Source organism: Peribacillus sp. YIM B13481 (assembly GCF_042787985.1).
GTDB classification, from domain to species: domain Bacteria; phylum Bacillota; class Bacilli; order Bacillales; family DSM-1321; genus Peribacillus; species Peribacillus simplex_A.
Map to the genome: position 1 here is coordinate 1 of NZ_JBHZPE010000012.1, position 57,671 is coordinate 57,671.

Annotated in this window: 45 protein-coding genes, 4 pseudogenes and 1 riboswitch (1 of these 50 running past the window's edge); of the genes and pseudogenes, 13 read left to right on the forward strand and 36 right to left on the reverse strand. The window is 38.5% G+C overall.

Annotation, left to right across the window (positions count from 1 at the left end):
* Positions 1–625: 625 nt before the first annotated feature.
* From ACFX4X_RS09575 to hutG, 5 genes and pseudogenes are all read right to left on the reverse strand, one after another.
* Positions 626–1,942 carry a Na+/H+ antiporter NhaC family protein gene (locus tag ACFX4X_RS09575; RefSeq protein ID WP_284470992.1) on the reverse strand — a complete coding sequence of 439 codons (1,317 nt, stop codon included), beginning with the start codon at positions 1,940–1,942 and terminating at the stop codon, positions 626–628.
* 191 nt (positions 1,943–2,133) lie between these two features.
* Positions 2,134–2,241: riboswitch (SAM riboswitch) on the reverse strand.
* Between the two features lie 323 nt (positions 2,242–2,564).
* Positions 2,565–3,236: an SOS response-associated peptidase gene (locus ACFX4X_RS09580; RefSeq protein WP_284470993.1), complete on the reverse strand. Its 672-nt coding sequence runs from the start codon at positions 3,234–3,236 to the stop codon at positions 2,565–2,567.
* Positions 3,237–3,296: 60 nt separating this feature from the next.
* Positions 3,297–3,452 carry a hypothetical protein gene (locus ACFX4X_RS09585; RefSeq protein ID WP_155727292.1) on the reverse strand — a complete coding sequence of 52 codons (156 nt, stop codon included), beginning with the start codon at positions 3,450–3,452 and terminating at the stop codon, positions 3,297–3,299.
* A gap of 280 nt (positions 3,453–3,732) precedes the next feature.
* Positions 3,733–4,937 (reverse strand): annotated as a pseudogene (gene gltS, locus ACFX4X_RS09590) (sodium/glutamate symporter).
* Positions 4,938–4,966: 29 nt separating this feature from the next.
* Complete coding sequence (hutG, locus tag ACFX4X_RS09595) at positions 4,967–5,923, reverse strand: formimidoylglutamase (protein ID WP_284470995.1); 957 nt, start codon at positions 5,921–5,923, stop codon at positions 4,967–4,969.
* A 123-nt stretch (positions 5,924–6,046) separates the two neighbouring features.
* Between hutG and ACFX4X_RS09600 the strand changes: the two genes are divergently transcribed.
* The gene (locus tag ACFX4X_RS09600) at positions 6,047–6,946 is read left to right on the forward strand and encodes a LysR family transcriptional regulator (protein ID WP_377383087.1); all 900 of its coding nucleotides are present in this window, start codon (positions 6,047–6,049) and stop codon (positions 6,944–6,946) included.
* 167 nt (positions 6,947–7,113) lie between these two features.
* On the opposite strand, the gene ggt is transcribed toward ACFX4X_RS09600, so the two are convergent.
* Positions 7,114–9,189 carry a gamma-glutamyltransferase gene (gene ggt, locus ACFX4X_RS09605; RefSeq protein ID WP_284470997.1) on the reverse strand — a complete coding sequence of 692 codons (2,076 nt, stop codon included), beginning with the start codon at positions 9,187–9,189 and terminating at the stop codon, positions 7,114–7,116.
* A 1,056-nt stretch (positions 9,190–10,245) separates the two neighbouring features.
* Here ggt and ACFX4X_RS09610 point away from each other — a divergent pair.
* Positions 10,246–11,160: a LysR family transcriptional regulator gene (locus ACFX4X_RS09610; protein ID WP_141133653.1), complete on the forward strand. Its 915-nt coding sequence runs from the start codon at positions 10,246–10,248 to the stop codon at positions 11,158–11,160.
* A 372-nt stretch (positions 11,161–11,532) separates the two neighbouring features.
* Here ACFX4X_RS09610 and ACFX4X_RS09615 read toward each other — a convergent pair whose 3' ends face one another.
* Positions 11,533–11,871, reverse strand: a complete 339-nt coding sequence (locus ACFX4X_RS09615; protein WP_377383089.1) for a YmaF family protein — start codon at positions 11,869–11,871, stop codon at positions 11,533–11,535.
* A 280-nt stretch (positions 11,872–12,151) separates the two neighbouring features.
* On the opposite strand from ACFX4X_RS09615, the gene ACFX4X_RS09620 reads away from it, so the two are divergent.
* The 4 genes and pseudogenes from ACFX4X_RS09620 (at position 12,152) to ACFX4X_RS09635 (ending at position 16,607) form a co-directional block, all read left to right on the forward strand.
* On the forward strand, positions 12,152–13,186 hold the full coding sequence (locus tag ACFX4X_RS09620) for a FecCD family ABC transporter permease (protein WP_061462876.1): 1,035 nt from the start codon (positions 12,152–12,154) through the stop codon (positions 13,184–13,186).
* Between the two features lie 12 nt (positions 13,187–13,198).
* Positions 13,199–14,203 carry a FecCD family ABC transporter permease gene (locus ACFX4X_RS09625; RefSeq protein ID WP_375166301.1) on the forward strand — a complete coding sequence of 335 codons (1,005 nt, stop codon included), beginning with the start codon at positions 13,199–13,201 and terminating at the stop codon, positions 14,201–14,203.
* 20 nt (positions 14,204–14,223) lie between these two features.
* Positions 14,224–15,138, forward strand: coding sequence for an ABC transporter substrate-binding protein (locus ACFX4X_RS09630; RefSeq protein ID WP_377383091.1), 915 nt, complete (start codon positions 14,224–14,226; stop codon positions 15,136–15,138).
* Between the two features lie 112 nt (positions 15,139–15,250).
* Positions 15,251–16,607 (forward strand): annotated as a pseudogene (locus ACFX4X_RS09635) (IS3 family transposase).
* Between the two features lie 527 nt (positions 16,608–17,134).
* Here the strand turns inward: ACFX4X_RS09635 and ACFX4X_RS09640 are convergent.
* Positions 17,135–17,962, reverse strand: coding sequence for a TrmB family transcriptional regulator (locus tag ACFX4X_RS09640; protein WP_061462872.1), 828 nt, complete (start codon positions 17,960–17,962; stop codon positions 17,135–17,137).
* Positions 17,963–18,101: 139 nt separating this feature from the next.
* Between ACFX4X_RS09640 and ACFX4X_RS09645 the strand changes: the two genes are divergently transcribed.
* The 3 genes from ACFX4X_RS09645 (at position 18,102) to ACFX4X_RS09655 (ending at position 21,574) form a co-directional block, all read left to right on the forward strand.
* Entirely contained in the window at positions 18,102–18,731 is a 630-nt protein-coding gene (locus ACFX4X_RS09645; RefSeq protein WP_061462871.1) for a homoserine/threonine efflux transporter, read from the forward strand.
* A 313-nt stretch (positions 18,732–19,044) separates the two neighbouring features.
* Positions 19,045–20,220 (forward strand): SLC13 family permease, encoded by a 1,176-nt coding sequence (locus tag ACFX4X_RS09650; protein WP_089363114.1) that lies wholly within the window; start codon positions 19,045–19,047, stop codon positions 20,218–20,220.
* A 331-nt stretch (positions 20,221–20,551) separates the two neighbouring features.
* The gene (locus ACFX4X_RS09655) at positions 20,552–21,574 is read left to right on the forward strand and encodes an NAD(P)H-dependent amine dehydrogenase family protein (RefSeq protein WP_377383094.1); all 1,023 of its coding nucleotides are present in this window, start codon (positions 20,552–20,554) and stop codon (positions 21,572–21,574) included.
* A 350-nt stretch (positions 21,575–21,924) separates the two neighbouring features.
* On the opposite strand, the gene ACFX4X_RS09660 is transcribed toward ACFX4X_RS09655, so the two are convergent.
* From ACFX4X_RS09660 to ACFX4X_RS09785, 26 genes and pseudogenes are all read right to left on the reverse strand, one after another.
* Positions 21,925–22,680 carry an IclR family transcriptional regulator gene (locus ACFX4X_RS09660; protein WP_377383096.1) on the reverse strand — a complete coding sequence of 252 codons (756 nt, stop codon included), beginning with the start codon at positions 22,678–22,680 and terminating at the stop codon, positions 21,925–21,927.
* A 206-nt stretch (positions 22,681–22,886) separates the two neighbouring features.
* Positions 22,887–24,614, reverse strand: coding sequence for a sensor histidine kinase (locus tag ACFX4X_RS09665; RefSeq protein WP_377383098.1), 1,728 nt, complete (start codon positions 24,612–24,614; stop codon positions 22,887–22,889).
* 20 nt (positions 24,615–24,634) lie between these two features.
* Complete coding sequence (locus ACFX4X_RS09670; protein ID WP_284471003.1) at positions 24,635–25,096, reverse strand: GAF domain-containing protein; 462 nt, start codon at positions 25,094–25,096, stop codon at positions 24,635–24,637.
* Entirely contained in the window at positions 25,086–25,739 is a 654-nt protein-coding gene (locus tag ACFX4X_RS09675) for a response regulator transcription factor (RefSeq protein WP_061462865.1), read from the reverse strand. Before ACFX4X_RS09675 ends, ACFX4X_RS09670 begins: the two co-directional genes overlap by 11 nt.
* A 102-nt stretch (positions 25,740–25,841) precedes the next feature.
* The gene (locus tag ACFX4X_RS09680) at positions 25,842–26,492 is read right to left on the reverse strand and encodes a sensor histidine kinase (RefSeq protein ID WP_284471005.1); all 651 of its coding nucleotides are present in this window, start codon (positions 26,490–26,492) and stop codon (positions 25,842–25,844) included.
* A gap of 177 nt (positions 26,493–26,669) precedes the next feature.
* Positions 26,670–28,175 (reverse strand): nitrate/nitrite transporter, encoded by a 1,506-nt coding sequence (locus ACFX4X_RS09685; protein WP_377383100.1) that lies wholly within the window; start codon positions 28,173–28,175, stop codon positions 26,670–26,672.
* Positions 28,168–28,455 carry a hypothetical protein gene (locus tag ACFX4X_RS09690; protein WP_284471007.1) on the reverse strand — a complete coding sequence of 96 codons (288 nt, stop codon included), beginning with the start codon at positions 28,453–28,455 and terminating at the stop codon, positions 28,168–28,170. Before ACFX4X_RS09690 ends, ACFX4X_RS09685 begins: the two co-directional genes overlap by 8 nt.
* Positions 28,442–28,753 (reverse strand): hypothetical protein, encoded by a 312-nt coding sequence (locus ACFX4X_RS09695; RefSeq protein ID WP_089363119.1) that lies wholly within the window; start codon positions 28,751–28,753, stop codon positions 28,442–28,444. The genes ACFX4X_RS09690 and ACFX4X_RS09695 overlap by 14 nt, the downstream gene beginning before the upstream one ends.
* A 187-nt stretch (positions 28,754–28,940) precedes the next feature.
* Entirely contained in the window at positions 28,941–29,468 is a 528-nt protein-coding gene (locus ACFX4X_RS09700) for a QcrA and Rieske domain-containing protein (protein WP_377383103.1), read from the reverse strand.
* An 11-nt stretch (positions 29,469–29,479) separates the two neighbouring features.
* Positions 29,480–30,040 carry a 4Fe-4S dicluster domain-containing protein gene (locus ACFX4X_RS09705; protein ID WP_061462858.1) on the reverse strand — a complete coding sequence of 187 codons (561 nt, stop codon included), beginning with the start codon at positions 30,038–30,040 and terminating at the stop codon, positions 29,480–29,482.
* Positions 30,041–32,209 (reverse strand): molybdopterin oxidoreductase family protein, encoded by a 2,169-nt coding sequence (locus tag ACFX4X_RS09710; RefSeq protein WP_377383105.1) that lies wholly within the window; start codon positions 32,207–32,209, stop codon positions 30,041–30,043. It lies immediately after the preceding gene.
* Positions 32,196–33,278: a hypothetical protein gene (locus tag ACFX4X_RS09715; protein ID WP_377383107.1), complete on the reverse strand. Its 1,083-nt coding sequence runs from the start codon at positions 33,276–33,278 to the stop codon at positions 32,196–32,198. Before ACFX4X_RS09715 ends, ACFX4X_RS09710 begins: the two co-directional genes overlap by 14 nt.
* A gap of 324 nt (positions 33,279–33,602) precedes the next feature.
* Positions 33,603–34,598, reverse strand: a complete 996-nt coding sequence (locus ACFX4X_RS09720) for a 5-oxoprolinase subunit C family protein (protein ID WP_377383109.1) — start codon at positions 34,596–34,598, stop codon at positions 33,603–33,605.
* Entirely contained in the window at positions 34,595–35,362 is a 768-nt protein-coding gene (gene pxpB, locus ACFX4X_RS09725; RefSeq protein WP_377383111.1) for a 5-oxoprolinase subunit PxpB, read from the reverse strand. Before pxpB ends, ACFX4X_RS09720 begins: the two co-directional genes overlap by 4 nt.
* 13 nt (positions 35,363–35,375) lie before the next feature.
* Positions 35,376–36,167, reverse strand: coding sequence for a putative hydro-lyase (locus ACFX4X_RS09730; RefSeq protein ID WP_284471013.1), 792 nt, complete (start codon positions 36,165–36,167; stop codon positions 35,376–35,378).
* 76 nt (positions 36,168–36,243) lie between these two features.
* A complete protein-coding gene (locus ACFX4X_RS09735; protein ID WP_089363149.1) occupies positions 36,244–37,383 on the reverse strand; it encodes an NRAMP family divalent metal transporter in 1,140 nt (379 codons plus the stop codon).
* 120 nt (positions 37,384–37,503) lie between these two features.
* A complete protein-coding gene (locus ACFX4X_RS09740) occupies positions 37,504–38,265 on the reverse strand; it encodes a LamB/YcsF family protein (RefSeq protein ID WP_284471014.1) in 762 nt (253 codons plus the stop codon).
* A 553-nt stretch (positions 38,266–38,818) separates the two neighbouring features.
* Positions 38,819–39,943: an N-methyl-L-tryptophan oxidase gene (gene solA / locus ACFX4X_RS09745; RefSeq protein WP_377383112.1), complete on the reverse strand. Its 1,125-nt coding sequence runs from the start codon at positions 39,941–39,943 to the stop codon at positions 38,819–38,821.
* A gap of 172 nt (positions 39,944–40,115) precedes the next feature.
* On the reverse strand, positions 40,116–41,675 hold the full coding sequence (hutH, locus tag ACFX4X_RS09750) for a histidine ammonia-lyase (RefSeq protein WP_377383113.1): 1,560 nt from the start codon (positions 41,673–41,675) through the stop codon (positions 40,116–40,118).
* A gap of 95 nt (positions 41,676–41,770) precedes the next feature.
* The gene (locus ACFX4X_RS09755; RefSeq protein WP_284471017.1) at positions 41,771–43,156 is read right to left on the reverse strand and encodes an MFS transporter; all 1,386 of its coding nucleotides are present in this window, start codon (positions 43,154–43,156) and stop codon (positions 41,771–41,773) included.
* 324 nt (positions 43,157–43,480) lie between these two features.
* Positions 43,481–44,130: pseudogene (locus ACFX4X_RS09760) on the reverse strand (amidohydrolase family protein); the annotation flags it as partial.
* Between the two features lie 59 nt (positions 44,131–44,189).
* Positions 44,190–45,512, reverse strand: coding sequence for an MFS transporter (locus tag ACFX4X_RS09765; protein WP_377383115.1), 1,323 nt, complete (start codon positions 45,510–45,512; stop codon positions 44,190–44,192).
* A 253-nt stretch (positions 45,513–45,765) separates the two neighbouring features.
* Positions 45,766–47,064 (reverse strand): imidazolonepropionase, encoded by a 1,299-nt coding sequence (hutI, locus tag ACFX4X_RS09770; protein WP_377383117.1) that lies wholly within the window; start codon positions 47,062–47,064, stop codon positions 45,766–45,768.
* The gene (gene hutU / locus ACFX4X_RS09775) at positions 47,061–48,737 is read right to left on the reverse strand and encodes a urocanate hydratase (RefSeq protein ID WP_125162074.1); all 1,677 of its coding nucleotides are present in this window, start codon (positions 48,735–48,737) and stop codon (positions 47,061–47,063) included. Before hutU ends, hutI begins: the two co-directional genes overlap by 4 nt.
* Before the next feature lie 180 nt (positions 48,738–48,917).
* Positions 48,918–50,411 (reverse strand): helix-turn-helix domain-containing protein, encoded by a 1,494-nt coding sequence (locus tag ACFX4X_RS09780; protein WP_377383119.1) that lies wholly within the window; start codon positions 50,409–50,411, stop codon positions 48,918–48,920.
* 272 nt (positions 50,412–50,683) lie between these two features.
* Positions 50,684–51,790: pseudogene (locus ACFX4X_RS09785) on the reverse strand (MFS transporter).
* A 477-nt stretch (positions 51,791–52,267) separates the two neighbouring features.
* Here ACFX4X_RS09785 and ACFX4X_RS09790 point away from each other — a divergent pair.
* The 3 genes from ACFX4X_RS09790 to ACFX4X_RS09800 all read left to right on the forward strand — a co-directional run bounded on the left by ACFX4X_RS09790 (position 52,268) and on the right by ACFX4X_RS09800 (position 54,703).
* Entirely contained in the window at positions 52,268–52,594 is a 327-nt protein-coding gene (locus ACFX4X_RS09790; protein ID WP_377383121.1) for a TetR/AcrR family transcriptional regulator, read from the forward strand.
* Positions 52,595–52,718: 124 nt separating this feature from the next.
* Entirely contained in the window at positions 52,719–54,149 is a 1,431-nt protein-coding gene (locus ACFX4X_RS09795) for an FAD-binding protein (RefSeq protein WP_377383123.1), read from the forward strand.
* Complete coding sequence (locus tag ACFX4X_RS09800; RefSeq protein ID WP_377383124.1) at positions 54,146–54,703, forward strand: MFS transporter; 558 nt, start codon at positions 54,146–54,148, stop codon at positions 54,701–54,703. Before ACFX4X_RS09795 ends, ACFX4X_RS09800 begins: the two co-directional genes overlap by 4 nt.
* 307 nt (positions 54,704–55,010) lie before the next feature.
* Here ACFX4X_RS09800 and ACFX4X_RS09805 read toward each other — a convergent pair whose 3' ends face one another.
* Both ACFX4X_RS09805 and ACFX4X_RS09810 read right to left on the reverse strand, forming a co-directional pair.
* Positions 55,011–55,895 (reverse strand): DMT family transporter, encoded by an 885-nt coding sequence (locus tag ACFX4X_RS09805; RefSeq protein WP_377383126.1) that lies wholly within the window; start codon positions 55,893–55,895, stop codon positions 55,011–55,013.
* Positions 55,896–56,852, reverse strand: coding sequence for a DMT family transporter (locus ACFX4X_RS09810; RefSeq protein ID WP_284471026.1), 957 nt, complete (start codon positions 56,850–56,852; stop codon positions 55,896–55,898).
* A gap of 117 nt (positions 56,853–56,969) precedes the next feature.
* On the opposite strand from ACFX4X_RS09810, the gene ACFX4X_RS09815 reads away from it, so the two are divergent.
* A protein-coding gene (locus tag ACFX4X_RS09815) for an aminotransferase-like domain-containing protein (protein WP_377383128.1) crosses the window boundary here: on the forward strand, positions 56,970–57,671 show its 5' portion. The gene runs 642 nt beyond the window's last position; the window shows 702 of its 1,344 coding nt (coding positions 1–702); it begins with the start codon at positions 56,970–56,972; its stop codon lies off the right edge, out of view.

Sequence of the window (57,671 nt, forward strand, 5' to 3'; positions counted from 1 at the left end):
TATATAGCCCCTTTTCTCATTCTATCTATTAAATTCTCTTTCTAGCTTTTATACCTGCTCTCAATAAAAAGCCAATCTTAATGTGGAATTTTTAAGGTTCATTACTGTTTATTACGGTTCAATCATAATTTATCAATATAAACCCCACATTAATCCAATGTTAAGGTTTTGTAAATCAGGTCTTAATTTGTCCAATTCACCTGCTCTTATTTTCATTATCAACTAGAAAAAAGCCTCAACAACTGACCGTAAAGAGGGGAAAGTAAAGGCAAATCTATTAAAGATAAAGTGAAAAGTTTTTTATTCAAACATATCACTCTTTTCAGTTCGTCATTAAACAAAGCTCCTGTTTAGCTAAATAACACCTATGCAAAAAACTCTCTTGAAACAAGAAATTATCGGTCTTATAAAGAAATTTTCGTTACAAAAGAAAATAAGCCTGAACCAGAATAAATGGTTCAGGCTTATTTTTATTAGTTTAAACTAATAACCTTATTCATAAATATCTTTTTTCATACCAAAATATTTTTGGGCGCATATCGTTGCCAAACGGCAATTTTATGGTAATGTCATAACAACACCCTGAATCAATGATTCAGGGTGTTGTTTCAAAATTATTCTCATTTTAAGAAGTACGTTTCTTCGCTTCATCATTTCCCGGCTGAAACCGTGGAAAACCAATCAAGATGGCAATAATTCCACAAATTCCAATAAGTATTGGGTAATAAGAATATGGCAAGATGCTTATAGGGGAAATCTTTGCTACCCCTGCTGCAACAAGGAGCTGTGCCCCATATGGAATCAACCCTTGGATGCAACAGGCAAAAACGTCAAGCAAGCTCGCCGATTTACGTGGATCAATCCCATACTTCTCGGCAATATTTTTGGCAAGTGGCCCGGCAATGATAATCGAAATCGTGTTATTTGCCGTTGAAAGGTTCGTCAAACCAACAAGCCCGGCAATGCTGAATTCCGCTCCTTTTTTTGATTTGCTATTTCTGGTCACAAGGTGGAGTAAATAATCGATGCCACCATTATGTTTGATTACAGCTACCATACCTGCAATTAAAATGGCAAGGAAGGAGATTTCATACATTTCCGCCATTCCTTCCCCAACCTTTTGAATGACACCCAACGGTTGATAACTTCCATCAGCCAAGCCGATAATTCCGGCAAATACAATTCCGATGGAAAGGACCAGGAACACATTGACTCCTGCCAATGCAGTGATCAATACACAAAGATATGGAAGGATCTTCACCCAATTATAAGCATGTTGGGAAATGTCGGCTTGTTCACCCATCGTTAAAATTCCTAGGATGGCACATGTGATGATGGCCGCAGGTAAAACGATGAAAAAATTCACTTTAAACTTATCCTTCATTTTCGTTCCCTGTGTTCGAACTGCAGCGATTGTCGTATCCGAAATGAAGGATAGATTATCACCAAACATCGCACCACCAATAACGGCCGCCATTGAAAGGGCAAGCGAAATATCTGTTTGCTCACTAATTCCAACCCCAATAGGTGCTAGGGCAACAATCGTTCCCATGCTTGTCCCCATAGATAAAGAAATAAAACAAGCAATAATGAAAATCCCTACCATTAATAGATTTTGCGGAAAAACAGCTAAGGCAAGATTCACTGTTGATTCAACTGCCCCCATGCCATTTGCAACTTTGGCAAAAGCGCCTGCCAAAAGGAAAATGATAACCATTAACATAATATTGGAGTCCCCGGCACCTTTACAGAAGATTTCAACCTTTTGATTGAAAGTCTCTTTCCGATTCATTGCCAATGCAGCTGCCGATGCAATAGAAATCGCTACAATCACCGGAAATGAATAAAAATCTTTAGTGATGATTCCGGAACCTATAAATAAAATTAAAAAAACGACAAATGGGATCAATGCCCAAGGATTCCCTTTATTGTTTGCACTCATGATGAACACCTCTTTTTATTTTTCCCATGACATGTGTCACAGCCCTTATTCTTTTAACAGTTTTTGCAAATAACGCTAATAATAACCTGATATGCCCACTATTGGAATCAACAGCTTAAAACTGTCGGCATAAAAAAAGACCTCTTCCTTTAAACAACAAGAAGAGGTCTTTTAATTTATAAAAAACGCCCCCCTTATCTTTCAGGCAAAAATTAGCCTGCTGGATTTGGCACAGCACTCCTATTAAGTCTGCTGCCGAGACATCTTCGGGCCAGTCCCTCCGTCTCTCTTGATAAGAAGATCTAAATTATATAATTTATCAAATATTACGATATCTACCAGAAAAGTACCAGACTGGAAACTCGCCGAAACCAACTGAGTTTGTGAAAGTGACATCGAAAGCCATATTGAAAAGCAAATATAAGAGTACAGCATTTTATGTATTTTCGCAAGGTTTAGTTTTAAAGTATTTCACATGTGGACCTTAATATAATAAAGGGCCTTTTACAGGTGCAGTAAATAAGTTTTTTTCAATAATGATTTACTTGTTAAACTATGATCCAACCCCTGTCTTTTATCAGGGAGGAACTAAAAATAAAAAGAGGTCTAAAGAAAGGACCTCTCAGCAAATTTGTTGTATCAGGTTAGGTGAATTATTTTTAGTTGAGTTCACATCAGTCGAAACCTCAAATGCTTCCATCTGTTCAGGATCGAATGATTTTAAATACTGCTGCAGATATGCAGGATCATTAATGGATGGATTCAACCAATCTTTTTCATCTTCAGGTTTTAGGATGACAGGCATACGATCATGAATGCTGGTCATTAGCTCATTAGGAACGGTCGTTATAACTGAGCACGAATAAATGTTGATGCCCTCTGGAGATTTCCAGGATTCCCAGAGACCGGCCATACCAAATGGAGCATGATTCTTAAGCTTTATTCGCATGGGTATTTTTCGCTCGGGTTCCTTCTTCCACTCATAAAAGGAATCAGCGATTATCAAGCATCGTTTCTTCTTATACGCATTCTTGAAGCTTGCCTTCTCAGCAATGGATTCCGCTCTGGCATTGATCATTTTGTAGCCCACTTTTTCATCTTTTGCCCAAAAAGGAATGAGTCCCCACCGAAGATATCCAAGTCGATTCCTAGCCCCGTCATTAATGACGGATAGCACGGAGTGGGAAGGTGCAATATTGTAACTGAATTGGTATTCTTCATCAAATGATCCTTGAATATCGAACCGGTCTTTTATTTCTTCAATGTCAGTGAAAAGGGTGAAACGTCCGCACATAATATCGCCTACCGTTTTAAGATTTATTACAGTGTAACAAATGGAACGGGCAGGTACAAATTAGCGTTCTAAAATCCTGATGTCGGTAAATGGTTGATTGAATAATTCACTGGAAATCAAAAGTGTTCCAAGGACCTCTCTTTCATCTTCAGCTTTAATGATTTCCGACAAAATTAATGTACTGCCATTCCTGACCGTTACATTATATTCATTCATAGGATTCCCCCTCATAAGGCTAGATGGTTGTTATTATAAACCAAAAACCTACAAGTATCATTATTGACCTTTAGCAGAGTCGTGGTTAATCCACTAATGAGGAGCCTGTACAGTGGCTCCATTAAACTTGATTACCCTTAAGATTAATCACCCGAAGCAATCCGAGACCCTCATTTCATAGTAAAGGAAGCTTGTAATCTTCCATTTGCATTCACAATAACATATAGATAAAAAAGACTGTCCATGAATAAAATCAAAGACAGTCTGGTCAGAAGGTTTTTCACTTCAACAAATTTATACTGGTAATGATAATAGGGATAGCAAAAAGGTCGATGAGGAATGCCCCTACGATCGGTACGATAAGAAATGCCCTTCTCGAAGGACCAAATTGACCTGTAATGGCGGACATATTTGCCATTGCGTTGGGTGTTGCCCCTAATCCATGTCCGATAAAGCCACCAACCATGACAGCTGCATCATAATTCTTACCTAGTAATCTGAATAATACCAATGTACCAAGAAGTACTATGAAAAATACCTGGACGAAAACAATTAGAAGCATCGGCAATGCCAAATCGGCCACTTCCCATAGTTTTATGCTCATTAAGGCCATAGATAGAAAAATTCCCAATGTTACGTCTCCGATTAGATCGATGCTTTTCATATCCACAGCTTCTCTTTTAAAACCATCAAGAATATTTCTAACGATAACCGCTACAAACATTGCTCCTACATAGCTTGGCAAAACAAAACCGGTTGAACTCGAGAAAAGCTCTCCTAAGTAAGAACCTGCTGCCATACAGAATGTTATGATCAGAATCTGGATCATGAAGTTTTGGGCGTTGATCCCTTTGGATGAATCTCCGTTCGCTTCCACGGCTGCTGCCACTTCATCATTAATATCTGCTTCGGATGGCTGTAATTTATACTTAGTGATTAAATATTTAACGGATGGACCACCAGCTAACCCGCCTGCAACCAAGCCAAAGGTTGCTGCTGCAAGTCCAATCGATAAAGCGGAACTAACCCCAAGATCTTCAATTGTCCCGCCAAATGCAGTAGCTGCCCCATGGCCTCCTTCCATCGAGATGGGGCCCATTACTACTCCTAATAAAGGCTCTAAATCAAGTACGGTTGCAAGTGAAACTCCTATCATACTCTGAAAAAGAGCCAGGGCGCCACAAGCCAGCCAGTAAATGACGAGCAGTTTCCCACCTAGCTTAACAAGTTTAAAGCTTGCCCCTAACCCTACAGTTGTAAAGAAAGTAAGCATGAAAAGGCTTTGTAAAGTAGTATCCAATGTTAAATTGATCAATCCAGCCTGTCTGAAGATTGTCACAAGTATCGCGAACAATAATCCTCCCACTACTGGAGCCGGTATGCAAAACCTTTTAAGGATGGGGATCTTCCTATTAACAGTCCACCCGCCAAAAACAGTGATACGGCGAGAAATAAGGTTGTGATTTGATTTAATTCCAGATTCATCGTATGTCTGCCCCCAGATGTATAATTTACTATTTAAAATGCAGCAATACCTCATTTATTAAATGTGCTGCCAATGTAACGGTTTTATTATTTTCGTCCAACGAAGGATTCACTTCCGCGATATCAAAGGAGAGGATCTTTTCGTTTGATACGACATGCCTAATAATCGCACGGACCAATTTCGGATTCAGTCCAAATGGAGAGGGTGCACTTACCCCTGGTGCGTAGGCTGAATCAATAACGTCAGTACATAATGTAAGAATGATGAAGTCATTTTTTTTAACGAATTCATTTATCCGCTGCTTGGTTTCATTCATTTCGTTCAATGACAAATCTTCTTCCAATATGTAGTCGACCTTACTCCCCTCAGCAGTTTTAAACAGGGCCTTCGTATTTCCCTGTTTCTGAATTCCGACACATAAATATCCACAACTTTGATCTTCGTCCAAAATCTGTTTAAACATCGTTCCTGATGAACTTTCTTTTTCATAAGGCCTCATATCAAAGTGAGCATCAATATTAATAATCCCCAATCTAGCCTTTGGTCCAACGTATTTCCTTATCCCAAGATAATGACCATAAAGGGTTTCATGTCCTCCGCCAAGTATGATAGGAATCGCTTTACTCTCCAATATCTGGGCAACAGCTGATCCCAGTTGAGCTTGGGCATCCTCCATCTCTGAACCTTCACAGATTACATTTCCAGCATCCACCAGCTCGGTTTGGGAGGATAAATGACATGGTAATTTCGCCAAGGACTGCCTTATATGATCAGGACCCTCAGCAGCACCAATCCTGCCTTTATTTCTTTTGACGCCTTCATCACATTTGAAGCCAATCATTCCAAAGGTTCTGGATGCTTTGGGAGAGGTGTTTAATTCCGAAATCGGTGACAACCGCACTCTTTGGTGGTACCTGAAGCTGTCCATTTCAGAATGGGAATCAACCCTTCCATTCCAATAATCTAAAATCGGTTTATTATACATAATTTCTCCTTTATTAAAAAAATTCTGAAATATCTTTTTTAAAAATTATAATTGAGATAATATATAATTACCAATACAAAATTTTAATATATCTATAGTTTTAAACTATAGAAAGGAGAATATATGGATCTTCGCCAACTACGCTATTTCACTACCGTTGTCCAGGAAAAGAATTACTCTAAAGCTGCTAAAATACTGCATATATCTCAACCTTCCTTAAGTAATGCCATAATGAAATTAGAAAAAGAAGTTAGTTTTCAGCTTTTGGAACGTAATACAAGGGGACTTGAGCTTACGGAAGCAGGGGGGATTTTTTATACGAGATCTGTGGATTTGTTAAGAAGATTCAATAATTTTCAAGTGGAACTTGAGGAGATGAAGCATGTTGGAAGTGGAACAATATCTATAGGTTCCATTGAATCATTCAAAATCTGGTTCCCGAAGATAATCAGGAATTTTAAAATCAATTATCCTAATATTCATTTCAAAGTCAGGGAAATATTGGGGGAAGAAAAGGTTATCGATTCGTTAAATCGGTTTAATGTTCATTTCACCATCACGAACCAGCCAATTAACCATGAGAAAATCATATCTGCACCCCTATACAATGAAAAATTCGTGCTTTTGGTCCATAAAGATGACGAATTAAACGAAAAAGAGTCTATCACTTTCCAAGACCTTGCAAAGAAAGAATTGATCATCAGTACAACTGGATTTCAAACAAGAGATGATATCTTAATAGCATTCAAGCATGAAAAGGCACTTCCCAATATTATTTACGAAATAGAAAGACTTGAAACAGCTTGCAGTTTGGTGGAAGAAGGACTTGGTGTTACAATTTTACCGGAAAGCTATGTAAAATCCGTTACAACAACCGATACTGCAATCCGTACAATAGAATCTAATTTTTTGGAAAGGACTGTATACCTGGCCTACTTGAAAGATCGATATCTGTCACCTGCGGTATGTAAATTAGTTGAGGAGATACATCGCTTTTTTAATGAGAGTGATAGAATCGACTAACTAAAAAAGCAAATCTTCACTGAAAAAATGCAAAAAAAAAATATTCCCCTTTCTGCACAATGCACAAGGGGAATATCATTAGTCTGGACCGTTTCACTTCCCAATTTCCTTCTTTACATCTTTTTAAAGGAATCCTGTCTGGACTGGTTATATTAGTCAGGATGAAATCAATTCGTCACGCTACCATCATCGTCGGGATCTTCAAAATCCGCTGGATCTTTTTCCAATAGTGCCTCTTTGTCTGTTTCGTTCCATTTTGTTTTATATCCTAACGATTTCGCTACTTTTAACACCGGTAAATACGATTTTTTATCTGGTTCATATGTTTCTAAGTCACCTGCTCCAATTACACCCAATCCAAGTAGCAATTTGTCTGATTGGATATAGGGTTTTTCATCTATCAGTTTCATTTGTTCAGCTGTATAAGGATAAACGGCTCCATTCACCTTTAAGGTAAACGGTCCTTTCTTTTCTTCTTTTATTTCTTTTGGCTTTTTAGCTTTATAGGAAACATCATACACTCCTTGAACAGTTCCTTCTCTCGTATTGTCGGCTCCTCCATACATTTTCCCTGTTTCATAATCAAAAATAACAGCTTGCACATTACCGATATGTTGGGGTTTTTCTTCATAAACATGGCCTTTTGCCATTAACTCCAGCCTTGTATTTTGTTCAATTCCCGGTTCCCATCTAACTGTAGGATAACCAGCAGAATAAATACGTGGAGCTAGTATGGCATCTTGAATTAGCATATGATGATCAAGCACATTCATAATCGTTTCAGATACCGATGCTATTATCGTCGCTCCGCCTGGTGAACCAATGGCCATGAAGGGATTGCCATCTTTTAATACGAAGGTCGGGGACATACTGCTTCTTGGTCTTTTTCTTGGTTCCACCTGGTTAACGCCCCCCGGTGTGGCATCAAAATCCGTCATTTCATTATTAAGCATGAATCCATAATCAGGTACCATGATACCCGATCCGAATACTTGCTCGATTGTAGTCGTATAAGCAACCATATTTCCCCACTTATCCATTACAGAAAAGTGAGTCGTTTGTCCGATCGGGGTCTGCTCTTCCTTAACGTTCTTCATTGAAGTCGGTTCTTTGCCCTCATACTTCCATGGATCGCCTGCTTTGACATCAACTGTTGATCTATTTGGATTAATGAGTTTTCTTCTTTCTTTTATATAATCTTCATCCAATAGTCCTTTAGTAGGTACATCATAAAAATCTTCATCTGCCATATAGGCGGCTCGATCGGCATATGCGAGATGCATGGCTTCCGTTAGATAATGAAGATACTCAGGGGAGTTAGCCCCCATCTTTTGTACATCGTATCCTTCCATGAGCTTTAGGATTTGTTGGATCGTCAAACTGCCTGAACTTGGTGAAGCTGCACCCACCAATTCAAAGCCCCTATATTCCGATCTAATTGGTTCTCTCTCTTTCACCACATAGTTTTCCAAATCCTCTTTTGTCATCGTTCCTTCACGTTTTTGAACTTCTTTGGTAAGTGCTTCTCCTATTTCACCTTTATAAAAAACGTTAGAACCTTGTTCTTTTATTAACTTAAGAGTCTTTGCCAGATCTGGCTGAACGAGGGTATCTCCCTCTACCAATGGTTTTCCATTTGGTACAAAAACTTTTGCAGCCGCTTGGTTATTTTCAAGTTTTTTTACATTTTCATCGATATATTGAGCTGTCGCCCAATTGACTTTTACCCCTTTTTCAGCTTGTAAAATGGACTGGTCGATAACTTGTGATAATTTCAATGTTCCATATTTCTCAAGAGCAGTTTCTACCCCCAAAAGTGTTCCGGGAACTGCAACCGCTTTCCCAGATATGTGCCGTTTACTAAAAGGAATAGGTTTTCCCTTTGAATCTAAAAAAAGTTCAGGCGTAACATTTTGTGGTGCCATTTCGCGACTATCGATCATCGTTATTTTATTTTCCTTTTTATTATAGATCATCATAAAACCACCGCCGCCGATTCCAGACATCATTGGCTCAACTACATTTAACGATAATTGAATGGCAGCTGCTGCATCGACCGCATTTCCACCTTGTTTTAGTATCTTTATACCCGCTTCAGCTGCTAACGGATGAGAAACTGATACGATTCCTTTTGTTGCACCCCTTCCCATTGACTTATCCACTCCGGGGACACTTGCAAAAGCTGGTGTGATCATACAAAAGAAACTGAAAGTAACTAAAATAAAACTTTTTAAAAATTTCATGAATTAGTCTCCTTTCAAAAACAAAATTGGGATTTCACCATACGGCAAGTGGATATACGGATGATCCTCGATTGCAAGTCTGGAATATGCTGGTTGATCTCTAAATTGAAACAGTATTCACATTCCTTTTGGCTGTTGGATAAGTTCTCTTAATGATGATTCAATTCAAAAAATCACCCCCCACGAATTTCCAGCATGACTCTAAAACTAACCTTTACATCCGGGTGATAATCGAAGCCTGGCACTGTCCAAACCATAGAAAACAAATAATATAGCCATGACCATAATAGGAAGCCTGCTGCCTACTGTACCTCTAGTTGCCTCTAAAACTAGCAGAATGGCCATTAAACGAACCACAAATCCAAAGCGCCGGTTTGCACTATCCTTGATTTTTTTTAGTTTTCCTTCAAACCGGAAGAAGCGTCAAAAGGGAAAATTTCAAGTTGCCTGGTACGATATCTTTTTAGCAATCCTCAGTATAGGCATAGGTGCATATTGGCCATTATTTTTCGTGAATATAGTCCTTTTCCTTACTGAAGGCCGTGATAATACCGGTCACTGTTAGACTCATAACCAATAAAAAGTACTTATTAACCTTTTCATACAACCCCCCATCATTTTTTTCATCATCTACAAAAGATGATACTATTATTATTCTACCGACCACCTTGCTTTTCCTTTTTTTTGCAAAATCAGACACAAAAACCAAAAGTCCTACTGTCGATTAAAAAAGTTTTATTTAAATCAAATAAACAAGCATAAATGTGTAAAAACACCTGCTTAAATACTGAAAATTCTGTTATTTAATGGGTTCATTTTCCTCTTTATTACATTTTCACCCTTAATTTAAGGATAATATTGACTCTTCCGTTTTAGAAATATATTATTGTTATAAACTTATAAGTCTTTATTATAAAACTAGAAACTTTTAACATATTTCTAGCCTTTAATCGTTATATACAAATATTATTTGAGAGGGTATATTTGAGGTCCGCCCTTCCTTTTACCAGCTATTTTTTGTGTGTATTTTCCAATCTAACTGAAGTGGGTGATTGTTTGAATTTCCTATCCCTCCGCTATTTCATAGAGGTTTCTAACCATCTTAGTTTCAGTGAGGCTTCCAAAACCCTGCATATATCGCAGCCAGGACTTAGCCAACAGATTTTATCCCTCGAAAAACAATTAGGCCTTAAACTATTAAATCGAACGACAAGAAAAATTACATTGACGGAAGAAGGAGAGTACATCTATAAAAAACTTGCCCCTTCCTTTGAAGATATTGAGAAAACAGTGAATTACATAGTTGAAAATAAAACCATCCCCAAGCCCAAAATGAAGATTGCTACTGTCCCCTCTGCAGCGAGCATATATATCCCGAAGTTATTGAAAAAGATAGTGGGGGAATACCCGGAAACAGATTTTTACCTGCATGAAACAACATCCTCAAGAGCAGTGAAGCTCGTAAACCAACAAAATTATCACATCGGTTTCATCCGAACGCCCATACACAATAACATCATCGCAAATGAAGGATTAAGCATGATTGAATTCAAAAGGTTCCCTTTACAATTAGTCGTTTCCATTGATCATCCACTAGCCCAAAAGGATGCGATACACTTATACGAAGCAAGAGACGAATCTTTTATCCATTATGATGCCGTCCAAGCACACTCCCTTCAATTCCTTTTGGAAAAGGCTTGTCTGACTGCTGGATTTTCACCTAAAGAATTATGTAAAGGATCTGAATTATTAACGATCGCCAACCTTATAGCCAATAACTTAGGCGTTGCTCTCATGCCGAAAGATATGGTGAGTTTGTTGGGAAAAAGCAAAGTTAAAGCATTGAACATCGATAACTCTGAATTATCCAGTTCCATATCTGCAGTTTGGAAAAACACGGATGATCCGTCAATGCTGACTAAGCATGTTTTGAAAACGTTAAAGAATGATCAGACTTTTTACGATATATGAGATTCTTGGCTTAAAAAGCTGCGAAACAACTCGGAGTGAGAAAAACCATTTAGTTTGAATAATATTTATTACACTTTACCTTTTAAATGATTCATTTTTTGCATTTTGTGAAATTTTAAAAAAAGAGCCCCTCTCGATTAAAAAGGAGGGGTCGAAATAAGGGGTTTAGGCATAAAGTGAAAAAAGCCCCATTTCTCGTTTGTGACACTGAGAAATGGAGCTTTTAATATTGGATTAATTTTACTTCTATACTTCGATAAATAATTTATCACTGGTTATTTGAAAAACCACGGTGAATAAATGCACTTTGAATCGGATAAAACTCTACTAGAATTATCCCCCTGTGGTTTTCTTTTTGTATATCATGTACCGTTATTTATTCCCTGGAGCAGGTTGATCGACCCCTCTAACTCGATGTTTATGCCCATCATCTTCAGTTGTGTAAAAATCATAATAATGAACGTGCATTCCATTGCCAACAGGAATGGCTGGTCCCGAATATGCCTTATAATAATGGTTATGCCCATCCTCAAATACCACATATCCTTCTGTATAGTGAATATGTTCTCCCTCTTGTGATGGAATTGGCGGGGATGTTACATCCAGACATTGATGGACATGGCCGTCCACTACAGATGTATAATCAACGGACCCATGATTATGATGTGGAACAAACCCAGAAACAAAATCATCTTTTCCTACCTTGCTCAATCCATTCACCCCTTATATATTAATTATCATAAATTCTATAAACTATATGCTTGGAACAATAAGGAGATTCGTAACAATCATAATTAAAAAACCGTAAAAGTATACTTTTACGAACGATTTTCCTGCCTACTGGAGCCTATGTGAACATATACAAACAATTCAATATTTTAACAAATTAACGTGTTAAAAAAATAGATTGATTTCAGCAAAGAGTAAAGATATAATCATCATGATAATGATTATCAATTCCATTAATGAACAGTAAAGGATGAATTAAAAAATGTTACATAATCCCTCTCTAAAGGGACTCAAAAAGCGTTCAAATGGTTTTCTGCTATTGTGTTTATTCATTCTGGTGATTATTGGATTAGTGCTGTGCCTATTTTTGGCTGTAACATTTGGAGCAAAAGAGGTTAGCATCAATACGGTGTGGTCAGCGATTTTTGATTATAATCCCACACTGACACAGCAACAGATTATCCACGAACTACGGCTTCCACGGGTGATTGGCGCTGCATTAGTCGGAGCAGCTTTTGCAGTTGCAGGTGCTTTGATGCAAGGAGTCACCCACAACCCCTTAGCTGACTCAGGAATACTTGGTATTAACGCAGGGTCAATGTTTGTGGTAGCCCTTAGTTTCGCTTTCTTTCCAAATATACCATATGCTGTCTTGATGGTTTTTTCATTTATAGGAGCTGTGTTGAGTACATTATTCATTTATATAATAGGCTCATCTGTGCCGGGAGGATTAACACCTATAAGGCTAACAATCTCAGGTGCAGTGATAGCAGCGCTCCTACATTCACTTAGTTCAGGAGTGGCCATTTATTATGATTTGAGTCAGGATTTAGCATTTTGGTATGCGGGGGGTGTAGCAGGGATAAAGTGGAGTCATTTGAAAGTGCTTGCTCCTATTATTCTTATCGCAATTATTTGGGCAATTTCATTAGGTCGATCTGTATCACTCATTTCAATGGGCAATGATATTTCCACCAATCTTGGTGTGAATACGAATCGTATTAGAATACTAGGAATGATAGTTGCCGTTATTCTGGCAGGAGTTTCTGTTTCGGCCGTTGGTTCAATAGGTTTTGTTGGACTTGTAATCCCACATATTTCACGAAAATTGGTTGGAGGATATTATCAGCTCATTATTCCAATGTCAGCATTATTGGGTTCGATTCTGTTAATACTGGCTGATCTGGGTGCCAGAACGTTGAACCCGCCTAGAGAGCTGGCTATTGGTATAATGGTTGCCCTTGTCGGTGTTCCTTTTTTTCTCTATATTGCTCGTAAAGTAGGGAGGGACTTATAGGTGAAATATCATATGAATGCAGACAACAAGAGGGCATATATAGTTACTATGGTATTTATTTTTATTAGTATAGTTGCAGTATTAATAAGCTTGAATACAGGTACACTGCGAATTTCACCTTTAAAAGTAATCCAAACGCTTTTTGGCAACGGTGATTTTAAAAGTACTACTGTGCTATTTGATTACCGTATGCCACGAATCTTGATTACCATGTTGGCTGGAGTTGGATTAGGAATTTCAGGTGCAATCCTACAAGGTTTATCGCGTAATCCTTTGGCAGACCCAGGAATTTTAGGCTTACATGCAGGTGCGTCCTTTGGTCTCATTATCTTTGTAACATATTTTCATTCATTGGATGAAAAAGCATCAATCCTTATACCGCTATTTACCTTTTTAGGCGGAGTCTTAACTGCTTTTCTAATTGTTTTACTTGCCTATGATCGTTACAAAGGCATACTGCCCATTCGCCTTATTCTCATTGGAATTGCGATTTCTGCTGGTTTTAGTGCTATTACACTTTTTCTGTCTCTTCGTCTTGATGAAGAAACCTACTCATTTGCTTCAAGATGGTTAGTTGGTAATGTATGGGGAAGAGATTGGATCCATGTTATTGCCCTTTTTCCGTGGATCCTTATTTTAGCACCTTATGCTTACTTCAAATCTAACACATTAAATGCCTTATCACTAGGTGATGACGTAGCGGCTGGACTTGGTGTTTCTGTTCAAAAACAACGTTTGCTGATGCTGGTAACTGCTGTTGGTTTGTCATGTGCGAGTGTAGCAATGGCCGGCGGTATTGGATTTATTGGTCTAGTTGCCCCGCATCTTGCCCGTCGGCTTGTTGGCCCGATGTACCAGCATTTCCTTCCTGTTGCAGGACTTATAGGACTCATTATTTTGGTGCTTGCGGATACCATCGGCCGATCCATATTTCATCCAAATGCTATTCCAGCTGGTATAGTAGTCGCTGCTATAGGAGCTCCCTATTTTCTTTACTTGCTCACAAAAACAAAATAACTTTTCAATTAGGAGAAAAAATGAACAAGAAAATTACTATTTTATTTAGCATTATGTTAATTCTTATTTTGTCGGCTTGCGGACAGACATCTTCAAATGATAGTAAATCAGCACAAAAAAATAAACCAGAGAGTGAAGAACCTAGAATCGCTTCACTTTCCATCCACCTAACAAATGATTTACTTGCATTAGATATAACTCCAGTTGGTTCTGTAATTGGTGGAGAATTAAAAGATTTTCTGCCGCATGTGAAGGATCGATTAAAAGATACGCAAAAGCTTGGACCTGTAAAAGATCCAGATATGGAAGCGTTGATAGAACTAAACCCTTCTGTAATTTATCTTGATAAAGAATTTTCAGGACAAGATGTATCAAAATATGAAAAAATCGCACCGACTCATGTATTTAATCTTGATGAAGGAACATGGAGAGATCATTTAAAGTCCGTTGCTAAACTTGTCGACCGTCAACAGCAAGCAGAAAAGTTCATATCAGATTATGAAAAACAAACGAAAGAAGTCAAAAATTTAATTGAAAATAAACTTGGTGAAGGCAGTAAAGTAATGGCAATCCGTGTTACTGCAAAGGAGTTACGAGTATTTAGTACTGAAAAGCCAATGGGACCTATCTTATTTCAGGATTTAGGTTTTAAACCTGCCAATGGTGTTGAAAAGATTGATAAAAATCTACCTTACGAAGTCATATCTCAAGAAGTTCTTCCAGATTTCAATGCAGATGCTATATTTGTCATTGTCAACAGTGACGATGAGTCTCAGACTGCTTTTAAACAGTTGGAAGATACACCCATTTGGAAAGGGTTGAAAGCAGTTAAAGGAAAACATGTATACGTAGTTCCGGATCAGCCATGGCTTGATTATTCAGCACTAGGAAATAAAATGGCCATGGAAAACGCAAAAGAAATCTTTTCAAAATAAATAGTGTTATTTTTTACGCTAAGCGAAATTTCAAACTAAAAAAGTCGATTCCTGTACGTTGAACTGCACCCCAATTGTTAGACACAACTAACAATTGGAGGTGCAGTTTTTTATGGCGAGATTTTCTTCAGAAGAAAAAATACAGGCAGTAAGGCAATATATAGATGGTAATGAGGGAGGACAAACAATTGCTAAATCTATTGGTGTTCATCCGAGTTTACTCCATCAGTGGATTAAACAATTTGAACTTTTTGGTGATGATGCTTTTGAAAAACGCTATACACTCTACCCCGCACAGTTTAAACTAGATGTACTCAATTATATGAACGAACACGGGACGTCTATCAGGAAAACAGCGGCGATTTTTAATATTCCATCTTATGAAACGCTTCGAAAATGGAAAGTTGCTTATGAAACAGAAGGATTTGATGCCCTACAATCGAAGAAAAAGGGGCGTCCATCCATGAAAAATAAAAATAATAAGACATCAAATACTCAAGTACCCGATGAAGGGTCAATAGAGGCTTTACAGACGGAGAATGAACGTTTACGTATGGAGAATGCCTATTTAAAAAAGTTGAATGCCTTAGTTCAAAACAAGGAAAAATCAACAAACAAGACAAAGCACAAGTAGTCTATGAATTAAGGAATGCATTCCCGGTGAAAGCACTTATACAGCTCGCAGACATTCCGCGTAGCACGTATTACTATTGGGTGAAAAACTTCGGACGTCCTGATCCAGATGCAGAACTGAAAGTATTGATTAAATCTGTTTTCGATGAACATGAAGGTCGGTTTGGTTACCGTCGTATTCGTGATGAACTTAGAAATCGCGGACACCTAGTAAACCACAAAAAGGTACAGCGTATCATGAAAGAACTAGGGCTAAAATGTCTTGTCCGTATGAAAAAATATCGCTCTTACAAAGGAACTGTGGGCAAGATTGCACTAAATATTTTAGATCGGAATTTCAAAGCTGAAAAATCAAATGAGAAATGGGTTACGGATATTACAGAGTTTAAATTATTTGGAGAAAAGCTATATTTATCGACGATATTGGACTTATTTAATGGAGAAATCATTACGTATACAATCGGTTCAAGACCAACCTACTAAACTCATTTCAACGATGTTAGATCAAGCTTTTGAACGTTTAACAGACGACGATACTCTCCTTATTCATTCCGATCAAGGCTGGCATTATCAAATGAAACAATACCGTAATGCCGGAACGTGGCATTACGCAAAGTATGTCTCGCAAAGGGAATTGTTACGATAACGCTGTTATGGAAAATTTCTTTGGTATCATGAAATCGGAACTTCTTTATCTAAAAGAATTTGAAAGTGTGGAACACTTTAAACAAGAACTAGCAAAATATATAGAATACTATAATCACAAACGAATCAAGGCAAAATTAAAAGGCATGAGCCCGGTACAATACCGAGTTCATGCCCAACGGGCTGCCTAACGAAATAACCTGTCTAACTTTATGGGGTGCAGTTCACGTTAAGGAATCGGCTTTTTTTAGTTTGCTTCTTCAAGTAAAGCACTGTGAGATTGAGAAGATTTATACTTCAAATACCTTATTTTTTGCTTTCGGGCTTAACACTTCTTCCGGCTTTAACACTGCTAATAGCTCTCCATTATTGACTTTATTGACCCAATCGCATCGGCTTCACCTTTTTCAATGAAATTTTCTGGAACTTCTTATTGTCCATTGACTATTGCAGGAACTCTCCCGTATTTTTTCGCTATAGGTGAAAATGATGCTTCCGCTAATGCGAGCTTCCATGCTTCAAATCCATTCATATTCATCAATCATTGTTAGTAATTCCCATCTAGCAATATTCGCCACTTGGGATTGCCCATAGACGCTGGATGCTGGTGTTAAAGCTTGAATTTGTACTGTGCCCCATACTACTTCCTCAAAACGTTGATTAATAAAAAAGTAATGCTTTTCTTTTTGTTGTTAAAACAGGAAAAAATAGTACAAATTTAGTCAATGTAATGTTTCTTAAAATCTGGATGGATAGAAAATTTTTTACGTAAATTGGCAAGGTTTTCACCAAAACTTTCTTCTAAAAGCTCTCTATGTTTCTCCATAATTTCCATGAGATACAAATCATGAATCATGACTTCTGTAATTGGCATTACCAAACCTACATGCATTGTCCATGCCGCACGACTATCTTTACCCAGCGAGACAATACCTGCTACTACTTCTGAGTCATCTCCACTAATAACAAGCCATCGTCCACCATACTCTTCTGTAATTTCATGACCCATATAATGGAGGTAAACATTAGCAAAATCACATACGATTTCCCCATAAGCAATAATTGTTACATTGACCCCTCTAGTTGCTGCCTGTCTTAGTTCAGACTCCAATTCTTCGAATTCCTCTTCCCAAATCTCTAAGAGGATTCTTTTTTCAGCAGATAATATACAAGCTTTAACCTTTTCGAGTATTTCATTGCGTCCAGTGATATTCCAGATATTTTCACGGTCATTTGCAGAACTTTCAAACTCTGCTAATGATTTTTCTGCCAGTTCAAAATTCTCTTCTGCTTTCATTCGACGGTTTTTTATTAGCTCCTTTGCAGGTACAGGAGTATACTGTGGTGTGTTACCAGGACTAACCAGAATATCCCCTCTTATTGCGAGACCGTCCAGAATTTCATATATTCTTGAACGTGGTACACCGGAGTTTTTTGCTACTGCATAGCCAGTCAATGGCGATTCTTCCAATAAGGTAAGATATGCTTTCGCTTCATATTCGGTAAAATTTAGATTTTTTAATGTTTCTAAAATGTTTTCTTTCATAAATCCTCCAACACAACCTTAGTTGCTACCTTAGTAACTAATATCTTAGCAAAATCTGTTGACCTTTTCCATAAGCATCCAATATAATTAATAAGTAGTTACTTGAGTAGCTACTAACAAACGAGAAGGGAGAAATAGTATGGATAGCTTACTAACTTACATATCAATAGTTGCAATGATGGTTATTATACCCGGAGCAGATACTATGCTCCTAGTGAAAAACACGCTTCGCTATGGTCCAAAAGCTGGACATTATACCGTTCTCGGAATGGCAACGGGACTTTCTTTTTGGACGCTTATTGCTATTCTTGGGTTATCTGTCGTCATTGCAAAGTCTGTGATTCTTTTCAGTACAATCAAATATTTGGGAGCCGCCTACTTAATTTATTTAGGGATTAAAAGTTTTTTTACTAAAAGCGCTTTTTCTTTAAAAGAAATACAAGCACAAGCAAATACACCCACGAAGTATTTAAATCGGCATAATAAGGATTCCTTTATGCAAGCATTACTTAATAATATTCTTAATCCAAAGACTATTTTAGTTTATATAACAATCATGCCGCAATTTGTCAATTTGAATGGAAATGTAAACCAGCAATTGATTATATTAGCCTTCATCTTAACCTTACTCGCTGTATTATGGTTTCTATTTCTTGTTTATCTAATTGATTACGCAAAAAAATGGTTGAACAACTCCAAATTCCAGAAAGCGTTCCAAAAATCAACTGGCTTAATTTTAATAGGTTTTGGCATTAAAACAGGAATATAAATTGTATAAAATAACTAATTTGATTCAATCCGTTCAAAAAATTGAACGGTTTTTCTATTCACTCCATATGTTTCTAACAAACTTGTTAACTACCTGCCCATTTAGTTCCATAAGAAAAGTGCTGCCCTTATAAACAGCTCTGATTTCAGCTAACGCACCGTTAGTTCATTAATAGGTACCACCTAATCCCCATCAAGCCAAGACAAATCATTACCCCCATAACTAAAAAAAGCTATTTTTCTGTAATTCCATGGAAATGATGGTGTTTTTTAAGTGTATATTTCAAATGTAAGAAACAGAGTAATGTAGTAGAATAGATAGTACTGGAGGGGGATTTGATGAAAGAATATATTTATGTGAAGTACGAAAAAAAGTGAACTTGAAATTTGGAATTTTAAAAAAAGACATTGTATTTACCATATCACTCTTGTTTGCAATCGTAAGCTGTTTATTCCATTCACCAAAACTGGAATATATTGATTTTAAAGTATTAGTCAGTTTATTTAATCTTATGCTCGTAGTTAAGGCTCTGGAAGATCTTAAACTATTGGATAAGTTCGCCATTGCCATACTGAGTAAATGTCATAATAGTAAAAGTGTTTCAGCAATCCTAATTTTATTATGCTTTTTTAGTTCCATGCTTGTAACGAATGATGTGGCATTAATAACATTTGTACCATTAACACTTATAATTAGTAAGATTATACAAACTTCTATGTTAGATACTATTATACTAGAGACAATTGCGGCTAACATCGGAAGCAGCCTAACTCCTATGGGAAATCCTCAAAATCTTTATATATTTACTAACTACGGAATAAGGCCCATACAATTTTTTACAACAATCCTTCTATTAGTGGTTCTTGGAATTATTCTATTATTCTTTCTTAATCAAAGATTGAATAGTAAAACACTGGAAATGGAACTTCCGTATATTTCTATAAAAAATAAAAAAAGGGCAACAGTATGGGGAATTCTATTTGGCATCATATCTGCATCCATACTTGGGGTTTTAAGCTACAAACTTGCGTTCATCATCGCTTTGGGAACCGCATGTTTACTTGATATAAAATTATTGAAGAAAATTGATTATTTATTGCTTATTACTTTTATATGTTTTTTTATATTTATAGGAAACATATCGGATTTAAAGGTAGTACACACATTTGCAAGCGAACATCTCAAAAGTCCTACATCTATCTTTTTCAGTTCCATAATTTTAAGCCAACTGATAAGCAATGTACCAGCTGCGATCTTTTTATCAAAATTCTCCGTGAATTGGCAGCCTTTATTAGTAGGTGTAAATTTAGGTGGACTTGGTACGATAGTTGCTTCCCTCGCAAGTGTAATTTCATTTAAACTTTTTATTAAGAGAGATCCACAAAAAAGTAAAATGTACCTTATAAGGTTTAGCTTTTATAACTTTTCGATTTTAGCTCTTTTAACTCTTGTTTATTACTTTACAATGAAAAATCAAAATTTCTTTTAATATAGGTTTAAACAACTTTGGGTTTTTTATATTGGATTTGCCTTAACATATGCCTATAGGGGTGCCGCCATATGCCCAGCAAGCTAGGGCATATCATTACCCCAAAAACAAAAAAAACGCTATTCTTTCTGTAATATGTAGAAAGGATGGTGTTTTTTTATGTGTCACGCGGTTTCAGGTGAAGCAACCTCTTTTGCATATAGCCACACATTCATTGCGGTCATTCCTTTTATAACGATTATTTATAAATATATAAAAATTAACTATTTTTATTATTTATCTCTCAATGTTAACATTTTGTTATACCTTATTTTGAAAGGATGAGAGATGAATGGCTAAACAATATTCTGAATTTACAGTATTCGGACTCGGCCCCATTGGCATTGAAATACTACGCAGTGCTTACCAAACCAATCCACAATCGATTTTCGGAGTTGTTGATATTGATCCCGATAAGATAGGTAAGGACATTGGCTCACTCATCAATGAAAAGGAAACGAATAAATGTGTAGTCTCCCATATAAAGGAAGTAAGGCCTGACGCTGACCACCCTGTCGCCCTTCATGCAACTGGATCAAACGCACAGCAAGTATGGCCTCAAATCAAAGAGCTTCTAGATCATGGATTTTCAGTGGTTTCCACCTGTGAGGAGCTTTCTTTCCCTTGGCATCGCTATCCTGTACTTTCACAGGAAATAGATGATTACGCTAAAGAAAAGGGACTTAGTGTCATTGGGACCGGAATTAATCCAGGCTACATAATGGATACTATGGCCATTTCTTTTTCTACAGTATTGACGACGGTTAATAAAATTAGGGTCAATCGTAAAGTGGATGTTTCGAAAAGGCGCCTTCCCTTACAAAAGAAGGTCGGAATCGGGATGACCAAAGAAGAGTTTGAATTTTTAGCTGAACAAAATAAAATTGGACATGTAGGACTTGAGGAGTCTGTCAGATTAATCGCTTATGGGCTCAATTGGAAACTTTCAAGTGTACTCAATACAATTGAACCAACGATTGCAAGCGAAAATATTACCGTTCCCCTAACTAGCTTAAAACCTGGGGATGTTAAGGGGCTTCATCAAATTTCTACGGGCAAGACCACGGACGGAAAGGAAATTCACCTGGATTTAACGATGTCTGCAGGTATTAAACAAGAAGATGAAATCGTTATCGAGGGGAACGAAACCCAAAGATTGATAGTTCCAAACGGCATCTTTGGGGATACTGCAACCGCTGCAATGATTATCAATACCGCTAAGCAAATTGATGCCCTCCGTAAACCAGGTTTACTTACAATGGCTGACATCGGGGTGCCGAGAAATATAAATCAATCAGACTTTGTGCATATTTAGAGGCAGACCAACGATCATCCGTATGATTGTGACCAGATTCAAAAGCTTGAATATAGCGATGTAGATTGCTTACTTTATTTGCATAGGTGAACCATCCCAAATGGTTCACCTATGCATCTTGGCTCAGTTAGTATGGTTGATGATATGCGCTTTCCTAAAGCTACTAACATCAACCATTTTACTGCTGAGCAGCCCATAAAAGACAAAAAACCACCATGATCGGTGGCTTTGCAGGTTATTCCCTATTCATTTTTTTATATAGGAATCAACCAGCTTATGTAAGTCATCGTAATTAAGGAAACTATCGATTTAAAAGATGATTGTTTGGAAAATATCATTTTCTAGTTTCTTTAAGATTTATTAGAACCTAGTTTCATGGAAATTTCCTTGGCAGCTTTCGTTACTTTGTCAATCAATTCAGGCAAACGACCTTCCTGAAATCTAGCCTCTATCCCAGCCACACTAATGCCAGCTACTATTTGATCTTTGCCATTGAGTATCGGCGCACTCACCGCTTTCGTATAATTCTCCAGTTCAGATGAAGTTATCGTGTAACCTTTCATTCTAGCTTCATCTAAAGCATGACGAAGTATATCTTTATCCATTATCGTTCCAATGGCAATTGGTTTTAATTCAATACTTTCCAAATAAGCTTCACGCTCTTCTTCTGGCAAATGCGCTAGTATGATTCGAGAATCGCCAGCGTATAATGGCGAACGCCTTCCAATAGATGTATAAAGTCGAACAGGATGCAATGTGTCCACCTTTTCAATGTACATGGCTTCGTCCTTATCCCTCACAATTAAATTCACTGCTTCTTCTACATCATCCCGAAGGTCTTTCATGATGGGATAGGCAATTGATCTGATATCCAAACGCTCCCCTACCAGTTGACCAAACTGCAAGAATATCAGTCCAAGTGAATAATGGCCGTCATCGTCCCTTGTTAAAAATCCCATTTCTTCTAATGATCCCACCATACGGTGCAAAGAGGTTTTCGGCAGGTCGGAAAGTTCCACCATCTCATTAAAGGTGAGTTTCGGATGATTTATGAAAAGGGTAAGGATCTGCATGGACTTCACGACGGTTTTGTTATGTGCCTGCATACTTTTTCTCCTTCATGTTTTTAAGTTTTTAGTTAATAATTCATTAGATAGGTGTTTTCTATTATAAAACATGAGCACTTAATCCTATTAGCTTCTTAGCGTTTTTCTTCAAAACTTTCAGCTTTAGTTTTTGAGGCATAGTTCTAACTGCAGCCCCAATGGGACCCCCCCAGGAATTCCTTGTATATAAATTGACTTGGATTTCTCTACAAAGGTATTTCCAAAAATACTTTTGTCCCTCTTTCCTCTACTGAATGAATGGAAAGGTTTCCACCGGCAGCTCTGGCTCTCTCCTCCATACTGAATAAGCCTACGCCACGGGTAACCTTTTTAATATCAAAGCCCTTTCCTTTATCCTCTATGACCACACGAATTTCTTCATCAATTTCCCGAATCGTGACTGTTGCTTCTTGAGTATGAGCATATTTACGAATATTCGTTAATGCTTCTTGGATTATACGGTAAATGGTAATTTCTTTGTTTGTGTTCAGACGGCAATTTAAATAACAGTCAAAATGGACCCTGATATGATGATGCTCTGAAAACCGGACCAAATAAGAGCGAATGGCAGGAAATAAACCAAGATCATCGAGTACTGATGGCCGCAGTTCCCATGATAGGTGTCGAAGTTCTTCGATTATTTCAGTCGCTTCATCTCGCATCTGATCTAACAGGGGATGACTCATTTCTGCCTGCAGCCTGTTAATCGTGATGAGATGGCTGTACAGGTTCTGTCCGATACCATCGTGAAGCTCGCGGGAAAGGCGTTTCCTTTCATCTTCCTGAACATCAATGATTTTACCCGTCATTTTCTGAATCTCTTCTTCCGCAATCTTCCTATTGGTCACTTCATGGCGAATCGCCAAATACTGGTAAGGTTTTTTGTACTCATCAAGAAACGGAACTATTGTCGTATCTACCCAATAATAAGTTCCATCCTTGGTCATATTTTTAATCTCGCCTTTCCATACATTCCCGGATGAAATCATTTTCCATAGATCATTGAAAAATTCTCTAGAATGAAATCCCGAGTTAATAATTCGGTGATTCTGTCCAATCAGCTCTTCCTTTGAAAATTTGGAAATCCTGCAAAATTGATCATTAACATATTTGATGGTCCCTTTTTGATCGGTTATTGCTACAATTGATGAAGCATCCAAAGCAAATTGAAAATCGACCAGTTTGTGTACGGATTTTTTCAGTTCCTCTACAACTCGTTTATATTCGGTAATTTCCTTCCGAATTGCCAGGTATTTATACGGTTTCCCCATTTCATTTAAGAAAGGGACAATTGTGGTATCTACCCAATAATAGGTTCCATCCTTTGCTCTGTTCTTAACCTCGCCTTGCCATACACTTCCTGCTGAGATTGTTCTCCAAAGATTTTGCATAAATTGCTTTGAATGATGACCTGAATTGATAATTCGATGATCTTTCCCTAAAAGCTCTGATGCTGAATATTTGGATACCTCACAAAATTTCTTATTGAAGGATTTTATCTTGCCTTTTTCATCTGTAAAAGCAACAATCGTTGATTCATCTATTGCGTACATTATATCAACCAGCTCATTAATGGGATAGGATTGATTTTGATTAAGCCGTGATTGGTCTTTCACTTTATGGAACACGACTAAGTAATGGACCTCTTTTTCAAGAGAAAAGGCATTCATCCTGAAAAAAAGGGAAAAAGCATGACCATCCTTGTGAATTCCGAACTGGTGGATTATTTCCCCTTCCCCACTTGCCTGAAGGTTTGCTCCTGGCATAAGATTCAAAAGTTTTTCTCCTATTAATTCATGATTTGAATAACCAAAATTTTCATATACCCGTTGATTCGCAAAAGAGATGATGCCAGATTCATTGACGAGAATTGTCGCATCGCCGGACCCAGAAAAATTCTCTTTTTCCTTTTCCAAATGATTATTCCAGTCCATTCATAGTCCTCCTGTTGCCGTTAAATTGAGCTGTTTAATTCCTTTTCCAATTTTTTCGCTGCATCAAGGATCGTTTGCTGGTCACTTTCAGAAATAGGCTGAGTTGTTCTATTACCTACCAATAATACTCCTTTGAGAACACCTTTAAATTGAATTGGAACTGCGAAAGCGAATCTAAGATTTTCCGCGAGCATGATAGGGTATTCTAGTGCTTTGCCGAGGATATTATTAGGGAAATCTTCAATTTTCATCGGCCTGCCTGTAGAGATGACCTTACCTGCTATCCCTTTCCCATATCGAACAGTTATTCTTTTGTATTTATCATTTCTGTTCCCTGCGGCATAATGCCAGCTTACATCTGGACCGTTACTGTTTTGTAAAGCAAGACCAACAAAATCACAGTCCAACTCTTTTAATACTTGTACACACGTTTGTTTAAATGGTTGATCTTTTCTTGATTTATTGTACACGTTAAATTCCATGCCCTAATAACCCCTTTTTTAAAGCAAATGCAACAAGTTCAGGTCTTGTTTTCATCTGAAGCTTCTCCATCAGGTTTCCTTTATGGGTTTCAACCGTTTTCACACTTATGACAAGTTGTCCGGCAATTTCTTTATTGGAAAATCCTTTCGCAATCAATGTCAGCACCTCTTTTTCACGGTCCGAAAGCAGATTGAAAATATCAGAGGTCCCCTGCTTCACACTGCCTATGTATACTTCCATTAACCTTTTTGTTGCAGATGGATGAAGGTAAGCATTTCCGGTCGAGACAGAGCGAATAGCTAGTAATAATTCTTCATGTGGTGCACTTTTTAAGATACAGCCTGAAGCCCCTGCTTGAATGGCTCTGAATAAATATTCTTCATCATCATGCATTGTAAGTATTAATATGGATACTTCAGGCATTAGTTTTTTCAGTTCTGAAGTTGCTGATAAGCCATCTTTCCCATGAGGCATGCTTAAATCCATGACTACCACATTAGGCTGGTGCTCTAGCGCTTGCTGTATTCCTTCGTTCCCTTCAGAAGCTTCCGCTATGACTTCCATATCAGCATGATTATTTAATAGCATCTTTAAGCCCATTCTTACAACGGCGTGATCATCGCAAAGCAAAATTTTTATCAAAGCCTGCTCCCCCTTAGCTCTGTTCGTATATGTATTGTTATTAGTTGAATATGAAACAACAACGGGGATTGCTTAATTAGCAAACCCCTTGTTTAGTACATTTTAATATAATGGAAGGGAAATCTCTATAGAAGTCCCTTCATCTATTTTTGAAAATATGAAACATTTTCCTCCAATCAAATGCATTCTTTCACTCATGGCTGCAAGCCCGCTCGACTTATTCATAGCGGTTTCCACCTCAAACCCTTTTCCTGAATCTTTAATCATGATCAATAACCTGCTTTTTTTCCATTTGAATAGTATACTTGCCTTCATCGTATCAGCATATCTGGCTATATTCACTAATGCTTCCTGGCAGACTCTGAAAAGTGTAATGCTATCTCTATCAGATATTTTCGATTCAACACCCAGATTCTCTACCTCAACTTCAATGCCATATGTTGAAGTGTATAATTTTATATAGCTTTTCATAGCAGAAATCAGACCCAGAGTTGTAAGGGTAGGAGGATGCAATTCCACAGCCAAGAGCCTGATTTCTTGAATTGTCTTTTCCAATAGCTGGTTCATATCGCCTGCATAGCTTTTCATGGCAGGCTGTTCGATTTCCTTTTCAATGAGCTGCATACCTGTAAAGAGACTGTAGAGGGACTGTCCCACACCTTCATGAAGCTCCATTGCAATTCGTTTAATCTCTTCTTCATGAGTTTGAATAATGTAAGAACTAATGTTTTTTTTGAGTGGCTGAGTATTCATTCCCACCCTCCTTACTTGTTTGTCGCAAATTATCGGTCAGACCGACTTACGCCACGTCCTCCCAAAAGTTACGCTTTCTATCGAGCGATGTATTCTTGTTCAGTGGGAAAGTTTGCACTATATTTTTGTACGTCAAAAGCTCCGCTTCAAGACTGAGAATTTACGATATATAATTCTTTATGCTTTTTTCACTATATTACTTGAAATGTCACTAAACATCCCGGCATATTGAACGACATCCCCGGCATCATTTTTTATTGCACTTATTGTCAGCCATTGTAGATATTGTTGTCCATCCTTCCGGCTATTCAAGATTTCACCTTGCCAGAAACCATTTTTTTTAATAGAATTCCATAATTCCTCATAAAAAGTTTGCGGTTGTTTACCAGACTTAAGTATACTAGGATTCTTTCCAAGTACTTCATTTTCCTGATAGCCCGTAATTTTAGTAAATGCAGGGTTTACTGAAATGATTTTACCACTGATATCGGTGATCAAAATGCCTTCTATTGTATGGTCAATCACTTCTTTGGCAAGCCCCATTTTACCTTGGAAATACATCCAGACAACTAAAATCAAACTTGCGAGGGCAACTTCGGACAATGCCATGAACCCGATTGCATAATGACCTGTAATATTGAATAACAAGGATAGAATTAACAGAGGAAAAAAACCTCCCAAACCACCCATTGCTGACACAATTCCATTCACAATACCAGCCTGCTTTTGAAAATACATCGGCACAAGCTTAAAAATAACACCGTTTCCTATTCCAGCACAGAGAGCAATGCTTAAACAGCCGAATGTGTACCATCCGAATGATGGAGCAAAGGATAGGATCATGGCTGAAATCGTATAAACACCAAAAACAAACATGAGCAGAATAAGAGAATGGAAGCGGTCGGCTAGCCACCCGCCAATTGGTCTCATAAGAGTAGCAAGGACAATAAAGCCAGCTGTCCTTACTCCGGCATCAACTTTATCTAATCCAAAATTCTCTACAAGAAAGTTTGGCAGATAAATAGTAAATGCAACAAAAGAACCGAATGTTATAAAGTAAAATAAGCTTAGCAGCCACAGTTTTTCATTTTTGTAGACACCCTTAATTTGTTCTAAAAGCGGGGTTTTTACTTTCGGTTCCTTTTTATCCCCCAATAGGAAGTTACAAACGATAAAGAGTGCCAAAATCACAAGATAAAGCTGTACGGTTGTCGACCAGCCAAACTTCGTAGCTACAGCGGGGGCTGCGAACGCTGAAATGGCCGTTCCGAGATTTCCTGCACCATAAATACCGTTAATAAAGCCATGGCGTTCCTTAGGATAATACTTCGGTAAAGAAGTTACTCCAACAGAGAATACGGCTCCCCCAATTCCCAGGAAAAGCCCCCCAATCAACAAATCAGCAAGAGAATCCGCGATACTGATATAATAAACAGGGAATAACAGCGATATAAAGCTAATCAGGAAAATTTTCCTGGCCCCGAACTGATTGGCGTAAAATCCAAGGGGTATGCGAAGGATAGATCCTAAAATAACCGGGACAGCTGTTACCAGTGCAAGCTGACCATCCTGTATAGCGATATCTTCTTTAATAAAAGGCAGCAGGGAAGAAATTAATACCCATACCATAAATCCTACAACGAGATTTAAGGTGTGTAATGGCAGCTGAATTTTTTTAAACATCCTGACCACTCTCTCTTCTAATTATATATTGTAAACCCGAATTTTCATCAAAAGCTACCCACTCATTTACACTTTTAGTCAAAATCGATTTCAATGGGACAGCAAAAAAGTTAATGTCGTCAAAATAAATGCGCAGATGTGTGATGTCAGGACAAAGCTCCACCTTAACAATCGTTTTTGTAACGAAAGAAGCTTTATCCTGGCCACCATCATCTAGGATGGCTACACTCGCTTTTTCTGATACTAATGGTTGTATATCTTCTATTTTAATGGGCTCCACAGGTATTGCACCCCCTCTTTGTCATGTAAACGTTTAGTTGATACCCGTGCAAATGTTTCCAGAATAAATCTCCTGCATGAATCTCGATAAATTCAATTGCTTCCTCTTCAGACTCCCATCTGCTCATTCCTTTTACTTCAGCAACTACAATATCGACCCCATCGATTGACTTTTCATCTAAATACCAGTTTAGTCGGACATCTTTAAAAAGATCTGAAAGGAGCATATCGATTTCAACAGCAAAATTTCCAGATGCTTCTTTTATAAAACAAAAATCAAGGTACGTTTCACTGTTCATTTACATTCACGCCTTTTCATTTTTCGTTTTTTTATATGTAAATAACGCTAAGGGAAACACCACAATGTTTAATCCCACGAATATTAAAACATTCACATAATTTTCATAATAATATTGGTGAACCATAAATTGGGTAAATACAATATTCATCATAAAGAAGGCACAGAGCAACGCGACACCAATAAACTTAAGCCTCATAACGCTTCACCCTTACTGCGTATACCGCTCCATTTTCCACTTTCAGCTGAATCTCTGGCAGCGGCCTTCTTGGCGGACCCGCAGTTGGAACACCTGTTTCAACATCAAATTTCCCATGATGGCAAGGACAAACCATCTCTCCCTCTTCCTTCACCCAGAAAACCGGGCAGCGAAGATGTGTGCATGCATTTTGGTAAGCTGCGTATTTCTTTTCTGATAATCTGATCAAAATGGCATCATCATGATCACCTGGAAATTTAAAATTCATTGCGTCACCAATTGCAAGTTTGCTTACATCTGTGATTTTTTTGTGAGGATACTCCTTCTCCCCAAGCCCCAGCAATTCTTTAGCCGCTACCGCCCCCCAAGGGAGGGAGGAAATGGCGAATACGCCAGCAGCACCCACTAATGTTTTCATGAACCCACGTCTGTCAAGCTTTCTTTCATTATTCCGTTCAATATTATGAGTGTAATTATCTTCATTAAAGGGAATTTTATTATTTTTATCTGACCGCATCTTAATCCCTCCTAATATAGCTTAGTTATCCCCTGTAAAATACCTGGGAGATTTACCTTAACATTCGTTTCACTTTCAAGATAAGGAAGGCTAGTCACCCATTTTCCATTATCAAGATTAAATTGTTTTCTCTTATTTTCAATTTCTTCATCGGTCAACCATTGAAGTGTATTGGATGGGCAAACACTTGCACACATTGGCGGGATACTGTCTTTTGTCCGGTCGATACATAAATCGCATTTGTACATTAGGTTTTGTTCAGTGTCAAATTTCGGTATTCCGTATGGGCAAGCAATCGTACAATTTTGGCAGCCGATACATTTTTCAACGAGTGCCGATAATACGGCACCTGTCTCATGGATTTGGATTGCCTGGGCCGGACAACTCCTAGCACAGGCCGGATTCACACAATGAAGGCACATAAGAGGCATCGTTTGCCGATTAACCAGAGGGTTTACATCATATACATAGTTTCTGTTCCTCTCTTCATGCCCCCCGCATTGTGTACAAGCCGCTAGGCATGACCGGCATCCTATACAGTTTTCAAGTTCTAAGTAGAGCCTCTTTTTCATTTATTGCACCTTCTTTATTTCGACTTTTTCCATTTGAGCTGCACAGACCTTAAATTCCGGCATACGGGAGATTGGATCAAGCGCTGCAATTGTTAATAGATTGATAGATTGCTCGTGGCCAAAGTGGTATGGAACAAATACAGTGTCTTCACGAATGGCTTCTGTAATTTTCACTTTATAGATTGCCTCGCCTCTTCGGGTAAATAGACGGACTTTATCCTCATTTTCCAAATTGTATTTTTTTGCAAGTTCCGAATGTACTTCGACATACGGTTCGGGACACATATCGCGCAGGAACTGGATTCTTCTCGTCTGGTTCCCTGATAGATAATGGTAAACGACACGTCCAGTTGTTAAACGAAGCGGATATTTTTCATCTGGCTCCTCAGCAGGGGGACGGTAAGGAAGCGCACAAATTTTCGCTTTGCCGTCTGCGTGATAGAATTTTTTATCCAGGAACATATGCGGCGTTCCCTTATCATTTTCATCCTTACAAGGCCAAAATACTCCGTCCTGTTTGTCGATTTTATCCCATGTAGCACCGTAATAATCGGCATATCCCCCTTTACTAGCCAGTCTGAATTCATCAGCTATATCTTTTGCTGTTTTCAAATAGGAAAAATATTTTCCTCTTCCAAGACGTTCTGCAAGTTCTACTTGTATTTGCCAATCGGGCTTAGATTCACCGATTGGTTCTTGTGCCTTATTTATCTTAATAATTCTCCCTTCAAGGTTTGTAACTGTTCCTTCATCTTCTGACCAGGTTACAGACGGCAGGATCACATCCGCAAACTCTGCTGATTCAGAAAGATAGAAATCCGAACACAACATAAAATCCAGGTTTTTCATCGCACTTCTGACGAAATTTAGATTTGGCGCAGATACTGCAGGATTAGAACATAGCAGATACAATCCACGGATCGTTTTTTGTTCCATCAGTTCAAACATTTCATAAGCAGAAACACCCGGTTGAGGCATTTCTTCCGGAGTAATTTTCCATACTTTACAAACTTCTTCTACATGTTTAGGATTTGTAATTTTACGGTATCCTGGCAATAAATCCGCTTTCTGGCCATGCTCCCGTCCACCCTGTCCGTTTCCTTGACCAGTGAATGTTGCTACACCAGACTTCGGACGGCCAATCTTACCTGTTACAAGCGCCATGTTTGTATATCCAGATACATTGTCAACACCCTTATGCTGCTGTTCAATTCCACGGGCAAACATGACAACGGCATTCGGTGCTTTTCCATAAATCTCTGCTGCGCGAATAATTTTTTCCGGTGCCACACCTGTAAGCTCACTCGTATATTCCGGTGTAAATTCTTGAACAAGCTCTTTTGTTTCTTCAAATCCGTTTGTATGATTATTAATAAACTCTTTGTCAGCATAACCATTTTGAATTAATAAATTTAAGATTCCATTAGCAAGGGCAAGATCCGTTCCCGGTTTCAGGTCAAGGTGCACATCTGCTCTTCTCGCAATAGGCGTTTCGCGGGGATCCACCACGATAATGTAACCTCCTCTTTCTTGAACGTTCCAGACTCGGAACATAGAAGTTGGATGACATTCTGCTGTGTTGCTTCCTGCAATAAATAAGCAATCTGTTTCATGAATATCTGTCCATGGTAATGTTGAACCTCTATCTACGCCGAAAGAACGAAGGAATCCCCCGGCCGCACTTGACATACAGAAACGGCCATTATAGTCAATGTAGCGTGTTCCAAGAGCCACACGTGCAAATTTCCCTGTTAAATAGCATTTTTCATTTGTCATTGATACGCCGCTGAAAACGGATAATGTATCTTTTCCATATTTATTTTGAAGCTCACTGAACTTTTTCACGATTAAATCATACGCTTCATTCCAGCTTGCTTCACGGAAGCCTTCCTTTGTTCCTTTCAATGATGCATCATCACGAATAAGCGGTTTTAAAATACGATCATCATGGTTTGTCTGCTGGTAAGCTGTAACCCCTTTTGGACACATTTTTCCAACCGTTACAGGCCAGTCATAACGTGGTTCAACCCCAATGATTTTATTTGTCGCTCTATTTACCCTTAAATTCATTCCGCACTGCATTCCACAATAGGCACAATGCGTTTTGACCAATGATTCATTCGGGTGTATCACATTCTCTACTTCTTTAAAAAACTTATCCCTTTGCATTCTGGTTTGCCTCCTTAACTTTTACCTCATGGATAGGGAAACCGGAAAATTGAGCAATCCGGTATTTTCTACGGCAAGGTAGGCACATTTCAGCGAGATGGTGGCCTTCCTTCGTTTGAAATTCGATATTGTTCACGCCGAGAACCTCTACGACATCTTTTGATTGTTCTGTTGAAACAAACTCATCACCACATACTTTGCATCCTTTCATGGATTGTTCCGCATAATGCTCTCTGTAGTTTCTTGCAAATACACTCATTGTGCGGAAAGGTATGTGAGCAAGTTTTCCGAATGGAAGATAAATCAATGTAATAATGACTGACCACTGGTGAATCAGGGACATAGCTGGCTGTCCTGCACCGTGCAAAGAGATGTTCATAAACGTTAGTGCCAACCCTGTAATACTGACTAATAACAGCATATATAATGGAAGAAAGTCATACATGAATTTTTGTTCTGCTCTTGCCTGCATATTTTTCAAGCGGCGGTATAGAGCCATGCAGACTCCGGCAATAACCATCACAGCTGTAATGTTTAGAGCGTTATATGATAAGTTCGCAATGATCCCATTAGCTGGTACTGTTATTACCTTGATCCCCATTGCGATAATGTTGTAGTAGCCATTGTCGTCCATGGTGAAGTACATCCATCCAAATACTAGAGGGAATGTCACAAAGCAGGAAAGAATACATCCCCATCCGATTAGAATGTGCTGAGTCCATCGGTAAATTCCCCTATTCCAGATGAAATTGTATGTTGCTAAATGTTCAACTGATGTTTTAGGCGTTGATTTTCTAAATAGAAGTTTGACTCCTTTTTTTATAAAAATCTTTGTTGGCGGCCTTTCTCCCCATGCGATAAACCTGTAAAAGAACCCCCCAATAAAAATAATCGTCCCTACCATATAGCCATAAAGGTTTAAATCTACGTGTGTAAACATTCTTGTGCCAAAAAACGATAAGGTTACAAGTCCGCAAACTGCTAGAAACATAGACTTAGCAAAATGTGATGCAAATGCATTATCAATTGATTTTCCTGTTTTTTGATTTGCTGCGACTTTTGCCTGCATTACTATTCCTCCTCATTACAAACAATTACCATACCCTTATTGTAAGAGGTGCCCCGATTTTTCCATATCGGGGAACTTCCCTATCATAAGGGTAAAATTCCCCTATCTTTGAAAATAAAAAAACAGCTCTGATGTGCAGAACTGCCTGTACTTTTTTACAAACTTGCTCTTTTCCAGTTTTTCGTAATTTATATTATATAGGAGGAAATACTGATAGAATTTTTTCTTGAAGTTAGGCTGTTTTCGGAGAATAAACAAAAAAAAGAAAGTGCCCTTTTAATAAGAGCACTCTCTTCCTTTTTGCTACTTCTTGATGTGAAATAACTATATAATATGCTGTTTTTTTAGAGCTAATGAAATTGAAACCTTTAATTCATTTAATTGTTGTTCTTTTTGAAGGAAAAGCTGCTCAGCTTCTTTTAAGGATACTCGCGAAAATTGAATAGCTTCCCCTGGTTTGACCTGAGCAATTAATGGTAAATCTGCAGTTATCACTTGAGCTATCTTAGGATACCCTCCCGTTGTTTGGCTATCTGCAAGAAGAATGATAGGGTTTCCATCAGGAGGAACTTGAACAGACCCGTTAGTTACTGCTTCAGATAAAAGCTCACGTTTTTCTTGTAACTCCAACAAAGGGCCTGATATTCTATAGCCCATACGATCAGATTGGTTTGAAACTTTAAACAAATTCTCTGCAAAACTAACTTTACTAGAGTCCGTAAAATAATCGTACTGGCTTCCATCTATGAAACGAATAACTGGCATGCGACTTGGCATAAACTCCTTTTCATTGACAAACCACTTTGGAGCGGTAAACGCTTCCTTAAACTCCCGGTTATCTAGAATCGTAGAAGTTTCATTAAAATCCACAACATCATCTACTTTTAATGCTCTTCCCTTATAGCCGCCAATTTCCCCTCTTAGATACGTACTTTTACTATTCATAACTGTAGAAATAGCGTATCCTCCCGCTACAGACAAATAAGTCCTACAACCTGATTTACATCCCGCGAATCGAAGAATCGTGCCTTTTTTTACATAAACAGGCTTCCACATTGGAACAGCCTGACTGTCAATAGTAGGTGATAAATTTCCACCTGTTATCGCGATCAAGCAATTTTTTTCTATTTTAAGAGTCGGACCCATTAACGTAATTTCCAGGGCCGCTTCACCTTCTTTATTGCCAACTAACATATTGGCAATTCGTAGGGAATATGCATCCATTGCCCCGCTTACAATCACTCCATGTTGCTGAAATCCTTTTCTTCCAAGATCCTGAATACTAGTTAACAATCCCGGTTTGATTACACGCAGGCTCACTGTAACCCCTCCTTAAGAATAATTTCATTATACTCTTGATTAGAAATTGGATGGAATTTCACAATGTCTCCTGCTTGTAATAGGCTTGGAGGATTTACATTTGGTAAAAATAGTTTGGTTGGCGTTTGTCCAATTAATTGCCACCCTCCAGGCGTAGATATTGGATATACACCCGTTTGCATACCTGCAATTCCAACTGCTCCTGTTGGTATGGTCATTCTAGGAGAAGATCGTCTAGGCGTTGCAACTTTTTCTGATAGTCCACCGAGAAACGGAAAACCTGGAGCAAATCCAATCATATAGGCCAAATACTCGCCGTTTGAATGAATATGGACGACTTCATCAGTAGTTAAATTATTATAACGGGCTACATATTCCAAATCCGGGCCATATTCATTCCCATAGCACACGGGAATGGACACCGTTCGATGTGAGAGCTTTTTATCTTCTTTTAAATCCTCTAATTTCGTTTCCAAGATCGAACGTACCACTTCATAGGAAGAAATGGTTTCAGTTTCATTGCTTTGTTTTTGATTCTTATAGATAACTAGAGGGTCGTAAAAAACCGTCAAATTAGTAAAAGCCGGCACACATTCTATAAATCCAGCAAAAGGTTCATCTTCAAGCAAATCCATAAACAGTTTAATTTTTTTGTGGATGTCGTATTTCATTTCATTCCCAAATGTAATCACGATTGCGGAATCGCCTAAGGGAGACAGTACGCATGTAGTTTTATTCAAAAGCTTTTCCGGCATAGAACTCATCTCTTTCTGTCTATTATAAAACGCCTAATTTTTCATCACGAATATCCGTTATAAACATATGTCCTGGTGCATGCGTAATCATAATCGACGGTTTGGTTTCCATTGCGATAGATTGAGGCGTTACACCACAAGCCCAGAAGACTGGCACTTCTCCTTCACGAATCGTTACTGCATCACCAAAATCAGGTTGCTGTATGTTAGAAACGCCAATCGCCTCCGGATCTCCAATGTGGATTGGACCACCATGAACAGCAGGAAAACGCGATGTAACTTGAGCCGCTCGCACGACATCTTTTTGTGGAATCGGACGCATGCTCGCTACCATTTTCCCGTGAAATATCCCTGCTTCAATACATGATATATTCGTTTTATACATTGGTACGTTACATCCCTCTTCAATGTGACGAATCGATATATCATTATTCAAAAGGGCGTGTTCGAATGTAAAGCTGCACCCAATTAAAAATCCAACCATATCATCTTCCCAATAGTCTGAAATATCCGTTACTTCTTCCGCTAATTCACCATCTTTATACACCCGATATTTTGGAATATCTGTACGTATATCAGCAGACTGGGCAGCAAATTTAGGAATAGGAGAACCAATCTCCGTTACGTCTAGAAGTGGACAAGACTTAGGATTACGCTGACAAAATAATAAAAAATCAAAAGCATGTTCTTTTTTTAAAATTGCAAGGTTTGCTTGTGCATAACCGTTTGCCATTCCAGCAGTTGGTTTAATCCATTCATTGTTGCGGATCATTGCGCGCAATTCAGCCGGAGTTGCTTGCGAAAGATTAATCATATTAACATCTCCTATAAGTAACTAGCAGTTTTTCACAAACTGCTAGTCGTATGAATCAGATTGAATCTTTTAGTTATTAAAATAGTGATGGCAGTTGATTAATCAAAGTATATCCGCCCATTAACGCCATAACAATTACCACGAACACACCAGAAATCGTTAACCATAAAGGATGTTTATAGTCCCCCACAATATTCTTCTTATATGCCGCAATTAAAAGTGTACCAAGTGCAATTGGTAAAATCAGACCATTGATTGCCCCTACTACAAGCAGCACTTTAACCGGTTTGCCAATTAACATAAAGCAAAGTGTTGAGACGACTATAAAGCCAATTATAATCCAATTAGCCCTTTTATTTATTTTTTCACTGAATGTTCTGATAAACGACACAGAAGTATATGCAGCGCCAACTACTGATGTGATTGCTGCAGCCCACATAACAATACCAAAGATTTTATAACCAACATTTCCAGCAGCAAGTTGAAAAACGGATGCCGCAGGGTTTCCTGAATCAATTTGCAAGCCTTTAGATACAACGCCTAGAACTGCTAAAAATAAAGCAATCCGCATAACTGTGGTTATTAAAATCCCCATTACTGAACTCTTTGTGACTTCTGGCAGTGCTCCTACACCTTTTACGCCTGCATCCAATAGACGATGTCCACCAGCAAATGTAATATAGCCACCTACAGACCCCCCAACCAAAGTAACAATTGCGATAATGTCAATCTTATCAGGGGCGAATGTCTTTACTACTGCTTCTCCAACTGGAGGAGCAGTTGTCCATGCAACATATATCATCAAACAGATCATAAAAAAGCCGGCAATTTGTGTAAAGCGGTCCATCGCTTTACCCGCTTCTTTTACAACAAAAATTAATATTGCAATAACTGCACTAATTGCTGCTCCAGTTGTAGGGGATATTCCTGTCATCGCATTCAGACCAAGTCCAGCACCTGCGATGTTCCCTATATTAAATGCGAGCCCTCCCATAACAATGAGTGCCGCTAGAACATAACCAAGGCCTGGAAGAACCATGTTTGCAATCTCTTGTCCCCGTTTTTCAGATACAGCAATAATGCGCCATACATTTGTTTGTGCAAAAATATCAAGAATTACTGAAATTAAAATTACAAACCCAAAACTCGCTGCAAGACTTTGGGTATAAACAGTTGTCTGCATTAAAAAACCCGGCCCTATGGCTGATGTTGCCATAAGAAATGCTGCACCTAGTAATAATGTCCGGTTAGTTTTTGGCTTAGAATGATCTTTTTTCTCGTCAGGTATATTTTTAATTGGCTCCAATGGAATCTGCCTCCTAGGTGTTTGTAATTTTTATTTAGAAATAGACTTAACTGTAATTTCAGATATTTCTAAGGATTTTTTTACATGACGAGCAAAGGTTAAAGCATGTGTTCCATCCCCATGAATACAAATGGTATCTGCCTTTAAAGTCACATCAGTGCCTTGCTGTGACAGAACCTTTCCTTCTTTAACCATTCGAACTACCTGTACAACAGCATCATCATCATTTTCTATCATTGCATGCGCTTCCATTCGAGAAGTCAATGAACCATCTTGTTGATATGTCCGATCCGCAAACACTTCACTAGCCGTTTGTAAACCAATGGTCTGTCCAGCACGTATTAATTCACTTCCCGACAGGCCAAATAAAATGAGCTCAGGATTAATCTTGTATACAGCCTCTGCAATGGCAAGGGACAACTCTTTACTCTTTGCCGCCATATTGTACAAAGCACCGTGTGGTTTAACATGTTGCATATTCCCGCCTTCAGATTGCAAGAAGCCATTTAATGCACCTATTTGATAGACAACAATATCATAAGCTTCCTGTGGAGAAATATTAATATTGCGTCGGCCAAAACCAATTAAATCTTGTAATCCTGGGTGGGCACCAATTTTTACATCTTTCTCTAAAGCAAGTTGAACCGTTTTTCTCATAACGGTAGGATCGCCAGCATGAAATCCACACGCTACATTGACAGATGTTACAAAATCCAAAATCTCTGCATCATTTCCAATTCGATATGTGCCAAAGCTCTCACCTAAATCAGAATTCAAATCAACTGTATTCATTGTACACTCCTCCTATTTACAGAAATTTCGAACAATAAAACTTATAAATATGTAGAAAAAAATAAGTATTTCGCTTTCAACAAATTCCGAAATTCGGAATTACCGTTTCATATTTCGGAATATTCTTATTCTATCATTTTTTTTTTATTTCGACAATACTTTGTTAGATAACCTAACATATAGTTAGATTCAAAATCTAAATGGTAGAATATTAAGTAATAATAAAAAAACCATTGTTTCCTATAATAAGGAAGCAACGGTCTTGATTACAAGTTTAAAGGGAAGTGTATATAATTACATTCGATGTGAAACGGAAAGGACTTATTTTATTTGGCTGTTTTCACATACTATGTTGCTATTTACCAGGTAGTGAGTTGTGGTTGATTTCCCCTCCAGATGCTCGCTTTCCGCGGGGCGGGCGGTGAGCCTCCTCGGCGTAAACGCCTGTGGGGTCTCACCTGTCCCGCTGCTCCCGCAGGAGTCTCGCACTTCCGCTCCAATCAACCTTAAATAGTTTCATTTTAAAAACAACAATCTTTACAAAAAGAGCCTTTTATTTAAATCGATTTATAGAAAATACTGAGATATCATTCTCACTCTTACCTGAAATAATAAGATCACTTAAAATCTCTCCAATAACACTACTGAATTTAAACCCGTGCCCTGAGAAACCTGCTGCAATAGCAATGTGTGGATAATTAGGATGTGTATCCACTATAAAGTTCTCATCTGGTGTCATTGTATAGATGCAACTTTTTCCATGTTTTATTTTTTGACCGGTAGGCATAAATTGTTGTAGAAACTGTACCAAATCCCCCTCATCTTCATCCAATACACCAAACCGTGCTATAGAATCATCGGGATTAATGTAATTTCCTCCATCATGTCTTCCTACTTTTAAACCACTGTCATTTATACTTGGAAAGCCATAGTATGTACCTACAGACGTATCAAAAGTGAAGGCCGGGAAATTTTTGTAATTATATAATTCATTTGCTTCAAACCATGCAAATGTTTTTCTGATTGGGGCTAGAGGAACATTTAAGTCTAACATTGCTAAAAGTTTTGGTGACCATGCTCCTGCCGCAACAACTAAAGCCTCTGCGTAGAATGTCTGTTCATCAGTTTTAATCGTGACCCCATTTCTATGAACAAATAACTTCCTTACTTGGCTATTCACAATGATGTTAGCACCATGTGACTCCGCAAGTTGTTGATACGCTCGAATACACTCTTCACTTTTTAACACACCCGAAGTCGATTCAAAGCAACCAATATAATCTTCTGGCAGTGAAATACCTGGCCATCTTTTATGGATTTGATTTGAATCCAGGATTTCTAAAGGTAAATTAAATTTTTCTGAACTCGTGATTACTTGATTAATAAATGTGGATTTTTGACTGCCAGCATTCATTACACCTGTTGGAAGAAATAACTGTTTTCCCGTAAGTTTTTCTAAGTCATTCCATAGTTTTTGTGATTTAAGTGCCAAAGAAACATATTCTTCACCTTCTCCATAGGCATGTCTAATAATTCTTGTTTCTCCATGATGACTGCCTTTATTATGAGGAGGAACAAAAGAGTCTAATAATAATACCTTTTGTCCATTTTTAGATAGAAAATACCCTGCCGACATTCCCATAGATCCAGCTCCAATTACAATTACATCATAATGCATTCTTTTCTTTCCTCCTCCCAATTTTGATGATTGGATATTTTCGAAAGTATAGGTTGTGATAAAACTGTGCTTTCAGCTATAAGCGTGCTGAAAATAAATAAATTCCTAACTTAATGAAAAAGGAAGCCGCTTTACTGAGATTGGTCAGAGTAAAACAGCTTCCACTATAGTTTTAGAACTCAATTTCACCAATCGCCATTTCGACTAGTTTGACTATCTCTCCTTCATGAATTTGCCCATAAATCGTTTCAATATCAGGATAAAAAAATCGATCTTCCTTTACCATCGGGACCTGGTCGCGTATTAAATGGTACACACTCTCAGTAATCGGTGACGGTTTCAATGGGTGATGAAAATCCATTGCTTGCGTGGCCGTCATAAGTTCAATGGCTAAAATATATTCAAGTTTCTTTGAAATCTGATATGCTTTCTTCGAAGCATAATAGGCAAAACTTATCAGGTCTTCTTGGTTAGCGCATGTTGGAACATTATCTACGGTTGCAGGATGTGAAAGAACTCTAATTTCATTCAATAGTCCCGCAGCTGTATATTGTGGAATCATGTAGCCGCTATTTAACCCTGGATTAACTACTAAGAAATTAGGAAGTTCACTAAGGTGATGGTTTACTAGGCGATCAATTCTTCTTTCCGTAATTTTCGCTAAGTTCGCTAAGGCAATACACATTGTATCCGCGTAGATTCCTACGTAGGAACCATCAAAATTTCCACCCATGAGTGCAATTCCATCTTCCTCTTCCGGAAATATAATTGGATTGTCACTTGCAGAGTGCATCTCATTCTCTATAGTTACTGCAGCGTCCTTCAATACTCTCTTTACAGCACCATGAACTTGGGGAATACATCGTATGCTAAGCGCATCTTGTAATCTGTGTTCCTTGTATGTATCGATGATTTGGCTGCCCTCAAGAATTCTTGTTACATTTCTGGCTGTCTTGGCCTGTTCCTCATGTTTCTTTACCGTGTGGGAACGAGGATCAAATGCTTTAATTGTCCCTTTTAGCACTTCTAATGACATAGCTCCTGTAATGTCGGCAGTTTTCGCTGCTTGTATGCTATTGTATAAGGCTAACACAGCCATCGCTGTGACGGAAGTAGTTCCACTTATAAGTGCCAATCCTTCTTTAGCACCCAACGTAATAGGTGCTAATCCAGCATGCTCTAACGCTTCTATTCCAGGGATGAGCTCATCTTTATACCATGCCTTACCCTCTCCAATCAATACTAAGGCCATGTGAGCTTCAGGAGAAAGATATCCCACTGACCCATCCCCTGGAACAAACGGAACAATATCGTGATTTAATAGTGAAGCAATTAGTTTTAATACTTTTAAACTGACTCCTGAATAACCTTGGCCTAAATTCACAAGAATCATCAATTGAATGGCTCTCACTACTTCTCTTTCTAAAGGAGGACCAACAGACACCGCATGTGAACGAATAATATTTCGTTGAAGAGTTTCTGCATCTTCAGAAGAAATTACCTCTGTCATATTACTGCCAAATCCTGTTGTTACACCATATATCAATCTATTTTCATCTAAAAACTTGTCTATTAGGCTACGGGATTTATCCACCCTATCACAATATGTATGTGTAAAGGAAACTTTAGCCCCATATCTGGCAACCGCAATCACTTCATGGATTGAGATAGCACCATCCCCAAGTACAATCTCTTTAATCTCTTTAGGGTGTATACAATTTATAGTTGTCATGATTCAACACTCCTCACCTTTCGGAAAATATACTTCAAGATTAAACAAGGAGACGAAAGAAACGTTTCTACTCAATAATTTACTAGAAAATAATCTTATGTTATTTTCTTATTTTCTGTAAAGGGATTATCGATTCCCTTCGGAGAGTTTCCCGCTTCTAGCAATGGGTCACTTGCTTCATGTAAGGAAAGATTCTTCGTTTCAGGTGCCCAAGCGATCGACACGATCAAGCCGATTAGCAGAATGACTGCCATTCCTGCCATTGAGGTACCTAATCCGAATGAACTTAAGGAAACAGGCAGCAGAAATGTTCCAATTGCAGAACCGATTCGACTAATTGCAGTAACCATACCTATTCCAGAACCTCGAATCTCCGTTGGAAAAAGCTCTGCTGGGTATACTAATGTAAGATTCGATGCTGCTGACATGAAAAAAGTAAAGATCAAGAAGGCTGTCAACATTAAGAATTGAGAACCATTGTGTAAGAAGCTGAGTGAAAACAATGAAACAGTAAGGATTGTAAAAGCCCCGATGGTAAATCCTCTACGAGTAAATTTTGCAAGCAACCAAAGGCCAAAAATTGCCCCAACAAGCAAGAATAGATTTAACATTGTATCGGCAAAAAAGTTTTGTTCAAAACCCATTGTACTTAGTATAGACGGTAGGAAAGTGTAGATTGCAAAGTACGGAATAACAAGAGTTAATTTGAATATTCCACCAAAAGCCAGACGCTTACGAAGCTTTTTACCGAAAAGTCCACGAAATCCTAGAGTCTTTTGATTTTCAGCACCAGTAGTCGTTTCGCCCATTTCAACGTTCGATCCAAGGTGCTTTTTTACAATCTGGCGAGCTTCTTCGACACGCCCCATGCTGACAAGCCATCTTGGTGATTCAGGCGTCCCTATTCTTAAGACTAAAACCACAATAGCCGGAACAGCAGCACTAACAAGCATCCAACGCCATGAGTCTGAACCAACCTGTCCCAGGTAATGACCAACAAAGTTTGATGCTACATATCCAAGCGTCCATACTACGTTAATAGACGCGAGGAGCGAAGAGCGATACTTTTTTGGTGAAAATTCGGCGAGTAAAGTCGTACCGACAGCGTAATCTCCTCCAAGTCCAAAACCAATTAGTAACCGTAAAATAAAAAGCTGTTCTGGACTACTAACAAAAAATTGTAAAATAGTAGCTATCGTGATAAGTAAAAAGTTTACGAGAAAGATTTTCTGTCTGCCTACACGATCTGAAAGTCTTCCAAGGGCTAAAGATCCCGCAAACAGACCTATTAAAGCAGAACTGCCGATCAGCCCTGTCCACATTGAATTCATATTCATTTGAGGCCCGAATACTGTCAGGGCCATCGCAATGATCCCTAGAGAATAGCCATCACAGAAACTTGAACCGAATGTAAGTCCTGCAATTCGAAAATGAAACTTATTAAATGGGGCATCGTCAATTGTGAATTTTTGTTCGTTCAAAGAATCTCCTCCATTTTTTGATTTTTCAGATATATAAATCCAAAAAATACCTTTACTGCAATTATCAGGTAGCACCCCTGAAGTTTTTAGTTCACATAAAATAATGATATTTTGCCGACCCTATCAAATAAAGAATGTACACCTGCATGCAAGTTAAAATTTACTTACAGGTAGTTTTTCATCCACGATTCCCTTAAAACACCTTTACTTAATCTTCACTGTAAAGCGGTAAAGTGTTTAACGCTGACAATGGGTAGGATGATAATCCACCATCCTACGATTCAGCACTATTACATGTTGACAAATACTTCTATAGCCCATTCCATCCGCTGGATTTCCGACTTCAAGCGAACCTACCTTTTCTTGCTGTTGATTGCACAAGCAGTATTGTATGTTACCGCCGTAAGTGCTTCAGCAGGGGTAAAACGCATCGCGATTCATGCCAGGTTCATGACAAGAGGCTTAGAAAAGTCGGCGGCGAGGATCCGGGATTGCAATCGGTCTAAATGGCAACAGCTACACCTTCCTCAACCATTCAACGTCCTTGGGCCGCATCTTCTCTTAAATTCAAAGCTGTGGCTGGAAGCAAGCAGGCAATGGTTCCTGACTTAGCCATGACTTGAATCCCTCTTCGGAAGCCTATAAATGCTCAGCAGAAATAGCCCCTATTTTGGCAGCTAGTTCCGCGCCCTCGTTTGGTTCTATTTCATCAGCATGAATTTTAGGATCAATCCGTACTTTTTCCCGGCCTTTAAAATACCCTCTGATTGTTCAGGGGTAAAGACTCCCTTTTCACAAAAGCCATCATTGAATTCAGCAAGCTTTTCTTGTGAAGATTGGAAGCATATTATTAATCAGATAATCGACAAATTCATCCTCAGGCCCTTATAATCCTTGGGAACCGCATGGGCTCTCATAATAGTAGGAACTAGATCAATCGGATGCTCTTCCTGTAACTTCTCTATTCTTTTTAAAGTGAAATGAAATAAATTTTAAACATATTCTGTAATTAATACACACATGATTACTTATCTTAGCTAACCAGATTATTGGTAGCTTCAGATGAGTTACCTTGTTTGCCTGGTTTCACGAAAACCATGGCTATCATGCCAATCGTTACGGCTATTGAAGCAGCGATAAACATGGCATTATATCCATATATGGCGACAAGACTTCCTGTTAGGGTTGGGGCAATAATAGTCGCTAGATTCGCAATAAAATGAGTTACTCCCCCAAAAGTTCCTGCTTTATTTGGTTCTGTATCCAGAACCACAATCCAATAGATGGAATTTGGTAAATAATTAAAGGCATTGCCTATACACATTAATGCAAGTACTGCGGCAGCACTCTCGACAGTTGGGATCAACATAAAACAAACAGCTGTACAAAATAAGGATGCTACTGTGAACCAAGATCTGGCAATACGTAAATTCCCTGTTTTTCTACGTAATATATCCGAGATTTTACCACCTAATAGTCCAGTGATAATAGCTCCTACCCAGGGAATCATACCAATATATGAAAGAGAAGAAAGTGAATAATTAAATTCATCTTGCAGATATTTTGGAGTCCATGTAAGTAATAAAATATTTACATATAAAAAGGCAAAATATCCAATGGCATTAAATACTAACGTAGGGTTTTTAAAAAAATGGTACCATGGCACATTTATTTGTTCGTCTAATTTCGTCTCACCTTTAATTAAAATATCTGCTCTTCGAATTTCTTCTAGTTCGGTTTTCGAAACTCTTGGATGATCTTCAGGTAAGTTTGTAAATACTTTGTTCCAAATTGCTACCCAAATAAAGCCTAATATACCGAGAATAACAAATGTTACTTTCCAGTTAGTGAATGTTAGAAGACCTACTACGATGGGTGCAGTAATTAATGCTCCAATTGGCGTTCCAACTAATCCAAGTGCTACAGCAAACCCTTTTTCCTTAGGGGATACCCAGTTTGCCATCGTTCGGTTCATCGTTGATAAGGTAGGTCCTTCAGCAAACCCAAATAATACACGAAATACAGCAAATCCTGCTAATGCAGACCCTCCAAAAAATGCTGCACCTATGTGACCTGCGAATATTGTCCCGATTTCAAAAAAAGACCATGTGGTTCCAGCAATGATCCACATGAATTTCGGGCCTTTTTTATCTGCCAATGCTCCTCCAAATAGCGCACCGAATATATAACCATATCCAAAGTAACCTAGTATTGCTCCCCAACTTACTGGATCTAAATTGAACTCCTTGATGATTTCAGCTTGGGCATATGAAAGTGCACCTCTATCAATATAATTAATGATTGTAATAAGAATAATCATAAAAATGATAAAATAACGATAGTTATTTCTCAACATGTAATCCCCGCCTTGATGTTTATTAGAGAGCAGCAATACTTACTGATTTTAAATATAAAAACAGTAATCCTGCCCTTTATCTAGTTTTTTCTCTTGTTGTAAGGTATAAAAGCCTTTTTACATCCGCCATAATTTCAGCGGATATAAAGAGGCTCCTGATACACTGATTGAAGTCCATCAAATGGTTGTTTCATGAGAGATACGGTCAACCAAATGATGGGCGATAGGTATAGCTCTCTTCTTTTAGTGAATTTTATAAACCAGTCAGACTTTTGGATTCAGTCTTCACTCTATCATTCACAACTTGCACACCCTTTTTCCATACGGACTTAACGTGATTGACACCAAATAAATATTGCAATTCCTGATAGTTTTCTACATTCCATAAAACGACATCCGCTTGTTTTCCGACTTCAAGCGAACCTACCTTTTCTTGTCTGTTGATTGCACAAGCAGCATTGTATGTTGCGGCCGTTAGTGCTTCAGCAGGGGTAAGCCGCATCGAGATGCATGCCAGGTTCATGACAAGAGGCATGGAAGTCGTCGGCGAGGATCCAGGATTGCAATCGGTCGAAATGGCAACTGCTACACCTTCATCAACCATTCGGCGTCCTGGAGCCGCATCTTCTCTTAAATACAAAGCTGTGGCTGGAAGCAAGCAGGCAATGGTTCCTGACTTAGCCATGGCTTGAATCCCCTCTTCGGAAGCCTTTAATAAATGTTCAGCTGAAATCGCTCCTATTTCGGCAGCCAGTTCTGCTCCACCGTATGGCTCAATTTCATCGGCATGAATTTTAGGGATCAAACCGTACTTTTTTCCTGCCTTTAAAATACGCTCTGATTGTTCAGGGGTAAAAACCCCCTTTTCACAAAATACATCATTGAATTCAGCAAGCTTCTCTTCAGAGACAATTGGAAGCATATCATTTATCAAATGATCAACAAATTCATCCTCACGGCCTTTATAATCCTTTGGAACTGCATGGGCTCCCATAAAAGTAGGAACAAGGTCAATCGGATGCTCCTCCTGTAACTTCTTCATCACCCGCAATTGCTTTAATTCAGTTTCCAAATTCATTCCGTAACCGCTTTTACCTTCTACTGTAGTCACGCCATGAGCAAGAAACGAATCAAGACGCCTTGTGGTTTGTTCCATCAACTCTTCTTCACTTGCTTCCCGGGTCATGCGGGTGGTTGCATGAATGCCCCCGCCCCCGTTCATTATGTCCATATATGTTGCACCTTCAAGACGCATTTCAAATTCACGCTCACGACTCCCGCCATATACAACATGCGTATGGGGATCAACTAGCCCTGGCGTCACTAAATGGCCAGAAGCATCGAAAACTTCAGCTTCATGCATTCTATCTGCATAGAGTTCTTCCAATTCTTTGGTCGTACCGATCGCTTGGATCAAACCAAATTCCATCCATATGCTTCCATCTTCGATCAACCCCAGCTCCGACATTGCCTCTTTGGAACGAGGACCTTTCCTATCAGAGGTAAGGGTAGCAAGTTGAGTGGCATGTTTTATCCAAATTGGTTTTGTCATTGTTTATCAATTCCTTTATCAAGCATTGGGATATTAATTCCTCTTTCACGAGCTGTTTCCTCTGCCAGTTCATACCCTGCATCAACATGACGCACTACGCCCATCCCAGGGTCCGTTGTCAACACTCTCTCAATCCTTGCTCCTGCTTCTTTGGTTCCGTCTGCCACAATTACAACGCCTGCATGCATGGAGTAACCCATTCCTACGCCGCCGCCATGATGTACGGAAACCCAGGTTGCACCGCCCACTGCATTCACCATTGCATTTAAGATCGGCCAGTCAGCCACTACATCCGAACCATCCTTCATGGCTTCCGTTTCACGATTCGGCGAAGCAACAGAGCCTGAATCCAAATGGTCACGCCCAATTACTATCGGGGCCTTCAATTCACCGCTTGCAACCATATCATTTAGGATTTTACCAAAACGGGCGCGCTCCCCATAACCAAGCCAGCATATGCGGGACGGCAGGCCTTGGAACTGGATTTTTTCTTGAGCCATTCTGATCCAGTTACATAAATGTTCATTATCAGCGAATTCGCGTAAAATCGCTTGGTCTGTTTTATAAATGTCTTCTGGATCACCAGATAAAGCCACCCAGCGGAATGGACCTTTACCTTCACAAAATTGTGGACGGATATAAGCTGGAACGAAGCCCGGGAAGTCAAAAGCATTCTCTACCCCTTCATCTTTCGCAACTTGACGGATATTGTTGCCATAATCAAACGTCACGGCTCCTTTTTCCATCATTTCAAGCATCGCTCTTACATGTTTGGCCATTGAAGCTTTAGAGAGTTTAATATACTCTTCCGGATTCGCATTCCGTAATTCTGCAGCTTCCTCCATAGACAAACCTGAAGGTGTATATCCATTTAGCGGATCATGGGCGGAAGTTTGATCAGTCAGGACATCCGGAATAAAGTTCCTTGCGATCATTTCAGGAAGAAGATCGGACGCATTCCCAATCAAACCGATAGATAAAGCTTTTCCAGCAAGTTTTGCTTCTTTAGCTAAACGAATGGCTTCATCCAAAGAATCCGTTTTCACATCGGTGTAACGGGTCTCAATCCTCCTGTCAATTCTTGTCTCATCAACATCGATCCCGATACAGACACCACCGTTCATCGTAACTGCTAGCGGCTGTGCCCCTCCCATTCCGCCTAAACCTGCAGTTAGAGTAATTGTGCCTTTTAACGAGTTATTGAAATGTTGTTTAGCAAGCTCGGCAAATGTCTCGTAAGTACCCTGAACGATTCCTTGCGAACCAATATAAATCCAGCTACCAGCTGTCATTTGCCCATACATCATCAATCCCTTTTTATCAAGTTCATGGAATGTTTCCCAGTTCGCATACGCCGGGACGATATTTGAATTTGCAAGCAGGACACGTGGTGCATCCGTATGCGTTTTAAAAATGGCCACTGGTTTCCCTGATTGGACCAATAAAGTTTCATCTTCTTCAAGCTCTTTTAGTGATTTGACGATTGCATCAAAGCATTCCCAGTTACGAGCTGCTTTCCCAATCCCTCCATATACCACCAAATCTTCTGGACGTTCTGCGACTTCAGGATCCAGATTATTCATCAGCATTCTAAGCACTGCCTCTTGTTGCCATCCTTTCGTATGCAAATCAGTACCTGTATAGCGGATAACCTTGTTTGTAATCGTGTTCATTTTTATTTCCCCCTTGGTTTTTGTTATATTTTCATTCTATATGAAAAATTCAGAATAATTTATTATAATTTAATGATTATTTTATAAAATAAATCAAAGTTTTGTAGTTAACTTTACTTTTTTACGAATAGTATTAATAATTTAAAAAAGGACGATTCAATATAACTGAATCGTCCTTTTTTATAATCCAGACCGATAAGCTGATGGTGTACAAGCTTCAAGCAGTTTGAATTTGGCATTGAAATAGGTTTGATGTGAATAACCGGCTAATTGTGCGATTTCCTCCAATGATAAATCCGTTTCCTTTAATAAGCGTTTAGCTTCCCTAATTCGAACTTGATGCAGCGTATTGCGAAAAGACTCGCCGGATTCAGCCGCAAAACGACGGCTGAGTGTGCTTTTATTGACACGCAGAGTATCTGCACAGGTCGCTAGATTCCACTGGGCGTCCCAATAGTTGGACTCGATCAGCTCTCTTGCTTTTTCGCTAAGTGTACGAGCTCCTTCCTGTAATTGCCCATGATCCTGCAGAAGTAAATGGGTGGTGAACGCATGCAGCTCTTTTACTATTTGATGAATGACTGGTTTATGGACGATTTGCTGAAATACGTCATAGTATATTGCTTCTAGAGAAGCATTTTGCAAATTATATGATTTCATATGCCTACGGATCTGCGCAAGTACGCTTGTAAGGCGAATACGAACGATTTCCGGGTCAGGGTATGGTTGTTGAAAAGTAAGGAATTCACGTTCGATCCAGTTCCTGATGGCTTTTGCATCCCGTCTTTCGAGCATTTCTATCCAAAGTCTTTGTTCAAGGGGAGTGAGGAATGGATCCATCTCCTGTGGCGAAGTTTGTTGACTTTCGGCTAAAATGATATCATATCCATCGAAAAAGATTTGTCTTGTAAATTCACGTGTTTGCTGGTACATCCTTTTTAAAGATTCATCAGGATTTGCCGCTTTTATTATGATGGCAAGAGGCTCATCCATTCTTTCTTTCCAGTGAGCCAGGAACGCTTGGTATTCTTCCTTATATACATCAGTTTCCTTTGTTTCCTGGACGCATAAAATAAAATCCGATAAAGCGAAGATTTGATTCTTCCCAGTAAAAGAATATCGTTGCAGTTCATCATAAACTAAAGGAAGGGTCTTGTTATCAGGTGTCAAAAATGCCACCATGGTTATTCGACTTTCATGCTTCCGGTCTGTCAAGAAGAAATCAGGATAACCAATATCAAGTGTTTTCTCACCATCCATGGCGTTTGTCGAGAAAAGACCTTGATCATTTCTCAATTGAAAACGCAATTGTTGGATATGCTTTACCAAATCCGCTGAAGAAAAAGGACGGAATAGGACATCTTCCGCACGAAAACGCAAGGCCCGATAAGCTGTTTGAAAGATTCGCTCAGATGAAATGCCTAACCATCGAATTCCCCTCCGCTTTAACGAAACACCCATCGCCTCACTTTCATCCGTCCAAATATCCATATCCAAAATAACGAATTCCGGTTGCTGATTACGAATGCCCTTTTCAAATTCTTCAATCGTTCTCCATAAGATCAGTCTAACTCCCGTTAGGTGCGACTCGACTATCCAACGAATTCCTTGAGCCTCAATCTCATCTTTTGCCACCAAATGAATTTCCACATCATCCCCCCATTTCCACCTCATATTCCTTTCATCTAATAAATATGAAGTCAGCCTTTGAAAGAAAAGGAATCCCAGGTCTTTACAAAGTAACTTGTATCTAATCTCCATTCTAATCCCGCCGAATACTTCAAACAAGTCATATTAAGCAGAACCTGCGATTAGGTTAATTTTGACGTGCTCAAACGGTACTTTATATCCATGGAAAGTGCCATTTCTAACACGTTATTAGCGGTATAACAATATGAAAATATTAAAAAAACACCATAGAAACTTGTGGTTTCCAATGATGTTTCTTAGTTTTCAGTGAAGAAAAATGTCATATAGGCAAAGAAACATCCACTGAAACCGTATAACCCGAATGATGTAATCGTTAACATCAGCACCATCATAAAGACACCATCTGAAAAGCCGCACCCGATAAATCCGGTAACTGCTATCAGGAGACAAACGAGCAAGTGTGGTTTATGTGCATTCGTCCGATCAGAATTCCAGCCAACAAATATAACCGCAGGTATACCGACTAACGAAGGAATCATCGCTAACCAGCCTATTTCTAAATTGGTTGTTGCATTTTCCGATAAAGATTTTATGATGGTTGGCATCCAGAATGACAATCCATAGATAGATGTGTACCCAGCGAAATAAAAAAGTGCCAACTTCCAGATTTTCGAATCCTTCAGCATATCAAGCTTAGTGACTTTATTTATTTTCGAGCTTACTTTTCTTTCAGCACTTAACTCCCCTTCTAACCAATCGCTTTCTTCCTTAGATAACCATTTAGCGTTAGTAGGTCTATTAGTTAAATAGAAAACAACAACAATTCCAATAATAATGGCCGGAATGCCTTCAAGGATGAACATCCATCTCCACCCTGCCATACCGAACCAGGAAATATTGTCAAGAATCCATGTCGACACAGGTGCACCAATCAATCCGCCAATCGGTAAGGCTAAAAGCAGGGCCGCTGTTGCCCGTCCTCTTTCGCGGGCCCTGAACTAATAAGTTAAATACAAAATTATACCAGGGAAAAATCCAGCTTCGGCGACACCTAATAAAAAACGGAGAATGTATAAATGCATCGTTGTTTGCGCAAAACCTGTTAATATGACCACAAGTCCCCATGAAATCATTATACGGGCAATCCATATCCGAGCTCCCACTTTATGCATGATCATGTTGCTTGGAACTTCAAAGAAGAAATAGCCAATAAAGAAAATACCGGAAAGCAATCCAAAAACCTCAGCGGATAAGGCTAATTCTGCGTTCATTTGTAAAGCAGCATAGCCTAAATTGACCCTGTCCAAGTAAGCAATGCTATAAAGGATCAAGATAAATGGAAGAATGCGTCTCATCGTTTTATTGATCGTTCTTTTCTCTATTTCACCACTGAAATGATTCATGATTATTTCCTCCCTATTCAAGCTACCTTTTCCCAAAAAACATACGATTATAGCGGACTTTTCCTTGCTCCCCGACTCTCTGGTTCAATCCCGATACCACCAAATTCAATACCACCTCCCCTCCATTTACATTCATTGAACCCAACAATATTATTAAAACGAGTCCATATCCACAGGATAAAATAACCCTTCGTTCATGAAAGTTACTGATTGGATAGAGATCTTTAGGAAAATTTAATCACCCTTTTCACCCATTTTTTTAGAAAAACCTCCTGATTTCACTGGATTAACATCCCCTCATACATGATTCGGAACGTTAGAAAGCGCTTTCAGAATATACCAAATGAAATGAAGAAAGCGTTGTGATTATTCATAATTTACGATAGATTAAATAGACCATCCGCTCTCTAACTAGACTGTAGTCTGATATTAAACTACATAGGAATATTATGTCAATTATCCCTCAGTGGTTTTTCCATGATTGAACCAAGAAAGAAACAGCATACGGCAGAAAAGACTCGTGAAAAAATTCAAAAAATATCCTTAAAGCTATTTAGCGAAAAAGGTTATGATAAAGTTACAGTTGACGAAATCGTGAAAAAAAGCGGCACGTCAAAAGGGTCATTTTACCAACACTTTTCAGCAAAATCGGATATTTTTTTAGTAGGGTTCACAGAAGTCCATGAATACTATTGCGAAGTCTTCCATTCTTTCCCGGACGATACGGAAATTGATGTGGTTTTCTGGAAGAAGAAAATGAAAGTGATTTACTGGTCCGCATTAGATAAAACAGCTGACTGTTAATGAATATTAATCCCAGCAATCTCACTGAACGGTGTGGTAACTCCATTATTCTATAAAGTTCATACGTTTTTATTATTTCACTTGAGTGTCATACAGTTTTAACGAGGAGTCGAAAGCCAGTTATATGAAACGATTTTTCTTTATCATCCTATATGCAATATTATTTGGTTTTTCCCTGCAGGCCTTTCATTTCAAGCTTGACCACCCCATTGCAGAAGATATCAGCCGGTTGATGCCAGTTAAAATGAAAGCGATAAAGGCAGAAGATAGTGAAGAAGCAATCAAAAAGGTCGTTTTGGAAGCTGCAAAAAATGATGATCCCATTTCCATTGCCGGTATGCAGCATAGCCAAGGGGGACAGACACTATATCCAAAAGGAATCCTGCTTGATATGAAGCAATATGATAAGATCCTTGATTTGGATGTAAAAGAAAAACGCATCACGGTCCAAAGCGGAGCAACCTGGGCTGATCTACAGGGATATATCAACCCATATGGACTTGCACTGAAGGTCAGTCAATCCCAAAACATTTTTACCATAGGCGGTTCTTTGAGCGTTAATGTCCATGGCCGCGATATCCGTCATCATGCCTTGATAGAAACCGTGGAATCTTTTAGATTGCTTAACGCGAAAGGACAAATCCTGACGGTGAGCCGCGATGAAAATCCGGAGCTCTTCTCTTCGGTTATTGGCGGATACGGTTTGTTTGGAGTGATACTTGATGTGACACTCCAACTTACCGATGACGAACTTTATAAAATTAAAACTAAATCACTCCATTATGATGAATATACATCGTATTTTAAAAGAGATGTTCTTCAAAACGATGATGTCAAAATGCATCTGGCAAGAATATCTGTTGCTCCTGGCTCCTATTTGGACGAAATGTATGTAACGGATTATTATAGGGCAAATGACCAAGCACAGCTATCAAACTACAATACTCTCAAACGGGAAACGATCGTTGCCGTGCCTAAATTCTTTCTTGGTCTATCGCGTTATAATGACTGGGGTAAAAAAAGGTTTTGGGAAACTCAGGAGACTTACACGGCCAATATTGATGGTAACTTGGTTTCCAGGAACAATGTGATGCGGTCGGACTCTGCCTTTATGGATTACAGCAATCCCTCCAAAACTGAAGTGCTGCAAGAATACTTCATTCCGATTGATCAATTTGCTGATTATATCGATGACCTAAGAAAAACTTTATTAGATGAAAAAGATTTTAATTTATTAAATATTACAATTCGTTATGTGGAACATAATGATGAATCACTCATGTCCTATGCCAAAGATGATATGTTCGCACTTGTAATGCTCATCAATCAAGGGACAGATAACGAAAGTAAGGAAAATACGGGAAGGGTCATCCGCGACATGATCAATGTGACGCTTGACCATAATGGCAGCTACTATTTGCCCTATTATGGGTATCCAACCAAGACACAATTATTTGAAGCCTATCCGCGTACTGAGGAATTCTTTCAATTAAAAAAGAAATATGATCCTGATAACCGCTTCATGAATCTTTTCTATGAGGAGTACCATCCATGAATTATAAACGTTTCGTTTTTTACCAAGGCACTGTTGGAATGGCTGCCAGCATGATCTTCCCTTTTTATATTTTGCTAATCAAAAATGTAGGTACCAGCTATTCGCAATTCGGATGGGCATATGGCATATTCTCACTGACTGCTGCACTTAGTTACCCTCTAATCGGAAAATTAACTGATAAAGCCGGTGACAAAGCATTTCTCCTTATCTATTCATGGGGGATGGCACTTATCCTTCTTGCCTTTCCTCTCGCATATGAAATTTGGCATGTCTATCTCCTGCAGATTATTATGGGGGTTCTTGGGGCTGTTCAAAAAAATACTGAAAAAACGGTACTTGCAAGGTATGTTAAGAAAACAACTGCGGGTAAGGAAATTGGAAACTACCATGTTTGGACATCCATTGGTGCTGCAGCTGCCGTGATTGCAACCGGATATTTAGTCGACTTTTTAACGATTGGAAGCATCTTTTATCTTGCATCCTTAATGTTTGCCTGGAGTGGATTTATTATAATGAAGAGGGAGAAAAAAGCTTCACTATCTAATGCAGAATAAATAAAAATATAAGCATTTATTGCTGGTTACGATAATAAATCAGTTACCCTTTTTTAGTAAAAAGAAGCATCTGCTTAAACCTCAGTAGATGCTTCTTCTACAATAATTGAAATACTTAATAGCGTCGATATAGAATCTAGTTATCATAAAAAGGTTTGTAGTTCTTTTGCTATCTCTATCAATCATTCCATCTTACAAAGATAAATTAAACCTGCTTCCCTTTAACCACTTTCGCATCGCCATTTTTACGAATTCTAAAAGTACTGCGTTTATTTGTACAAAGCTATGGACCAGAGCATATAAAAAACTACTTTCTTATCAACTTTGTCATTAATTTTTTGTCTAAAAAAACTAATGACATCATAATTATACCCATTCCAATCAATTGATGAATAGACAACGCTTCATGTAAAAAGTAAAAGCCTAAAATCATTCCGATGACAGGCACTATATAATTACTAAATGAAGTAAATAAAGCGCCTTCTTGCCGAATCAGCCTATTAAATAATGCATAAACAACACCCGCATGGAATATGCCTAAAATCGCTAAGTAGATTGATTGGGATCGTTCTATATCCAATTTGAAAGATTGCTCAAACAAAAGGGACATGGGGATTAGAAATGCACTGGCAATCAGTAATACATTTCTCATATGGATAACGGAAGACCCCTCGTTTAATTTCTCCATGATAATCAATGATAATCCAAAACTCATGGCAGCCAATATCAATAGGATACTACCCTGAATACTGTTAAAAAAGTCTTGGAATCCTTGTGTTGGCCATGATAGGAAAGCAATACCTGCAAATCCGAATAGGATACTTGTAATCTCCCCCCTTGTGCTTTTTCTTTTGAAAAATGCTATTAAAAAGAGGATGGTAAAGACAGGAACCATTCCAATCAGCATCGCTGCGATACTGCTAGGCACCGTTTTCTGCCCTTGTGCAATAAACGCGAATGGCAGTACAACCTCGAAAACCGCAATGATTATATACCATTTATAATAACTCCTATTTACTCTGCGCTCTTCTTTTGATAAGAAAAAACCAATGAAGAGTAAACAGATACCACCGATATATGCTTTGATGGCTGACAAAGTAATAACCCCAACATCATCTATAACTAATGCAATAAAGAAGAATTGAGATCCCCATATACCACTAATCAAGAGTAACAACACATATTTATTCATTCACTTTACCTCCCTTTTCATCAATGGCTCGGCAATAGTTTTACTAATATGCTTTGACCGATTTCCACCAAAATAGTTCGTGCCGATTACACCAACAAGAATAATCATTGCACCTACAACGTGATAATAGTGAATGGTTTCATGTAAGAAAATTACCCCAGCTATGATCGTAATCAATGTCGCTAAATTACTAAAAACGCTCATTTTAGAGGCAGGTAATATAGATAATGCATAGTTTGATAAAAAACCAGTAAGCAGTGACGATAATGCACCAAGATATACGATTGAAATAAGAAATGAACTACTTGTTAAGGGTAAAAAAAAGCTACTAATTGATTGATTATTTATATGGTTGATGATGGCCATACTATTAAAAGCAACAAAACCAAAGAACGTCATCACATAAGTTAATGTAAATAGTGAATATTGCTTTGTTAACGTCCTTGCTACCACATTATAGAGAGCGGCAGCAATTGAGGATAATAAGATCAGGATCGTTCCTTTCAAACTATGAGCCTCAAGTTGCAAGTCATTCATGACAAAGATAAAGATAACCCCCATCACAGATACATAAAGGAAAAATTTTTGACTTTTACCCGCATATTCTTTCAAAAATAATGAAGCTGATAATAACGTGAAAATTGGTATGGTCGCTTGGATAATACCCGCCTCTGAAGATGAGGTATATACGAGACCAAACACTTGAAAGGTAAAGAATGAAATTGGATAAAGGAGCACCAACGGAAGAATTTTCAAAGTATCCTTTGCACTCATTTTCACTGATGTCCTCCTATACAGCTTATAAATTATCGCGATCAAAAAAGCCATCGTAAATCTATGTGCCAATATATCTAGCGGACTCGCTTCCATTAATGATATCTTTGTGAAAATAAATGAAAATCCAATAATAAAAGCATATAGTATCGCCGCAAAATAGGCTTTTTTTTGTTCTGGCATATTAAGTAATTCCTCCTTTTCAACACCCGGCCGGTTGTTAATATCGTATTAAAAGCTTCACTACGATACAATACAAATAAGAAGCATCTGTAACGGTACAGTTTTTAGGAGGAATTCATGTTAAAATACGAAGCTTTGTTTAATGAATTTGAATCTCTGATCCAAAATGGACAGCTCAAAGCGGGCTTTAAACTCCCATCGATTCGTCGATTAAGCGAACAACATCAATGTAGTAAAAGTACAGTCTTGAAAGCCCTGCAAGAATTGGAAAAGAGGCATTTAATCTACGCGGTTCCTAAAAGTGGATATTATGTCGTTCAAAAAGAATTTGATGGTAAAAGTGAACCAACCGCGGAAATCGACTTTGTTACCTCCGCTCCCTCTTGGCATCAATTTCCGTATCATGACTTTCAACATTGTATCAACAAAGCCATCGATACCTATCAGCAAGAATTGTTTATCTATGGCACCCCAAAAGGACTACCCTCTTTAATTAAAGTGATACAAAAACAATTAGAGCAGTATCAGGTTTTCGCAAAAGAAGAACAGATTTTCATTACTTCTGGCGTGCAACAAGCACTTTCCTTATTAACGTTCATCCCATTTCCTAATGAACGTACCCATATACTTGTTGAACAGCCTAGTTATCATCTATTTGTGGATCAATTGAAAGCGTACAAGATTTCCGTGCTAGGAATCCAACGAACAGCAGCAGGTATTGACTTTGGGGAATTAGAGCGGATTTTTAGCAGTCAGAAAATTAAATTCTTTTATACGATGCCCCGTTTCCATAATCCGTTAGGGACTTCTTATTCTAAA

What these genes read in the sequence shown, in the direction of transcription:
- ACFX4X_RS09740 (WP_284471014.1), bottom strand. Translation starts at nt 38,265, where the DNA reads ATGAATACAGTTGATTTGAATTCTGATTTAGGTGAGAGCTTTGGCACA.
- solA (WP_377383112.1), bottom strand. Translation starts at nt 39,943, where the DNA reads ATGCATTATGATGTAATTGTAATTGGAGCTGGATCTATGGGAATGTCG.
- ACFX4X_RS09710 (WP_377383105.1), bottom strand. Translation starts at nt 32,209, where the DNA reads ATGCAAAGGGATAAGTTTTTTAAAGAAGTAGAGAATGTGATACACCCG.
- ACFX4X_RS09705 (WP_061462858.1), bottom strand. Translation starts at nt 30,040, where the DNA reads ATGAAAAAGAGGCTCTACTTAGAACTTGAAAACTGTATAGGATGCCGG.
- ACFX4X_RS09575 (WP_284470992.1), bottom strand. Translation starts at nt 1,942, where the DNA reads ATGAGTGCAAACAATAAAGGGAATCCTTGGGCATTGATCCCATTTGTC.
- ACFX4X_RS09715 (WP_377383107.1), bottom strand. Translation starts at nt 33,278, where the DNA reads ATGCAGGCAAAAGTCGCAGCAAATCAAAAAACAGGAAAATCAATTGAT.
- hutG (WP_284470995.1), bottom strand. Translation starts at nt 5,923, where the DNA reads ATGTATAATAAACCGATTTTAGATTATTGGAATGGAAGGGTTGATTCC.
- ACFX4X_RS09695 (WP_089363119.1), bottom strand. Translation starts at nt 28,753, where the DNA reads ATGAACAGTGAAACGTACCTTGATTTTTGTTTTATAAAAGAAGCATCT.
- ACFX4X_RS09625 (WP_375166301.1), top strand. Translation starts at nt 13,199, where the DNA reads ATGAATGCAGACAACAAGAGGGCATATATAGTTACTATGGTATTTATT.
- ACFX4X_RS09700 (WP_377383103.1), bottom strand. Translation starts at nt 29,468, where the DNA reads ATGCGGTCAGATAAAAATAATAAAATTCCCTTTAATGAAGATAATTAC.
- ACFX4X_RS09655 (WP_377383094.1), top strand. Translation starts at nt 20,552, where the DNA reads ATGGCTAAACAATATTCTGAATTTACAGTATTCGGACTCGGCCCCATT.
- ACFX4X_RS09580 (WP_284470993.1), bottom strand. Translation starts at nt 3,236, where the DNA reads ATGTGCGGACGTTTCACCCTTTTCACTGACATTGAAGAAATAAAAGAC.
- ggt (WP_284470997.1), bottom strand. Translation starts at nt 9,189, where the DNA reads ATGAAATTTTTAAAAAGTTTTATTTTAGTTACTTTCAGTTTCTTTTGT.
- ACFX4X_RS09640 (WP_061462872.1), bottom strand. Translation starts at nt 17,962, where the DNA reads ATGAAAGAAAACATTTTAGAAACATTAAAAAATCTAAATTTTACCGAA.
- ACFX4X_RS09790 (WP_377383121.1), top strand. Translation starts at nt 52,268, where the DNA reads ATGATTGAACCAAGAAAGAAACAGCATACGGCAGAAAAGACTCGTGAA.
- ACFX4X_RS09630 (WP_377383091.1), top strand. Translation starts at nt 14,224, where the DNA reads ATGAACAAGAAAATTACTATTTTATTTAGCATTATGTTAATTCTTATT.
- ACFX4X_RS09660 (WP_377383096.1), bottom strand. Translation starts at nt 22,680, where the DNA reads ATGCAGGCACATAACAAAACCGTCGTGAAGTCCATGCAGATCCTTACC.
- ACFX4X_RS09600 (WP_377383087.1), top strand. Translation starts at nt 6,047, where the DNA reads ATGGATCTTCGCCAACTACGCTATTTCACTACCGTTGTCCAGGAAAAG.
- ACFX4X_RS09685 (WP_377383100.1), bottom strand. Translation starts at nt 28,175, where the DNA reads ATGTTTAAAAAAATTCAGCTGCCATTACACACCTTAAATCTCGTTGTA.
- ACFX4X_RS09810 (WP_284471026.1), bottom strand. Translation starts at nt 56,852, where the DNA reads ATGCCAGAACAAAAAAAAGCCTATTTTGCGGCGATACTATATGCTTTT.
- ACFX4X_RS09670 (WP_284471003.1), bottom strand. Translation starts at nt 25,096, where the DNA reads ATGGAATTTAACGTGTACAATAAATCAAGAAAAGATCAACCATTTAAA.
- ACFX4X_RS09805 (WP_377383126.1), bottom strand. Translation starts at nt 55,895, where the DNA reads ATGAATAAATATGTGTTGTTACTCTTGATTAGTGGTATATGGGGATCT.
- hutH (WP_377383113.1), bottom strand. Translation starts at nt 41,675, where the DNA reads ATGACAACTATAAATTGTATACACCCTAAAGAGATTAAAGAGATTGTA.
- hutU (WP_125162074.1), bottom strand. Translation starts at nt 48,737, where the DNA reads ATGAACACGATTACAAACAAGGTTATCCGCTATACAGGTACTGATTTG.
- ACFX4X_RS09680 (WP_284471005.1), bottom strand. Translation starts at nt 26,492, where the DNA reads ATGAATACTCAGCCACTCAAAAAAAACATTAGTTCTTACATTATTCAA.
- ACFX4X_RS09585 (WP_155727292.1), bottom strand. Translation starts at nt 3,452, where the DNA reads ATGAATGAATATAATGTAACGGTCAGGAATGGCAGTACATTAATTTTG.
- ACFX4X_RS09665 (WP_377383098.1), bottom strand. Translation starts at nt 24,614, where the DNA reads ATGGACTGGAATAATCATTTGGAAAAGGAAAAAGAGAATTTTTCTGGG.
- ACFX4X_RS09730 (WP_284471013.1), bottom strand. Translation starts at nt 36,167, where the DNA reads ATGATTAATCTTTCGCAAGCAACTCCGGCTGAATTGCGCGCAATGATC.
- ACFX4X_RS09800 (WP_377383124.1), top strand. Translation starts at nt 54,146, where the DNA reads ATGAATTATAAACGTTTCGTTTTTTACCAAGGCACTGTTGGAATGGCT.
- pxpB (WP_377383111.1), bottom strand. Translation starts at nt 35,362, where the DNA reads ATGAGTTCTATGCCGGAAAAGCTTTTGAATAAAACTACATGCGTACTG.
- ACFX4X_RS09780 (WP_377383119.1), bottom strand. Translation starts at nt 50,411, where the DNA reads ATGAGGTGGAAATGGGGGGATGATGTGGAAATTCATTTGGTGGCAAAA.
- ACFX4X_RS09765 (WP_377383115.1), bottom strand. Translation starts at nt 45,512, where the DNA reads ATGTTGAGAAATAACTATCGTTATTTTATCATTTTTATGATTATTCTT.
- ACFX4X_RS09735 (WP_089363149.1), bottom strand. Translation starts at nt 37,383, where the DNA reads ATGGCAACATCAGCCATAGGGCCGGGTTTTTTAATGCAGACAACTGTT.
- ACFX4X_RS09620 (WP_061462876.1), top strand. Translation starts at nt 12,152, where the DNA reads ATGTTACATAATCCCTCTCTAAAGGGACTCAAAAAGCGTTCAAATGGT.
- hutI (WP_377383117.1), bottom strand. Translation starts at nt 47,064, where the DNA reads ATGACAAAACCAATTTGGATAAAACATGCCACTCAACTTGCTACCCTT.
- ACFX4X_RS09645 (WP_061462871.1), top strand. Translation starts at nt 18,102, where the DNA reads ATGGATAGCTTACTAACTTACATATCAATAGTTGCAATGATGGTTATT.
- ACFX4X_RS09795 (WP_377383123.1), top strand. Translation starts at nt 52,719, where the DNA reads ATGAAACGATTTTTCTTTATCATCCTATATGCAATATTATTTGGTTTT.